This window comes from Cyclobacterium sediminis (genome assembly GCF_054781075.1).
The window spans coordinates 1-57,671 of sequence record NZ_BAAGVC010000003.1 but is presented as its reverse complement, the minus strand read 5'-3'; the positions used below and the strand labels follow the sequence as shown (position 1 = coordinate 57,671).

37 protein-coding genes (1 of these 37 running past the window's edge) are annotated in these 57,671 nt (G+C 40.1%); 21 read left to right on the top strand and 16 right to left on the bottom strand.

Features of this window, described 5'->3' with window-relative positions:
• The 10 genes from ACYVHJ_RS02585 to ACYVHJ_RS02540 form a co-directional block, all read left to right on the top strand.
• Positions 1–272 carry the 3' portion of an RNA polymerase sigma factor gene (locus tag ACYVHJ_RS02585; RefSeq protein ID WP_339903356.1) on the top strand. The gene continues 256 nt to the left of window position 1, outside the view, so only the last 272 of its 528 coding nucleotides appear in the window; its start codon lies beyond the left edge, outside the window; the stop codon is at positions 270–272.
• 418 nt (positions 273–690) lie between these two features.
• Complete coding sequence (locus tag ACYVHJ_RS02580) at positions 691–2,112, top strand: hypothetical protein (protein WP_460512311.1); 1,422 nt, start codon at positions 691–693, stop codon at positions 2,110–2,112.
• Complete coding sequence (locus ACYVHJ_RS02575) at positions 2,081–3,556, top strand: hypothetical protein (protein ID WP_460512309.1); 1,476 nt, start codon at positions 2,081–2,083, stop codon at positions 3,554–3,556. The genes ACYVHJ_RS02580 and ACYVHJ_RS02575 overlap by 32 nt, the downstream gene beginning before the upstream one ends.
• Before the next feature lie 307 nt (positions 3,557–3,863).
• Complete coding sequence (locus ACYVHJ_RS02570) at positions 3,864–7,058, top strand: SusC/RagA family TonB-linked outer membrane protein (RefSeq protein WP_460512307.1); 3,195 nt, start codon at positions 3,864–3,866, stop codon at positions 7,056–7,058.
• Between the two features lie 17 nt (positions 7,059–7,075).
• The gene (locus ACYVHJ_RS02565) at positions 7,076–8,557 is read left to right on the top strand and encodes a RagB/SusD family nutrient uptake outer membrane protein (protein WP_460512305.1); all 1,482 of its coding nucleotides are present in this window, start codon (positions 7,076–7,078) and stop codon (positions 8,555–8,557) included.
• Positions 8,558–8,587: 30 nt separating this feature from the next.
• Complete coding sequence (locus tag ACYVHJ_RS02560; RefSeq protein WP_460512303.1) at positions 8,588–10,090, top strand: sulfatase family protein; 1,503 nt, start codon at positions 8,588–8,590, stop codon at positions 10,088–10,090.
• 12 nt (positions 10,091–10,102) lie between these two features.
• Entirely contained in the window at positions 10,103–11,242 is a 1,140-nt protein-coding gene (locus tag ACYVHJ_RS02555) for a sialidase family protein (RefSeq protein WP_460512301.1), read from the top strand.
• Positions 11,239–12,177, top strand: coding sequence for a dihydrodipicolinate synthase family protein (locus tag ACYVHJ_RS02550; RefSeq protein WP_460512299.1), 939 nt, complete (start codon positions 11,239–11,241; stop codon positions 12,175–12,177). Before ACYVHJ_RS02555 ends, ACYVHJ_RS02550 begins: the two co-directional genes overlap by 4 nt.
• Positions 12,178–12,198: 21 nt before the next feature.
• A complete protein-coding gene (locus tag ACYVHJ_RS02545; RefSeq protein ID WP_460512297.1) occupies positions 12,199–13,209 on the top strand; it encodes a hypothetical protein in 1,011 nt (336 codons plus the stop codon).
• Between the two features lie 44 nt (positions 13,210–13,253).
• Positions 13,254–14,441: a sialidase family protein gene (locus ACYVHJ_RS02540; protein WP_460512295.1), complete on the top strand. Its 1,188-nt coding sequence runs from the start codon at positions 13,254–13,256 to the stop codon at positions 14,439–14,441.
• Positions 14,442–14,749: 308 nt separating this feature from the next.
• Here ACYVHJ_RS02540 and ACYVHJ_RS02535 read toward each other — a convergent pair whose 3' ends face one another.
• Both ACYVHJ_RS02535 and ACYVHJ_RS02530 read right to left on the bottom strand, forming a co-directional pair.
• Positions 14,750–15,625, bottom strand: coding sequence for an AraC family transcriptional regulator (locus ACYVHJ_RS02535; RefSeq protein ID WP_339904267.1), 876 nt, complete (start codon positions 15,623–15,625; stop codon positions 14,750–14,752).
• Between the two features lie 107 nt (positions 15,626–15,732).
• Positions 15,733–16,176: a c-type cytochrome gene (locus tag ACYVHJ_RS02530; RefSeq protein ID WP_460512294.1), complete on the bottom strand. Its 444-nt coding sequence runs from the start codon at positions 16,174–16,176 to the stop codon at positions 15,733–15,735.
• Positions 16,177–16,272: 96 nt separating this feature from the next.
• Between ACYVHJ_RS02530 and ACYVHJ_RS02525 the strand changes: the two genes are divergently transcribed.
• The gene (locus ACYVHJ_RS02525) at positions 16,273–17,583 is read left to right on the top strand and encodes a zinc-binding metallopeptidase family protein (RefSeq protein WP_460512292.1); all 1,311 of its coding nucleotides are present in this window, start codon (positions 16,273–16,275) and stop codon (positions 17,581–17,583) included.
• A gap of 243 nt (positions 17,584–17,826) precedes the next feature.
• Here the strand turns inward: ACYVHJ_RS02525 and ACYVHJ_RS02520 are convergent, their stop codons facing one another.
• On the bottom strand, positions 17,827–19,131 hold the full coding sequence (locus ACYVHJ_RS02520; protein ID WP_460512290.1) for a glycoside hydrolase family 2 protein: 1,305 nt from the start codon (positions 19,129–19,131) through the stop codon (positions 17,827–17,829).
• Positions 19,132–19,282: 151 nt separating this feature from the next.
• Here ACYVHJ_RS02520 and ACYVHJ_RS02515 point away from each other — a divergent pair, with 151 nt between their 5' ends.
• The 5 genes from ACYVHJ_RS02515 to ACYVHJ_RS02495 all read left to right on the top strand — a co-directional run bounded on the left by ACYVHJ_RS02515 (position 19,283) and on the right by ACYVHJ_RS02495 (position 29,710).
• The gene (locus ACYVHJ_RS02515; protein WP_460512288.1) at positions 19,283–23,176 is read left to right on the top strand and encodes a glycosyltransferase family 2 protein; all 3,894 of its coding nucleotides are present in this window, start codon (positions 19,283–19,285) and stop codon (positions 23,174–23,176) included.
• A 449-nt stretch (positions 23,177–23,625) separates the two neighbouring features.
• Positions 23,626–25,125: a hypothetical protein gene (locus ACYVHJ_RS02510; RefSeq protein ID WP_460512286.1), complete on the top strand. Its 1,500-nt coding sequence runs from the start codon at positions 23,626–23,628 to the stop codon at positions 25,123–25,125.
• Positions 25,126–25,181: 56 nt separating this feature from the next.
• Positions 25,182–26,723, top strand: a complete 1,542-nt coding sequence (locus ACYVHJ_RS02505) for a N,N-dimethylformamidase beta subunit family domain-containing protein (RefSeq protein WP_460512284.1) — start codon at positions 25,182–25,184, stop codon at positions 26,721–26,723.
• Complete coding sequence (locus ACYVHJ_RS02500) at positions 26,720–28,210, top strand: neutral/alkaline non-lysosomal ceramidase N-terminal domain-containing protein (protein ID WP_460512282.1); 1,491 nt, start codon at positions 26,720–26,722, stop codon at positions 28,208–28,210. The genes ACYVHJ_RS02505 and ACYVHJ_RS02500 overlap by 4 nt, the downstream gene beginning before the upstream one ends.
• 39 nt (positions 28,211–28,249) lie before the next feature.
• Entirely contained in the window at positions 28,250–29,710 is a 1,461-nt protein-coding gene (locus ACYVHJ_RS02495; protein ID WP_460512280.1) for a neutral/alkaline non-lysosomal ceramidase N-terminal domain-containing protein, read from the top strand.
• 869 nt (positions 29,711–30,579) lie between these two features.
• Here the strand turns inward: ACYVHJ_RS02495 and ACYVHJ_RS02490 are convergent.
• From ACYVHJ_RS02490 to ACYVHJ_RS02450, 9 genes are all read right to left on the bottom strand, one after another.
• Positions 30,580–31,902, bottom strand: coding sequence for a hypothetical protein (locus tag ACYVHJ_RS02490; protein WP_460512278.1), 1,323 nt, complete (start codon positions 31,900–31,902; stop codon positions 30,580–30,582).
• Between the two features lie 107 nt (positions 31,903–32,009).
• The gene (locus ACYVHJ_RS02485; RefSeq protein ID WP_460512276.1) at positions 32,010–32,888 is read right to left on the bottom strand and encodes a sugar phosphate isomerase/epimerase family protein; all 879 of its coding nucleotides are present in this window, start codon (positions 32,886–32,888) and stop codon (positions 32,010–32,012) included.
• A 153-nt stretch (positions 32,889–33,041) separates the two neighbouring features.
• Positions 33,042–34,082 (bottom strand): DUF6807 domain-containing protein, encoded by a 1,041-nt coding sequence (locus ACYVHJ_RS02480; protein WP_460512272.1) that lies wholly within the window; start codon positions 34,080–34,082, stop codon positions 33,042–33,044.
• Positions 34,083–34,249: 167 nt separating this feature from the next.
• Entirely contained in the window at positions 34,250–35,593 is a 1,344-nt protein-coding gene (locus ACYVHJ_RS02475) for a Gfo/Idh/MocA family protein (RefSeq protein ID WP_460512270.1), read from the bottom strand.
• Between the two features lie 108 nt (positions 35,594–35,701).
• Positions 35,702–37,723, bottom strand: a complete 2,022-nt coding sequence (locus tag ACYVHJ_RS02470) for a RagB/SusD family nutrient uptake outer membrane protein (protein ID WP_460512268.1) — start codon at positions 37,721–37,723, stop codon at positions 35,702–35,704.
• A 49-nt stretch (positions 37,724–37,772) separates the two neighbouring features.
• Complete coding sequence (locus ACYVHJ_RS02465) at positions 37,773–41,018, bottom strand: SusC/RagA family TonB-linked outer membrane protein (RefSeq protein ID WP_460512266.1); 3,246 nt, start codon at positions 41,016–41,018, stop codon at positions 37,773–37,775.
• A gap of 727 nt (positions 41,019–41,745) precedes the next feature.
• Positions 41,746–42,510: a hypothetical protein gene (locus ACYVHJ_RS02460; RefSeq protein WP_460512264.1), complete on the bottom strand. Its 765-nt coding sequence runs from the start codon at positions 42,508–42,510 to the stop codon at positions 41,746–41,748.
• A gap of 19 nt (positions 42,511–42,529) precedes the next feature.
• A complete protein-coding gene (locus ACYVHJ_RS02455) occupies positions 42,530–43,195 on the bottom strand; it encodes a hypothetical protein (protein WP_460512262.1) in 666 nt (221 codons plus the stop codon).
• The gene (locus ACYVHJ_RS02450) at positions 43,192–43,722 is read right to left on the bottom strand and encodes an RNA polymerase sigma factor (RefSeq protein WP_460512260.1); all 531 of its coding nucleotides are present in this window, start codon (positions 43,720–43,722) and stop codon (positions 43,192–43,194) included. Before ACYVHJ_RS02450 ends, ACYVHJ_RS02455 begins: the two co-directional genes overlap by 4 nt.
• Before the next feature lie 905 nt (positions 43,723–44,627).
• Between ACYVHJ_RS02450 and ACYVHJ_RS02445 the strand changes: the two genes are divergently transcribed.
• Positions 44,628–44,828, top strand: a complete 201-nt coding sequence (locus tag ACYVHJ_RS02445; RefSeq protein ID WP_460512258.1) for a hypothetical protein — start codon at positions 44,628–44,630, stop codon at positions 44,826–44,828.
• A complete protein-coding gene (locus ACYVHJ_RS02440) occupies positions 44,818–45,147 on the top strand; it encodes a type II toxin-antitoxin system RelE/ParE family toxin (protein ID WP_460512256.1) in 330 nt (109 codons plus the stop codon). The genes ACYVHJ_RS02445 and ACYVHJ_RS02440 overlap by 11 nt, the downstream gene beginning before the upstream one ends.
• A 250-nt stretch (positions 45,148–45,397) precedes the next feature.
• Here ACYVHJ_RS02440 and ACYVHJ_RS02435 read toward each other — a convergent pair whose 3' ends face one another.
• The 4 genes from ACYVHJ_RS02435 to ACYVHJ_RS02420 all read right to left on the bottom strand — a co-directional run bounded on the left by ACYVHJ_RS02435 (position 45,398) and on the right by ACYVHJ_RS02420 (position 48,484).
• Positions 45,398–46,528 (bottom strand): TolB-like 6-bladed beta-propeller domain-containing protein, encoded by a 1,131-nt coding sequence (locus ACYVHJ_RS02435; protein WP_460512254.1) that lies wholly within the window; start codon positions 46,526–46,528, stop codon positions 45,398–45,400.
• A 20-nt stretch (positions 46,529–46,548) separates the two neighbouring features.
• A complete protein-coding gene (locus tag ACYVHJ_RS02430) occupies positions 46,549–46,776 on the bottom strand; it encodes a hypothetical protein (protein WP_460512252.1) in 228 nt (75 codons plus the stop codon).
• A gap of 277 nt (positions 46,777–47,053) precedes the next feature.
• Complete coding sequence (locus ACYVHJ_RS02425; protein ID WP_460512250.1) at positions 47,054–48,121, bottom strand: TolB-like 6-bladed beta-propeller domain-containing protein; 1,068 nt, start codon at positions 48,119–48,121, stop codon at positions 47,054–47,056.
• A 75-nt stretch (positions 48,122–48,196) separates the two neighbouring features.
• Complete coding sequence (locus tag ACYVHJ_RS02420; protein WP_460512248.1) at positions 48,197–48,484, bottom strand: hypothetical protein; 288 nt, start codon at positions 48,482–48,484, stop codon at positions 48,197–48,199.
• 1,813 nt (positions 48,485–50,297) lie between these two features.
• On the opposite strand from ACYVHJ_RS02420, the gene ACYVHJ_RS02415 reads away from it, so the two are divergent.
• The 3 genes from ACYVHJ_RS02415 to ACYVHJ_RS02405 all read left to right on the top strand — a co-directional run bounded on the left by ACYVHJ_RS02415 (position 50,298) and on the right by ACYVHJ_RS02405 (position 57,203).
• Entirely contained in the window at positions 50,298–53,369 is a 3,072-nt protein-coding gene (locus tag ACYVHJ_RS02415) for a PVC-type heme-binding CxxCH protein (RefSeq protein WP_460512246.1), read from the top strand.
• Between the two features lie 22 nt (positions 53,370–53,391).
• Entirely contained in the window at positions 53,392–54,801 is a 1,410-nt protein-coding gene (locus ACYVHJ_RS02410) for a right-handed parallel beta-helix repeat-containing protein (protein WP_460512244.1), read from the top strand.
• 83 nt (positions 54,802–54,884) lie between these two features.
• A complete protein-coding gene (locus ACYVHJ_RS02405) occupies positions 54,885–57,203 on the top strand; it encodes an alpha/beta hydrolase family protein (RefSeq protein ID WP_460512242.1) in 2,319 nt (772 codons plus the stop codon).
• Positions 57,204–57,671 lie beyond the last annotated feature (468 nt).

Below are 57,671 nucleotides of genomic sequence, written 5' to 3'. Positions count from 1 at the left end.
AAGCCTTAAATAAGAACAAAACTTTGAAAGAGCAATTTTGGGAAAGGATTCATCAACAAGAGGATGACTGTGCCCAGGTTAAGGAGGAGCAATTGACCAAAATGGAACGAATTATCAGAAACCTGTCTCCCAAAAGAAGGCAGATTCTGGAGATGAACTATTTTGAGAAAAAGTCCTACAATGAAATTGCTGATCTTTTGATGATTTCTAAAAATACTGTAAAAAACCAGCTGGTAAAGGCAAAGTTTATCCTAAGGAAGGAAATGGAATAATTTAAGGGATTAAACAATTGCGTTTGAGTAAACGAAGTTGTTTTTGAATGAGCCATTTCGTTGATATGGGAAAGTATTGTCTATTTTTATTTTTTAGCCTAATTATATAGAGAATTGGGCTTTTATCGGTATAGTTTTTGACGTTTATTTTGTGTTTCTGAGCCATGTTTTACAAGGCTTGGTACCCTTGATTTTATGTGGCTTGTTATTCTAATATTTTTTACCTGCCTGTGATTTAGAGAGATTATTTTTTATGAAATAATTTCACCTTGATTGGGGTAAGGTGCCTTTCACAGATAATTCTTCTGCAAAATTGTATTGAAATAATAAATAATAGTAGGAGGAATTACCTATTTCATAGTATAACTTTAGTGTTTGCCTTTAATACATAGTTTTAATTCTTAATATTTATTGTCTCATGGCTAAGGTTAATTGGTTTTTACTGTGGTTGCTTATTCCGATTAGTTTCCAAGGATTTGCTCAACATGCTTTCATTGGGAGCAATAGGGAGCTATTTGTAGATGACTTTTTGATTGATCAGCTGGATGGGGCAAGCTTGAAATTGCATGCACCAAAAGATGAAGGTGTGGCCTTTTATTTAGACAAACCTTGGGAAGGGAAGTTTTCGTTGTATTCAACCATTATTAAGGACGGTAATATTTACAGGGCATATTATAGAGGCTTGCCTGATGTAAAAGAAGGCAATAATAGGGAGTTGACCTGCTATGCTGAGTCTCAAGACGGAATAAATTGGTACAAACCGGATCTTGGCATTCATGAAATTAATGGGTCGAAAAAAAACAATGTAATCTTAATAGATAAAGAATTGACGCATAATTTCAGCCCTTTTATAGATACCAACCCTAAAGCCAAGCCTTCAGAAAAATATAAGGCAGTGGCTGGTAAACAACGAACTGGTTTGTATGCCTTGTCTTCAAGTGACGGCATCCATTGGGTCAAGATAAAAGAAGAAGCGGTTCTGAAAGAGGGGAATTTAGATTCTCAGAATGTAAGCTTTTGGTCTCCGGTAGAAAACAAATACCTGATATACTTCAGAACCAAGGATTCCGGATTTAGATCAGTAAGCAGGACTTCTTCAATTGATTTTGAAACATGGAGTGAAGGGGGAAAGATGAAATATGGCACAGCACCCTTAGAGCACCTGTATACCCAACAGACTAGCCCCTACTTTAGAGCACCACAAATTTACTTTGCTATAGGAGGCCGATTTATGCCGAATAAGCAAGTTGTTACAGATGAACAAGCCGATGCGCTTGGCGTTGACCCTAATTATTATAAGACCTGTTCGGATGCTTTTTTAATGTCATCCCGAGGAGGTAATAATTACAATAGGTATTTTATGGAGTCCTTTATCAGGCCGGGTATAGGTTTAAGCAATTGGGTTTCACGAACAAATTATCCGGCATTAAATGTGGTTCAAACCAGTCCCTATGAAATGTCCATATATGTAAACCAGGATTATGCGCAGTCAACGGCTCATTTAAGGAGGTACAGCATAAGATTGGATGGCTTTGCTTCCCTGTCTGCAGGGTATGACGGTGGGGAAATGATTACCAAGCCATTTGTTTTTGATGGCAAAGCATTGGAGTTAAATTATTCCACCTCTGCTGCAGGTGGGATTTATGTTGAATTACTTGATGAAAACGGCAATAAAATTCCAGGCTTTTCCAAAGAAGAATGTCAGCTAATTATAGGAAACGAATTATCTAGAACGGTATATTGGAATAAATCTACCAATGTTTCCAGGCTTTCGGGCAAGGCTGTCAGGATGAAGATATATTTAAAAGATGCAGCGGTATATTCATTTAGATTTTATTAAAATGTTGGTATTAAAGAAAATTACACTATTTGCTCTATTCCTTTTTGTTCAAAGTCTGGCCTTGGCCCAACTCCCTAATATTGGAAATAATCGGGAGTTGTTTGTGGATGATTATCTGATAGAAAAGTTAGAGGGGGCCGAATTGACTTTGCACGAACCAATGGATCAAGGAGAAGTGATAAGGTTTGAAAAGCCTTGGGAGGGGGCATTTTCAGCTTATTTCACAGTAATTAAAGATGGGGATACCTATAGGGCATATTATAGAGGGGTACCCAAAGCAGGCAGTGATGGGAATGATGCAGAGGTAACCTGTTATGCGGAATCCAAGGATGGTATTAATTGGACCAAGCCGGATTTGAAACTATTCACGGTGAATGGTACCAAAAAAAACAATGTAATATTAGCGAATGCTGCACCGGTTACGCATAATTTTAGCCCATTTTTGGACAGCAACCCCTTGGCTAAAAGTTCAGAAAAATACAAGGCTTTGGGAGGTACCAGAAAAAGTGGTTTGGTGGCCTATGTTTCTGCAGATGGAAAAGAATGGAAGAAGTTGCAGGAGGAGCCGGTTTTTAGGGAGGGGGTATTTGATTCTCAAAATGTAGTTTTTTGGTCTGTTAGTGAAGCGCAATATGTTTGTTACTTTCGGACTTGGACAGGGGATGGTTACACGGGCTTTCGCTCCGTAGGTAGAACCACCTCAAAGGATTTTATCAACTGGACAAGCCCCGTTCAAATGAGTTTTGGAAATACTCCTTATGAGCATTTGTATACCCAACAAACTAGTCCTTACTTTCGTGCACCTCATATTTATTTGGCTATAGGTGCTCGATTTATGCCCAATAGGAAAGTAGTAAACGACGAAGAGGCCAAGCAATTGGGCGTAAACCCCAAATATTACAATGATTGTTCTGATGCGATATTGATGTCCTCAAGAGGGGGAGGAGTTTATCAAAGACAGTTTATGGAATCTTTTATTAAGCCAGGTATAGGTTTGCAAAACTGGGTTTCCAGATCCAATTACCCTGCTCTAAACATTGTGAAAACCGGTCCTACGGAAATGTCTGTATACGTTAATCAAGATTATGCTCAGCCCACTGCGCATCTCAGGCGATATTCCATGAGGCTGGATGGTTTTGCCTCTTTGTCTGCCGCTTACTCCGGAGGTGAAATGACTACCAGGCCGTTTGTGTTTGAAGGAAATGCCTTGGAATTGAATTACTCCACCTCTGCTGCCGGGGAAATACTTATTGAATTATTAGATAAAGATGGGAATAAGTTGCCCGGATACTCAATGGAGGAATGTCAGCCCATCATAGGTAATGAGATTTCCAGAACCGTTTATTGGAACAAGTCTAAAGACCTTAGCAAGTTGGCAGGGAAGGCTGTTAAGATGAGGGTCTTTTTAAAAGATGCGGACATTTACTCATTTAAATTTGATTGATAATACAAGATAATTCTAAAAGGGGGTAAGTATTCCAGCTCGAATATAGAAGTGCAATTTATTTAAGTTGAAAATAAAATGACAATTTCTGATAAGGTGGTATTCGGGAATTTCTAGTGGGCCAACATATAATGGTGTAATAAAAGGCCATTAAATCACCTTAAGTTTCACTTATAAAGTTAATTGACTTCAGATTTGACACATTGAAATATTGTATTAATAATGTAAAATAAAGTATAAGAAAACATTTGATTCATATAATATCTTTGGTATATACATTAAAGTACCTTATTAAATTATTTATTATATGAAAAAATATATACAAGGATTACGTTTCTTTGTGCCATTGATCACAATATTGATCATGGCTGGATCGGAAGGTTATTCACAAGGTGCGAGAGAAATTACCGGGACCATCACAGATGCATCGGGAGAGTCTCTACCTGGGGTGAATATTTTGGTTAAAGGTACCTCAATAGGTACTGTGTCTGATATTGATGGAAGTTATAGAATAGCTGTTCCTCAAGACCAAAACATACTCGTGTTTTCATTTATTGGTTATACCTCTCAGGAGATGGGTATAGGAAATAACAGTACCATCAACGTACAACTCAAATCTGCCTTGTCGGATATGGACGAAGTGGTGGTCATTGGGTTTGGAGAACAATCTCGAGAATTATTAACCACCTCAGTATCCAAAATGGATGAGCGAGTATTAGAAAATATTCCCTATTCTAACGCTGCATCAGCCATGCAGGGAACCTTGGCAGGAGTGAGGGTTCAGAGCACCTCCGGGCAACCGGGAGCAGCACCTAGAGTAATCGTCAGGGGAGGAACTTCCATTAATAACCCTAATGGAGCAGCCCCTTTGTATGTGGTGGATGGAGTAATCAGGCCTGACATTAATAATATCGCTCCAGGTGATATTGAGACCTTTCAAGTGTTGAAAGATGCTGCGTCTACTTCAATTTATGGAGCCAGGGGATCCAATGGTGTGGTGGTAATAACAACCAAATCAGCCAAATCCGGATTTATTTCAGCAACGTACTCTGGTAGCTATTCATTGTCTCAACCAGGAAGTTTGTATGATCTTGCTTCTGCACGTGATTATTTGACCTTCGCCAGAAGGGCTATGATGGTTCAGGATATCTTTCCTGATGCATCTTTCAGACTGACCAACCCCGTAGGTTTTGGAACAGGAAATGATCTTAGCAATAGCACCGCATATACCACCCAATATTTAACTTCTGACAACGAGTACAAGTTAAATGAAGGCTGGGAAAGCATGCCTGACCCTCTAGACCCATCCAAAACCTTAATCTTTAAGGACACAGATTGGCAGGATGTATTGTTTAGAACTGCTGCAATTCAAAATCACCATGTATCGCTTTCTGGTGGAACAGAAAAAGCAAAAGTGACTGCTAGTCTTGGTTATTTGGACAATGAGGGGATAGCCATCACCACTGGATATAAACGCTATACCATGAATGTCAATGGAGATTTTAAAGTTAGTGATCAATTCAGTTTTTATGGAATTGTCAACTATGCCAACTCAAAAGATAATCAGGTAAATAGTATCACCAATATTTTTGCCAGGGCAATCACTTTACCTCCAACAACCAAATACCGATTTGAGGATGGTACTTTGGCACCAGGGCAGGCATTGAGCGAAGGAAATCCTGAATATGTTCTTAGGAACAGGGTGGCAGAAAACAGATCAGAAAACCTGACCTTTTCTATTGGTTCCAGGTGGCAAATTACGCCTGAATTGAGTTTTGACCCTCAACTGTCAATTTATAATAGAACAAATGATTCGTATAGTTTTCAACCTGCTGTTTTGAATGGCCCCAATAATCTGGTGGACAACAGATCTGCGAGTGCTTCAATTTCTAAATGGAGACAAACTCAGGTGGATGCAGTATTTCATTATGCCAAAACTTTAGGTGAAGCACACAATGTGAACGCAACTGCAGGTTATGCCTATTTTGGAAGAAATATTTCCTCTCTTAGCGCTACGGGCCAAGGAGCTTCTACAGACCTTATTCCTACTTTAAATGCCTCTGCAGAGCCGACTAGCGTAAGCAGCTCCATATCGGATCAGGTTATTCATGGTTATTTCGGTAGGGTAAATTACGATTTTAACTACAAGTATTTAGTTTCTATAAATGCAAGGTACGATGGCGCATCTAATTTAGGAGCAAATTATAAATGGGGATTCTTCCCAGGTGTAGCTTTGGGTTGGAATATGCATAATGAAGAATTCTGGGAAGCATTGCCGCAGGATGTTTTTAGTAAACTAAAAATTCGTACCAGTTACGGTATCAATGGTAATATTGGAAACCTTGGTGATTTTTCCGCTCAAGGAGCCTATGGAGTAGGAGCAAGGTATGGGGGTTACGCAGCCATTCAAAACACCTTGATACCCAATCCTGAGTTGAAGTGGGAACGGTCCAAAACTTTGAATTTTGGAGCAGATCTTACCCTGTTTGACCGCTTAGGGCTTGTTCTAGACGTGTATAGAAGGGTTACGGATAACCTAATTACGAATTTGGCTTTGCCACCATCTACTGGTTTTGGTAGTACGCTTACCAATTTAGGTAGCTTAGAGAATAAAGGAGTAGAATTGGAAGTGAATTACAATGTTTTGCCTTCAGCTTCAGATTTCCAATGGAACCTAGCAGCCAATTTTGCCACCCTACAAAACAAAATATTAAAACTCCCTGAAAATGGAGCGGAAAGAAATCGTGTAGGTGGATATTATGTTTGGGATGCAGGACTGGGTGACTATTCCTGGCAAGGAGGCCTTCAGGAAGGCGGTAGTCTTGGAGAGTATTATTCTCACATAGAACTGGGTGTTTATCCAACTGACCAGGATGCAGAAGGTGCACCAAGTGATACTTATAAAAGATATCCGGATACCTCATTTGGTGGGGATTATATATGGGACGATTTAGATAACAATGGGGTAATAGACGAGAAGGATAAGAAATATGTAGGAACTGAATTTCCAACCTTAACGGGAGGATTCACCAATACTTTTTCCTATAAAAATTTAATGCTTTCCCTTCGTATGGATTATACTGTCGGGCATACCATTTACAACTATGCACGTGCATTTATGGAAGGCCAATGGAAGTTGAACATGAACCTTACCCAAAATTTGGTTGACAACGGCTGGCAGGAACAAGGCGATGTGGCTACATTACCGAGATATGATTGGGAAAGTACCAGGGCCCAAATAAACGTTCATCCAAATCGCACAGGTCAAGGGTATTATGAACCTGGCGACTACCTTGCCATAAGAGAACTAAGCCTAAGCTATAATTTGCCAAAAAGTGTATTAACGCCCATTAATTTGGAAAATGTAAGACTTAGCCTAACAGGTAACAACCTGTATTATTTTACAAAATACAAGGGACTTAATCCTGAATTTGGTGGACGGGATTATGGGCGATACCCCATTCCGAGAAACTTTATTTTTGGTTTAAATATTACCTTTTAATTTAAAATAAAGGAATCATGAAAAAATTAAATATAGCTTTAATATTAAGCCTGTTTTTATTCGGATCCTGTTCCGATTTACTGGATGTTTCACCTACGAGTGTGATTACCACAGAGTCTTTTTGGAAGTCCGAAGGAGATGCAGAGGGTGCATTGATTGGAATGTATGTTAACCTTAGAAGTATATCTAACTCGACCTTGTATTATTTGGGTGAAGCCCGCGCTGATGTAGTAGCGCTTGGGACTGTAGGTGATGGCGGATGGGCTAAATATTACACCAACCGCTTGCAACCAGATAATGCCGGTCCAAGTTGGCAGAGCCTATACACCCTAGTAAACAGTGCCAACCTGATCATTAAATATGTACCAGAAATTGACTTTGCATCTGAGGAAAGGAAAAACACCATCTTGGCGGAAGCATACACAATGAGAGCATTTACTTATTTTGTAATGACGAGAACCTGGGGGGATTTACCCTTGCGTATGGATCCAACGGAAAGTGAAAATCCTGAGTTGACACAAATTGAAAGAACCGCACAAAGTGAGATTTTTCAATTCATAAAAGCCGATATTGATAAAGCTTTACAGTTGTTTCCTGACAATAGTTACGCAGAAAACAAGATGTTCTGGTCCAAGCCAGCCACTAGTGCACTTAAAGGAGAGGTTTACCTTTGGACGGCAAAACAAATGGGAGGTGGCAACGCTGATCTCCAAACTGCATTGGACGCGTTAAAGGATATCCAAAACACAGATGTGGACTTATTGGATAATTTTGCGGATGTTTTTGATTATGACAATAAAGGCAATAAAGAAGTTATTATGGCTGTAAGATTTGCCGAACTCGAATCTGCAGGTAATAATTATTTCAACGCCATGTATCTCATTGGAAGTGCTATCCCTGCCAATATTTCTGCAGAAGCAAGGGAAACAATAGGAGCAATAGGTGGAGGGAGCAATAATATTACAGTTCCTACAACATATGTTAAATCCTTGTTCACCAATGATGATCAAAGGAAGGATGCCTCCTTTTATGAAATATACACTATCGGGGAGAATGAAGCCTTGACTTATTACACAACAATAGTAACAAAGGGAAGTGGTACTGTAATAGGGGGTAGTAGAAATTTTATTGATGACATTATTTTATACCGGTATGCTGATGTTTTATTGATGATTGCAGAAGCCAAAAATGCGCTGGGTGAGGATCCGTCAATGGAAATTAATCAGGTGAGAATGAGGGCATATGGAGACCAGTTCGATAATTATGCCTTTACATCAGGTACTGTAGAAGAAAACAATGAGATAATCCTTGAAGAAAGGTTAAGAGAATTGGCTTTTGAAGGTAAAAGATGGTGGGATTTAGTGCGCTTCGATAAAGCCATCGAAATGCTTCCTACATTAAGTGAACAAGCCAATCCTGAACAAAAAATCCTATGGCCGATCTCTACTAGTGTTTTGAGTTTGGAGAATAAAGTAACACAAAACCCAGGTTATGAATAAAGGTTTGAAAGCTTGAATACTTGGAGACAAATGATTTTTAAGCAATTTAAAATTGCGCTGATATTAGCGGTGTTTTCTAGTGGAATAAATTTTGGATGTAATTCCAAAGTACCACAAAGAGCCTCGCCAAATATTTTGCTGATTGTTTCTGAGGACAACAGTCCAGATTTGGGATGTTATGGGAATAAGCTCGTACACACTCCAAATCTGGACAAGCTTTCTAAAAATGGCGTTATGTTTCTCAATGCTTATACAACTTATGCAGTTTGTAGTCCATCGAGAAGCAGTATTTTCACAGGATTATACCCGCATCAAAACGGTCAACTCGGATGGGCGACCCACTATTACGCACTTTATTCCGGGATAAAAGTTTTGCCCAACTATCTTAAAGAATCGGGCTATAGAACTGGGATCCTAGGTAAGGTTCACGTTAATCCAGCTGATAGATTCGACTTTGATTTTGCAGATTTGCCTGGCTCCAATTTTCAAAAAGAAAGTCTAAAGGATTATGCCATAAGGGCAAAGGAATTTGTCCGTCAATCAGAAAAGCCTTATTTTTTGATGGTTAATTTCCCGGATGCCCATTTGCCATTTCAAAATGAAGTCGAGGGGCTGCCAACCAAAAAAGTAGATAGAAATAAAATCCTTGAAACCTTACCCTTTGTGGGAGTTAATAATGAACGCTTGCTGGATCAAACAGAAGCCTACTATAATTGCATGAATCGATTGGATGAATCTATCGGAATGTTGTTGGATAGTCTAGGTGATCTGTCCAATACCTGTATCATTTACCTAAGCGATCATGGGGCCCAATTTAGCAGGGGGAAACTTACCAATTATGAAGGCGGTTTGAAAATCCCCTTTATTATTTCCTATCCTGAAGTGATTAAGGAAACTGGTTCAAGCAAGGATGAATTGATCTCTGTAATTGATATCTTACCGACTGTTTTAGATCTTGCTGGGATTTCAGGTGATTTTAATTTTCCAGGTAGGTCCTTAATGGATTTATTTACAAAGGATGGGGATGGAACAGGTTGGAGGACATATCTGGGAGCAGATGGAGAAGGTGCCTCACCTGTATTTTATTACCCTAGAAGGAGTATAAGGGGGGAGCGATACAAACTTATTCAAAACATCGATGTTGGCAGAGGGGAATTTCCTGCTTTTTCCGCCTATGCTGATCCTGATTTTGGGTCCGGTGCTACGATTGAAGAAATTGCAGCTTCTGACGAAAGGATTCGTCAGGCATATGAAAGGTGGAGAAAGCCTCCTGAATGGGAGTTATATGATCTACAGGAAGATCCCTGGGAATTTGAGAATTTAGCTGATAAACCAGAATTAGAGACAGTTTTAGTATACATGAAGGAAGCACTTTCAGCATGGAGAAGGGAAACAAATGATCCGTTTTTATCAGCAGAGAAAATAAGAAAATACACCTTTGAAATGGATTCAATAAACAACCTTTACCCCGATCATAGTTACCGAAAGGTAGAGGGATTTAAATGGGATTACTTGGATTACCTAAACAAATAACCGTTAGTTATTATGAAAACCTTTTGGGCGAGTTTCTTTTTTTTCCTTTTGCCGGCCTTTTGGCTGAGTTTCTTCCCTCAGAAATCCTCAGTTAGAACGGTCAAAAATCATAAGGTGGAGATACTTCATCGCTACATTGCCATTGATAATGTATGCGCATGGCCAAACCTTACAAAGCTTGGGGAGGGGAGTATTCATGCAAGTATCTTTAACCAGCCTAGTCATGCCAGGAGAGAAGGCAGTGTGGAGGTCTGGTCTACATTGGACGGAGGTAGATTTTGGAATAAAACAGGTGTTGCTGCACAAAATGAAGCAAGTACCAACCGCATGAATGTAGCCGCTGGTAGAAACCAAGTAGGTGATTTGGTAGTTGTGGCTTCTGGGTGGGAATTAAAAGATTCAGGATCTGCGGAAGGCAGCAAAGAGCTTGTTGGCGTGCTCCGTGCCTGGGTGTCGTTATCAGGGGATGCTGGAAAAACATGGGAAATTTATAAAAATGGTTTTCCAATAGCAGAAAACGGAATGACCCAATTTATTCCTTTTGGGGATGTTTTAGAAGCGGCTGATGGAAGCTTAAGGGTACTTGCCTATGCGCAATCACTAGATAAAAGCATCAATAAAGTATCCTTTTTTAGGAGTGATGATCAGGGAAAGTCCTGGATTTGGGTGTCTCATTTAAGTGAAGGAAAAGGGAGTACATTATTCTCTGGGGGACACAATGAAACAGCCTTTTTTCAGACGGGTCCCAAAAACTGGATAGCAGCTGCCAGAAGATGGAAAGCAGGAGCTGCTATGGATTTGTTTTTGAGTGAAGACGATGGAAAAACCTGGGTATTGAAGCGTCAATTGACCGATGAACAGCAGCATCCTGGTCATATAACAGCCTTAGCAAACGGAGACCTATTGCTCACTTATGGAAATAGGAAAGAAGGTCAATTTGGTGTGGCTGCTAAATTTAGCAAGGATAAAGGTAATACGTGGTCTGAGGAATATATACTGGTAGATGACCTTAATAGCAGGGATTGCGGCTATCCATCAAGTGTGCAGTTGGAAGATGGAAGCATTTTGACAGCCTTTTATGCTGACGGTACTGAATCGCATCAAAGGTACCATATGGGTACAATAATTTGGAAAAAACCTGATCAGCCATGAAACCCTTTTCGGCAGAAGAAATACATGGGGTTTGGGGAACCGTATTGCTCCCCATTTTAAAAGACCAGTCCATCGATTGGGAGGTTTTAGAAAATGCATTGAAATTCACCCTTGATGCCGGCTTAAATGGAATTTATACCAATGGGTCGGCAGGAGAATTTTATAACCAAACAGAAGCAGAATTTGATAAATTAAGTGAATTAGTAGCACAGGAAGCAGAAAATGCTGGTGTCCCTTTTCAATTGGGGTGTGGACATTTCAATCCGCTCCTTTCTCTTGAAAGGGTAAAAAGGGTGAAGTCACTTTCTCCATGTGCCCTTCAGGTTATTCTACCGGATTGGATAAAAACCAATAATAAGGAAACGCTTAAATTCCTGGAAAAGACAGCAAGTACTGCAGCCCCTATAGGACTAGTGATTTACAATCCACCACATGCCAAAAAAAAGCTTCCTCCAGAGGACTATGCAAATATTTTAATGGAAGGGTTACCTGTAGTCGGATGCAAAACAGCGGGAGGGGATAAAGAATGGTATTCAAAAATGAATAACTTACCCAAGCCCTTTTCTTATTTTATCCCAGGCCATTTCATGGTTACTGGCATCACTCAAGGAGCGAAGGGGACTTACTCTAATATAGCCTGTATGCATCCTAAGGCTGTAATAAAGTGGTACCGAATGATGGGTGAAGAACCTGAACGAGCTCAGCTCATTGAAAAGCAGCTTTTGTTGTTTTTTGAGAGAGAAATATTGCCGTTGATATTGGAAGAAGGATATTGTGATGTGGCCATAGATAAATTTTTAGCCGGTATTGGGGATTGGTCAATGACTGGAACTCGATTAAGGTGGCCTTATACAGGTATTGATCCAGAAAGAATAATAAATAAACGAAGAAAATTAAATAAATATGTTCCTGAATTTTTCAAGGGATTAGATTAAAAAAATAACCTACTATCCATTATGAAAGCTAGCTTTTTACTTTTAATAGTTATTTTCCTTCAGTTGACCCCTGGTTATTCTAACGAATCGTTGAAAGATTCTCTAGAAGTAGAAAAAATTTGGGACAAGGCGCCCCACAACGCCTTTCCTGATATGATCAGGTTTAAAGGATCATTTTATATTGCCCTTAGGGAGGGGAATAACCATATGCCAGATAAAAGTGGGTCCATCAGAATCTTAAGGTCAAAAGATGGAGAAGATTGGCAAAGCGTTACCTTGTTAGAAGAAGATGACCGGGACGTTAGAGAGGCTCGATTGTCAATTACGCCGGACGGTCGTATTATGGTGTTGACTGCCGTTGGTGTTTATGAAGGTGGGTATAAAATTTTGTATCCCATGGTTTCTTTTTCTGATACCAAAGGAGGGAATTTTTCTTCCCTACAAAAAGCCACCATGGATATGGAACCTTCCCTTGATTGGATATGGAGCCTGACATGGCATAAAGATGTGGGATATGGGATAGTATACCAGAATAAAGTGGGAGGATGGGAAGTGCACTTGTTAAAAACCACCGATGGGATTAACTTCAAACATGTTTCACAATTACCGATTGATGGTAATCCCAATGAATCCACTATAAGGTTTGATAAGGAGGGAAAGATGTATGTTTTGGTTAGAAGAGAGGCAGGAAATAAGATGGGGGTACTCGCTAAAAGTGACGCTCCTTATAAATATTGGACTACCAAGAAATTAACCAAGCAACTAGGAGGGCCCAATTTTCTTTTTCTGGATAAAAATACCCTTGTTATGGGGACTAGGGATTATCGAAAAACTGGTGCCAAAACAGTAATTCATTTGACAGATCTTGAGGGAAATATCAAAAAAAGCATGGACTTACCAAGTGGTGGAGATACAAGTTATCCGGGTATGGTAATTTATAAGAATAAGCTGTGGTTTGTTTATTATTCAAGTCATGAAGAAAAGACCAGTGTTTACCTAACTAAGATTTCGCTTAAAGAATTAAGCCAATAATAATTTTTGGCTAGATAAAATAACACAACAAATTAATAAAACTCATGAAAAAACAATTGCTAATAATTGCTGTACTGATTTTAAACAGCTTGTCAGTTCATGCTTTTGATCCGGCGGATAGTACCAAAGCAGTGGCACCAGCCACTAAAATCAAAGATTTTATTATTTATCAGGATCAAAGCTATTATTCCACTTTTCCTTCTGTAGTTAAAAAGAACAATGGGGAATACCTGGTGGCTTTTAGAAGGGCCCCGGACAGAAAGGTGGTTTTCAAAGAAGACGGGAATAGTCATGTAGATCCAAACAGTTATTTGGTAGGGGTTACTTCCAAAGATGGAGAAAACTGGACTGAAGAACCAGAATTGATCTATTCACATGCATTTGGTGGTTCACAAGACCCATGCTTGTTACAACTAAATGATGGAACCCTTTTATGTGCCAGCTATGGATGGGCATTTTTGGAAAAAGAGGGGTTGGAAAATATTAAAAAGCCACACTTTGCCAATAAATACGGAACAGTATTTTTAGGAGGATACCTTGTTAAATCCGTAGATGGAGGCGAAACTTGGAAAGGCCCCATATACCCTCCTTCCATCGCTCCTGAAGTAAACCACGCCCCTATGGGTAATAAAGTTCCGGCCTATAACAGAGGTGCCATGTACGAAGGAAAAAGCGGAAGAATATATTGGGTAGTGGCAGCAAGTGATTCTGAGGAGAAAAGAAAAACCTCCAACTACCTCTTGGTTTCAGATGATAAAGGCAACACTTGGGAACACCTAAGTACAGTGGCCGTGGATGATGATGTAGTTTTTAACGAAGCTTCTGCATACGAAACACCAAAAGGAGATATTGTTGCTTTTATTCGTACGGCCAAATACGATGATCAAGCTGTAATTGCCAGATCCAAAGATGGAGGCAAAACTTTTGAAAAATGGGAGTCTATGGGTTTTCAAGGGCACCCCCTTCAAGCGTTAAGATTGCCGGATGACAGGGTGTTTTTAGTCTATGGCTATCGGCACAAGCCTTACGGTATCAGAGCTAGAATTTTAAATCCTGAATGTACTGATTTTGCCACTGCAGAAGAAATTATTATTAGAGAAGATGGTGGCAGTACAGATATTGGGTACCCATGGGCTGTAAATATGGGAGATAATAAAGTATTGGTTACTTATTATTTTAATACTGACAATAAGAACAGGCATATTGCTGGATCTATCCTAAAGATAAATTAAGGGAATAAGATTTATTCCGGCGGCTGAGCGGAGCCGAAGCCATAGGGAGATGTTCGTCTCAAGCCTATTCCTTCGACTCCGCTCAGGAACCGGTTATTTGTTTACCTCTTGAATAATAGATGCTGTATTGGAATCTGCTGAAAGAGCGAACCCCTTCTACCTTATTTTATGAATAGGTTAATCTTGAAAAAAATAAATCTGTAATTCCGGCGGCTGAGCGGAGCCGAAGCCATAGGATGATGTATGCGTCATACCTTTTCTTTCGACTCCGCTCAGGAACCGGTTATTGGTTTTATATTTCGTACCATCTAAGCGACTTCCTGAATATTTACTGTTTTCCTAAAATCTGAGGGAGTCATTTTCTTTAGTTTTTTAAATTGCCTGTTGAAATTGGCTAGGTTATTGAATCCGCAGGCATAGGCAACCTCGACGATATTCATGTCTTCCTTCGCTAATAGTTTACAGGCATGGCCTATCCTAACGGTATTTAGGTATTCAATAAATGTGATTCGGTATTGCTCCTTAAAGTAGTTACAGAAAGTTGTGACCCCCATATTGGCCATGGCAGCTATTTCCGAAAGTGTAATTTCCTGATCAAAATTATTTAGTATATGGTTTTTTATTTTGGTAAGTCGATCAGAACCTTCAGGTTCACTTTCAATGAAGCCGGGACTTGCTAAAAGTTGGTATTCTTTATTTTGTGATAGGATATCAAATATGGACAATAGACTTGAAAGCCGCTGAATACCATTCATATGGATCATGTCTTTCATTAATTCAGTAATTTTCTCCTTAGTCTTCCCGGTAAATGCCATACCTCTACTGGCAAGGCCAAGAATATTTCGGATATTTTCCATTTCGGGAATTTGTAAGAAATCCGCACCTAAAAAATCCGCTTGAAACTGAATGACTATTGCCTCAGCTTCCTGGTCTGCCTCTCCATTGGTGAAAATTGGATCATTAACCCATACATGTGGTAAATAGGGGCCCATGCAGACCAGATCACCGGGTTCAAAGTTGCCGATATGATCTCCAACCATTCTTTTGCCGGTGCTTTTTAGTACCAAAACCAACTCATATTCCGGGTGATAGTGCCAAGGGCAAGGGAAATAAGTCCCTTTTTCTTTAAATACTATAAATGATTTATCAAATTCTTGGGGCAGCCTAACTTCGATGGTTTTCATAGTCTAATCAGTTAACCCTATTAATTTAGCGAATTTAGATGCAAAAGAAAACTACAGAATGGCAAAAGGTAAAATACTTGTATAAATTTAGATATAAGGGTAGGAATTTAATCCCCTTGTTCTAAAGAAAGGATGTAATACACCATAGTTTGTGCATTTTCCAGGCTGATGTGGGGATGAGGGGCCATTACGGGGTTGCCCCACGAGCCAAAACCTCCTGTAATAATTTTTCTTGCCAACAAATCCCTATAAGCAGGTTGTATTGGGTACCGCTTGGCGATGTCTTTAAAGGCCGGTCCTTTGGACTTTTTATCAATTTTGTGACAATCATAACATCCGGCATAGGCAATAAGCACTTCACCTTTTGCCAATACTTCTTCAGGTACATGTTCATCTTTTCCGGGTATTTTTCTTATATAATCCCGATAACGTTTTTCTCCATCAGAAAGTAGGTCTTCCTTTTTTTCTTTTTGATCACAAGCATACATCGAAAGACCTGAGATCAATAGGCTGACGATTAGCTTTCTGGCTACCATAGATTGGATCATCATCAAATCTAATATAAAAAGATAAAATTGTCTTTAAATTTTTTCTTAATTTTTTTTCTCGCATGTCAATCTACTGGCTGTTTATTTTTAAATTTGAGTATGAGGAGAATATTTAGATTAGATTTTATTTTGGCAGGTATTGCCTTTTTCTGTACGGCAAGTTCTTTACTTGCCCAGAATAAATTGGAAAAAAAAGTCAATGAAAGTGCTCTGGAAGTTGAGGAAAAAGTGATCGAGTGGAGGAGAGATTTCCATGAGCATCCGGAACTGGGGAATGCAGAAGTAAGAACAGCAGGAAAAATTGCGGCCCACTTGAAAGCTTTGGGTATGGAAGTTACCGAAGGGGTAGCCGTTACCGGTGTAGTTGGTGTCTTAAAAGGAGGGAAGCAGGGCCCAACAGTTGCATTAAGAGCTGATATGGATGCACTTCCAGTGACCGAACGGGTGGACGTTCCGTTTAAATCTCAAGTAATGACCACCTATAATGGGCAAGAAAGCGGTGTCATGCATGCTTGCGGACATGATTCCCATATGGCTATTTTGATGGGGGTTGCAGAAGTATTGACTGGTATGCAAAAAGACCTCAAAGGTACCGTTAAATTTATTTTTCAGCCTTCAGAGGAGGGTTTGGAAGACAAATCCATTGATACCTGGGGAGCCAAGCAGATGGTAGAAGAAGGTGTGATGGAAGATGTTGATGTGATTTTTGGATTGCATATCAATTCTCAAACGCCTGCCGGGGTAATTAAATACAAGCCCGGACCGGCCATGGCGGCAGTTGATGAGCTGGAAATTACTGTAAAAGGACAACAGGCCCATGGCGCTTATCCCTGGTCTTCCATAGATCCCATTGTTACTTCTTCTCAGATTGTGATGGGATTGCAAACCATAGTAAGTAGAAATGTGAAAATTATTGAGATTCCGGCCATCGTAACCATAGGTGCTATCCATGGTGGGGTTAGACACAATATTATTCCCGAACAGGTGGATATGATAGGTACCATTCGTACTTATAGTCAACCGCAGCAGGAGTTGATCCATCGTAGGATAAGGGAGATTGGTGAAAATATCGCCAAAAGTGCAGGTGCAACGACAGACATAAGTATAAAAAAAATGTATCCGGTAACCTATAATGATGAGGCTTTGACTGCTAAGATGCAACCTACCTTAGAAAGAGTTGCAGGTAAAGAAAATTTGTGGGTGCATGATCCGGTTACAGGAGCCGAAGATTTTAGCTTTTTTCAGCTTGAAAAACCCGGCTTATTTTTCTTTCTGGGAGGAATGCCGGAAACAGGAGATCCCGAAAAAGCTGCCTCTCACCATACCCCTGATTTTTACCTTGATGAAAGTGGTTTTGTGTTAGGAGTCAGGGCATTGTCGCAGCTGACATTAGACTATATGAACTTTTAAACCCAGTGTAATAGACCTAGATTTCTAACATTTGTCTCCTGTTGGGATATGATAATTGGGTTCAGTTTTTCAGGATTAATTTTGCTAGTAATCTCTAAACCATCAGTTAAATCGTTTCTTATAAGGAATAATTTTGAAATCAAGGTAGGAGTGAGTTAAATTACGGAAAGGGTAGCTATACAATCCTTTCCGTAATCACCTAGTAAAAATGTCAGAGACATGGATATTCCGGAGTTCTTTATGCTATTGATTAACTACATAAAATGGGAGGTTATGAGAAGTGTAATTGCCACTGTCATCTGATATATACACATAAATTCTGTATGGGCCTTCGTTTTTTGGGGTTCTAAATTTCAGCGTAGATGCACTATCGGCTTCCATTAGGTAGCTCATGTTGTGTTGGTAATCATCAAGTTCATAAAACTTGGCCTCTTCAGGTCTTATTTCCCATTTAAATTTCAGGGCTGATAAATCATCAAAATCTGTTATAGGGCTGGCAGAATACAAGGAATCTGCAGTCAGGTATTGATTGCTTTGTCCGGGTCGGTCGTTAAAACTAATGTTAAAAATTTCCGGTAGATTGCTATGAAATGCTTCACCTTTCCAGAGACTTTGTATGTATTGTACAGTCTCTGAGTTCTCCCCTTCGGTAGAAAACTGGCTAAACCAAGTATTAGTAATCTCAAACTTATTTCCCCAGTAGAAGGCATAACTCCCTAAAAAAGAAGTGGTATCCTGATTCATTAATTCCCAATATTGTTGTAGAAAGTTAATTTTTTGCTTGGTGCTCAGCTCATAGGGTGCACCCCATGCTGTGTCTTTTACTTCCCAGTGACCAGGTACTCCCCATTCTGAGAAAATGTATGCTCTTCCCCATCCTTTGTATTTATAATTTTTATTGTCTTCAAAGAAGTGCTTGATCAATCCAAATCCATTATATCCTAATATATCGACATTTGGCATCAGGTATTTTCCTCGTCCTATCGTTTTGACATTTATAGCTGTCATGACGGGATGATTGGGATCTGTTTCTTTGATCATCTTGGCGATCCTGTTGATGGTATAATATATTAAATACCTTGACCCCCCTTTTAAGCTAACTTCATTGCCCACCCCCCACATCAGGAGCGCAGGATGGTTTTTGTATTTTTCTATAATAGGCTTTAATTCTTCTATTTTTTTATTGACTTCAAGAATATTCCAATATTTAAAATCTTCACCCCAATAAGGCCGACCAATTTCCAGTCCAAGGGTAACCGTTAAACCTAATGCTTCCGCTTTGTCCAAAATTTCACCCGCATTGTGTACGCTCCAGGTTCGAATAGAATTGCCCCCATAAGCTGAAACTTTTTCAAGATTATCAATGCCACTAGCCCCTTTTATAAAATAGGGGTTCCCGTTTCGGTAAAGTCGTGCTTTTCCTTCTGTGTACCTTACTTCCACTGCAGGAGAAATAGTTAAATCATTATCATATTTACAACTAATAAGTATTGCTAAAACACAAAAAATATAAAAATAAGTAAGTTTCGATTGTATTATTCTAATCATGATTTCTGTTGAGCTTAATTAAAATATTTGAAAGGTAAAAAAGATATGCCTTATCTTAATTTGTGCTGTAAATGTAAGTAAAAAATATTCAAATATAAAAAATTGCTTTTTAAATATAATTTAGTGTTATTTGCATCAAATAATAATTCTTATGAAAGCAGCAGTTTTAAAAAGAAAGGTGTTGAATTTTTTGTTTTTAAGCACTTTTGTCATTTTTATGGTTGGATTTTTTAAATATGTGGGTGTTGGCCATCCGGTGTTGTATGCACTGCTTGGTATTTCGCTACTTTTTAAGCTAATAAAAATCTTTTTTGAATGGTATCATTTTTCAACCCTCAAAACCAAGGGAAAGCCTGAGAAATACGCTGGTAAAAAGACCTATACTGTTGATATGTTAACAACTGCATGTCCTGGTGAGCCTTTTGAGATGATTGAAGCAACGCTTAAGGGCATGGTGTCGGTAAGGTACCCACATACCAATTACCTTTGTGATGAGGGTAATGACCCTAAGCTTAAGGCACTTTGCAATAAATTGGGCGTAATCCATATTACCAGAGAAACTCATGAAAATGCAAAAGCCGGAAATATTAACAATGCTTTAAAGTCTGCCAAGGGTGAGTTATGTGTAATTCTTGACCCAGACCATGTTCCTTTTCCTGACTTTTTGGATTATGTGGTTGGTGCGTTTGATGATCCTAAGGTGGGCTATGCTCAGGTTGTACAGGCCTATAAAAATCAAGCTGATTCACTGGTCGCTCAAGGAGCTGCAGAGCAAACCTACCTATTCTATGGGCCATATATGGAAGCTATGAGTGAATATGGAACAGCACAGGCTATAGGTGCCAATTGTACCTTCAGAAGAGTGGCTCTGGACTCAATTGGAGGGCATGCGGCAGGATTAACTGAGGATATGCATACTTCAATGCTTTTACATGCCAAAGGTTGGACATCTGTTTATGTGCCTAAGGTTTTGTCTTTGGGTTTAGTTCCGAATAGTCTCGGTGCATTTTATCAGCAACAACTTAAATGGAGTAGAGGCACTTTTGATCTTTTATTTAATGTGGTCCCAGGTTTATTCTCAAAATTTACTTTAAGACAAAAAATTCATTATTCTCTGGTTCCCTTGTATTTTCTTTCGGGCTTGATAGGCCTGGTGGATGTAGGAGTACCTATTTATTCATTGATTTCTGGTGATTACCCATGGGAATTAAATCCGGTTGTGTTTTTTGCTATTTTTACACCTTTTTTAATAGTTGGCCTTTACCAGCGCTATGATGCCCAGAAATGGTTGCATGACGCTGAAGAAAAGGGAATTCATTTGATGGGTGGTTTCCTTCGGCTCGGAACCTGGTGGATTTACCTCACTGGATTTATTTATACCTTAATCAATGTTAAAGTACCTTATATTCCTACCCCAAAAGAACACTCATCAAAGGGAGATTTTGTTTTGGGTTTACCTAATCTGGTTATCGCATTACTTTCCTTTTCTGCCGCATTTTATGGGCTGAATAGGGATTGGCAGCCCTACAGTTTTCTCATGGCTGGATTTGCCCTTGTCAATGGCTTTTCTTTTTCTTTTGCCTTTTTTATGGGGCAATCTGACATAGTGAGAAAATCAAGATACCTTTGGTATGATTTTAAAAATATATTTGTCCTTAAGAAAGCAGAGCTTACTTATGTTAAGCTGAGTACCTTTTCTTTCCCGGTAGCTATAGTTTTGCCTGCCTTTTTTAGCCTTTTTCTGTTGTTAAATGCAGCCAACTTTAAATTGGATCTTTTTGATAAAGTAATTACCTCTGAATTAGACAAAGAAAGAGGAGGGTTTTACCTCGGTATATTTCTCCCTTCATTTGATGATAACTCGGATACAGCACTAATCCATTCAGTTGAACAAAAAACCGGTGCTAAAATGGCCATTGTCTCAACTTACCTATCTTGGTCAGATGAGTCCTTGCCTGTGGATCAATGGGATGCGATAATTCAGGAGGGCCATATTCCCATGATTACTTGGGAACCCTGGACCAATCTATTTGAAAATCAAGAGGAAGTTCCTGAATTAAAAGAAAATAAAAAGGTGTTTAAACACATTACGGAGGGGGTGTTTGATGATTATATCCATTCCATGGCATATGCACTTAAGGCGCTTGATGCTCCGGTTTTTCTTCGGTTTGCCCATGAAATGGATAACCCTATGTACCCCTGGTCAGCAACTGGCGAAAATACCCCGGAAGAATTTAAGGAAGCCTGGGAATATATCCATTATAAATTTGAATCCATTGGTGTTCAGAATGTTACCTGGGTATTTAATCCCTGGTCGCCAGATGCTGTCTCAAGTTATTTTCCTTATGGCAAAGATAGTAGCATTACTGAACTTGTGGATTGGATAGGTTTGACAGCTTTGAATTATGATTCAGCAGCTATCCATCATAAAAGTCTTACTTTTAAAGAGATTTACCTTCCTTTCAGAAAGGAAATAAAGCAACATCAATTGGAACTTCCTGTAATGCTGGCAGAATTTGGCGCCACAAACTATAGTAACAATGCAGCAGGTTGGGTAAATGAATCACTTCCGCAGATTCGGGAAGATTACGCCGAGATTAATGCATTGGTGATGTTTTATAGTGACAGGGACAAGAATTGGATTACTCATTGGAGACCTGATGCAAAAGCTTCAAATATAGACTGGACTTTTGATCTCGAAAGCGTGGCATCCGAACTCCAAAGTTTTGATCCTATTGATTTATCTGGTGGATTTTCATCAAAAGTTCAACTTGCTTCTGAGAAAAGAGTAGGGATTGGTAAGGATAAAGGAGGTTTTGTCATGAATATCTCGGGAGAACCTTTTTATATGAAAGGAATTTGTTACAATAATGGTCATGACTGGGAGGAAGGGTTTAAACCTCTTTCAAGAAAACAGGTTCAAGAAGATTTTAACAAAATTAAGGCCTCGGGAGCAAATACCATAAGAAGGTATGAGCCCAGTATTTATGATAGGAATATATTCAAGGAAGCAAATGCCCATGAATTAAAAATTATGTATGGTTTTTGGTTTGATCCAAAAACTGATTATTTCAGTGACCACAGTACTTTAGCGGATTACAAGGAAAAGGTATTAAAAAATGTCAGGAAAAATAAGGGTCAGAAAAATATTATAGCCTGGAATATTGGCAATGAGACATGGGGCCTACTTAAGAAATATTATGGAGAGCCGTATTTGACCATCGTCCGAAGAAAGTATATCTCCTTCTTGGAAAATCTGGCAGTTGAAATTCATGAAATAGATCCAAATCGCCCTGTTTTTTCTTCAGAAGAGCATGATAATGTTAGATTGTTGGCTGCTATTCACGACTTTAAATATTATGCGCCTTCTATAGATGCCATAGGAGTGAACTCTTATTATGAAGACAATATCAGCCAATTGGGTGAAATATTTCAAAAATATTATCCGGAAAGCCCTTATGTAGTGACTGAGTTTGGCCCAAAAGGTTATTGGAATAAAGAATTGGGAGATTTTAGAAACGATACCCTGCTCATAGAACTTTCATCGAAGGTTAAAGGACAATCTTATCAATACCAATGGGAGACCCATATCGAGGGCAATAAAGGTAAAAATCTCGGTGGTTTTGCCTTTAGCTGGCAGGACAGGTTTGAAGGAACAGCAACCTGGTTTGGAATTACAGATTTTAATGGAAACTTAAAGCCTTCCTACCACTTTTTAAGCAGTGCCTGGAAAAAGGAAGGTATTCCTGAAAATGCTTTTCCTGATTTATATATCGTTGGACAATGGCAAAATTTAAAAGCTGGAGAAAAAATATGGTTAAGTGCAGCTACTTTAAATGATTATCCTGGGAAATTGAGGTATGAATGGAAAGTCTATGAAGATGAAACATGGAAAAACTACGATCCTGTGCTCGATGAGAAAGAAGCTTTCCAGTACGTAGAAATTGAAATGCCAAAAAATAAATCCAGAGTTTACCTGTATGCCTATGATGAACATGGAAATGTCATTACCGCTTCAAGACCATTGGTAGCCGCAAATTATTGACTTCGTAAAGGGCATTGGGTAATCCCATTGCCCTTTTTTTCAATAGGCATTCTGTAATTTTTTTAAGTTCTTGCACCTAGGTCAGATGATACAATAGGGGTCGAAATGGATACTTATATGACCAAATACCAGATCGATTGAATCTTTAGTTGTATTAGTTCAAATCTTATTATTTGGTCAGCCTGAAAACAAGAAGAAACTTGAGGGTTTTTACTTGAAATATACGGTTAATTGAAGGTGTATTACTTGTTTTTATTTGAATAAAATAAGGCAAACCCTATCCATAGCCATTCAATTTTACTGACTATCCCGTAAACCTTGCCTTAATATAATATTGAAGCCTAAAAAGTAAAAGAATTCACTTTTTTACCTAAATCTGTTTATTTTAGGTAAATAATGCTTTATCCTTTAACATTATAAATTGCACGAAACCGCAAACATCCAAAAACATGATTATAAAGAACCTTGCCGATTGGGATTTGAAGTCAAAGTCTGAAACTTACCTGTACTTACTCCTCACCTTAGTTCTTGTCATTGCAGGGCTAGGGAACCTTACCGCTCAGGACCAAAACTCAGAAAAAATTTTTAAAGCAGGAGCAGCACTAAGTGTAATTACACCTAAAATCGGCACTTCGATTAATGGAAATTTTCAAGAAGGTTTTGCCCAGCATATTCATGACGATACCCATGCCAGGGGGTTGGTTTTGGATGATGGAGAAACGAAAATAGCGATGGTTACCTTGGACCTTTGTATGGTTTATAGAGAAACCGTGGACAATGCCAAAAAAAGAGCCGAACAATACACCGGCATTCCAGTTGAAAACATGATGATTTCGGCCATTCATACCCATTCCGGAGGTACTGCTTGTGCGGTGTTTGGCAGTACACCCGATCCGGACTATTTGGCCTTTTTGGAAGAACGGGCTGCTGATGCTATCATTAGGGCCAATAATAACCTGGAACCGGCCAAAATTGGTTGGGGTGTAGGAAGCGAACCGACTGAGGTGTTTAACCGACGATGGAAATTAAAAGAAGGCAAAACTTTTACCAATCCTTTTGGGGGAGAAGATAAAGTAAGAATGAATCCTGGTTTTGAAAATCCGGATCTTTCAGGGCCTGCAGGTCCAATTGATCCTGAAGTGCCTATTATTGCTGTTCAATCATTAAGTGGTGAGCCCATTGCCCTACTTGCTAACTATTCCTTGCACTATGTTGGTGGCACAAAAAGTGGAGATATTTCTGCTGATTATTTTGGGATGTTTGCCAATCGAATTGGAGAAATGATAGGTGCAGATCGCCAAAACCCTGAATTTGTTGGGATTATGACCAATGGAACCAGTGGAGATATCAATAATATAAACTTTGGGGGCCCAGTACCGAAGCCCATGGAAAAATATGAGAAAATGGCAATCGTTGCAAATAAAGTAGCGGCAGAGGCTTTCAAAGTATACCAAAGCATAACATATCATGATTGGGTTCCATTGGCCAGTGCACAAACAGAGGTCATACTAGGTGTAAGAAAACCGGATGCAGCTGAACTGGAAAGGGCGAAAAAAATCGTAGCTGAAGCAGAAGGCCCCCTTCTTCTTAAAAGAGATGAGCTTTATGCAAGAGAAACTATTTTTCTAAATGACTTTCCGGATCAAAAGCAACTGATTCTTCAAGCACTTCAAATTGGAGATTTGGCGATAACTGCTGTTCCATGCGAGGTTTTTGTGGAAATAGGTTTGGAAATAAAAGCCAAAAGTCCATTTAAACAAACCTTTAGTGTTTCCCTGGCCAATGGATACAATGGTTATTTGCCTACCCCTCAACACCATGAATGGGGAGGATATGAGACTTGGAGGGCCCGGTCCAGTTATTTGGAGGTAAATGCTTCAAATGTAATAACATCGAATTTATTGGGTCTATTAGACAAGTTAAAATCCTCTTCGGTTACTTCCAGGTAACCACCTGAAGTTTTTTATGAAGATTGGTATACAAAATAAACCATCAATTTCTAAAAATGGCGAAGGAAAATAAACTCAGCAGAAGGGAGGCGATAAAATTAAGTGCCGGCAGTGGACTTGCTTTGGCTTTAGGTACAACACCCGCTTTTTCCAAGCCTGCTAATAAAAAGAAAAACCTTATACTGGAAGAAAATAAAAAGGAAGGCACCACTTCCTGGCAGTTGACCAGAGTAAGGCCCGACGAAAAACAATACCGTTCTGCACTTATTGAAGGGTATTGCTCCAGACAAAGTATAATGGCGGGAGAAAGTTTGGACATCATGGTGTCAGTTGATCCGGAAGAGGATTTCCAGATTGATTTTTACCGTACCGGCTATTACAATGGTACCGGAGGCAGATGGGTGAAAAAGACAGGCCCTCTTAAAGGTAAGCGACAGGTTACTCCCGAACCCGGTGAAATGAATATTCATGAATGTAAATGGGAGGTTTCCACTACTTTAACGATTCCAGAGGATTGGCTGAGTGGGGTGTATTTGGGAAAGTTACGCACTTTACCTAAAAGTCCTCGTGAACCTTATTGGGAGAGTTATATTATCTTTATTGTAAAGGATGAGCGAGAGACAGACCTATTGTTTCAATGCTCAGACAATACCTGGCAAGCTTATAACAAATGGCCGAATAATTATTCCATTTATACCCACCCGAAAGGCACACAAGGGCCATGGGCAAAAGTTAGTTTTGACCGACCCTATGCTCGACAAGGGCAATATGAAGCCATAGTAAATGACCCATTGTCTTTTGGATCCGGAGAATTTATTTCCTTTGAAATGCCATTTTCCTATTTTTTAGAACAGCATGGTTATGATGTGAGTTATTGTTCCAATGTTGATTTATTGACACCTGACAGAGGATTAAAAGCCAAGGCATTTTTAAGCATTGGCCATGATGAATACTGGGACATCCGGCAATTTAGAAGCGTGGAAAAACTTAAAGAACAAGGGGTGAATCTCTTGTTTTTTTCCGGAAACTCGATTTGTTGGGTGACTCCTTACACGGCAAGCGAAGCAGGTCAGCCTAATCGTAGGATATTTAGAGGAGGACCTTATGGTGCCAATAATGATTATGCAGTTTTGAGAGAAAAATTACATGGCCCCTTTCCTGAAAGAGGACCTGATGAAGGAATGTTGATGGGCGTAAGAAATACAGAACCTATCAATGGTGGAGGAGACTGGACTGTAAAAAAGCCGGAACATTGGATCTTCAAAGGTACTGGAATGAAAAAAGGAGACAGCATACCCGGACTTGTTGGTTGGGAGTATCAGGGGGATGCGGCTGATATTGAGGGACTAGAGATAGTTGCTGAAGGAACTGCCTGGCAAGGAGGTGATAACCCTTGTCCATTCCAGTCGGTCATTTATCCGGGGCCAAAAGGTAATTTTATTTTCAGTGCAGCAACCATCTTCTGGGCCATGGGATTGAGTAGCCCTCCCGGACATACCTTGCCCTGGTCTCATTACAGCAGGCCCCACGGACCAGATCCAAGGGTGCAAAAAATCACCCATAATCTCTTAGAAAAAGCCATAATCCCTCAATTATGACAGCAAAGCTAGGCGATAAAAATTATATTCGGATTAATCCTTTGGTAAGGTTTGGCATATTTGCCGGAATAATTCTTTTAGGATTAACACGTGCACCAGAAGTAATTGCCCGCCAATCGGCTTTGAAAGCAGGGATGGTGCAAATTGAAATCACACCAGATGAAGAGGGGTATCCCCATTACCGCGGGCCAAGTACAGGTACTCACGACCCCTTATTTGCGAAAGCAGTCGTTTTTCAGCAAGGCAATGAAAAGGTAGCGCTAGTAGTAGGGGATTTGTTGTGGGTTGAAAGGGACTTATCAGTAAATGCCAGAGTAAGAATAGAAGAACAAACAGGAATACCCTTCCAAAATATCATTATTGCAGGGACGCATTCCCATACCTCTCCGGCATACCATCCCAATATTAGGGAATTAACCGGAACATTGAGGCCGCCATTCGATCAGAAAGAAAACACTGGCGAAGATGACAGTTATCCGCAACAACTTGAAGATGGCATTGCAAAGGCTGTTGTAAAAGCCTTTGAGGAAAAAGAAGAGGTGGCCTTAGAAGTCCTTAGTGAAGAAGTGGATGATTTGGCCTTCAATAGGCGTTTTATCATGAAAGATGGAAAGGTAATTACCAATGCAGGAATAGGTAATCCATTGATTAGGGAAGCAGAAGGTCCTACAGATAAGGAATTGGCGGTGCTGATGATTAAAAGGAAGAAGAGTAAATACCCCATTGGAAGTGTGTCAAATTTTTCTTTGCATGCCGATACCTTTGGTGGAACCGCATTTAGTGCAGATTACCCGGGCTTTTTAGCCGGTAATTTGCAAGGGCATTTTCATAAAGATTTTGTTTCGCTTTTTGCCGCAGGTGCCTGTGGCAATATCAACCATATAGATGTCACGGGAACTAGAGAAACGATAAAAACCTCCTCAGAAATTGGTGAAATCCTTTCATCAACCATTGTACAAAGTGCGAACAACTTTGAAAAAGTTAATGGAACTGACCTAAAGGCCTTGTCCAGGGTGATTTATGCTCCCATACAAAACTACTCCATGGAGGAACTGGAATGGGCCATTCAAGATACAGGTACCTCGCCTTTGTATGTGGAAAAAGCATTTTTAGAAAGAAGAAGAAAACTAAAAATCAGGTCGCTTGAAAGAATGAGACGAACAGAAGCCGTGTCACCGACCATTGGAGATCAAGGTTGGAAGATTCCATTGGAAATACAGGTTTTTCAAATGAGTAAGGATATTGCTATCGTAGGGCTTCCCGGAGAGGTATTTGTAGATTTAGGCTTGGCAATCAAGGAGAATTCCCCATATAAACACACAATAGTGGTAGAATTGACCCATAGTCATATTGCTTATGTGCCTACAGAGGAGGCAATTTCCCGAGGAGGGTACGAGACCATTAATTCAAGATTGGCTCCGGGGGGAGGAGAGTTGCTGGCAGATACTGCTATTGCATTGCTGCAGGAAATTCACCAGCATCAATAATACTTATCAGGCTAAAAGACCAAATGAAAGGCGTTTTCTATGCAAAATAAAAGCAAATTAATACCCGACAGGCGAAAGTTTATTGGAAGAATAGCGACAGGGACTTTGGGTTTATTGTCATCACCTGTCTTGTCAATGCATAGAGAAGCATTACTTGAACAGGGGGCTGACAATGGCTTGTCTAAAGCTGTTGGATACCAATGGCAAATTGGCATAGCCAAGGCACTGATAACACCTCAAAATGAGGTCTGGCTTGCAGGTTATGGTAGAAAAAGGGTGGCCTACGGAAAAATCCATGATTTATGGGCTAAGGTAATTGCCTTGAAAGATGCTTCCGGCAAAAGAGTGGTGATGGTAACCACTGATCATATGGGCATGTCTAAGACCGTTTATGAACGGATATTTAATAAAACTGCGGAACAATTTCAATTGGAACGCTCTCAATTTATGTTGACCTTTTCACACAATCATTGTGCCCCCTGCTTAGAGGATGATTTAGTGGATTATTACCCAAGTGATGAACAACAGCAGCAAGCGGTAAAAGAATATACTTTATGGATGGAAGAGGCGCTAATTGCTGCCATTGATGAAGCACTTCATAACTGGCAGGATTGTGAATTATATGCCGGGGGAGGGAATTGCACCTTTGCCGTGAACAGAAGAGACAATAAGGAATCGGAAGTACCTGGCTTATTGGCCAAAGGAATACCTTTAAAAGGAGTGGTGGATCATGAGGTACCTGTTCTGGCTGCCAAAGGTGCCGGAGGTCACTATTTAGCCCTGCTTTTCGGTTATGCCTGTCATCCGACGACACTAGATTTCAACACTTGGTGTGGAGACTACCCCGGCTTTGCGCAGGTTGACTTGGAAAGTAAATTTCCGGGCACCGCAGCCATGTTTTTCAATACCTGTGGAGGAGATCAGAATCCTTTGCCAAGAAGAGAGTTGGCACTGTGTGAAAAATATGGGAAGATGCTTTCCACTTCCGTTGAGGAAGCATTGAATAAACCAATGGAAAAAATTTCTTCTAACCTGAAAACATCCTTCAATTATGTGGACCTGGCTTTTGAGGAACTGGTTACCTTAGAAAAATTAGAGCCAATAGCCAATGGAAGGAGCCCACTTCATGCCCGGTGGGCAAAACGAATGATAGCAAAGATTGAGAATGGAGAAATATTCGATACTAGCTACCCTTATCCAACCCAAGCTTGGCAGATGGGTGATGAACTTTTGTTGATTGGTATTGGAGGTGAGGCAGTGGTAGATTATTCTCTCAGGTTTAAAAAGGAATTTCCTCAGAAAACCTGGGTTTGTGGCTATGCCAATTATATGGCAGCGTATATACCTTCCCGACGTGTTTGGGAAGAGGGTGGATATGAAGGAGGTCCACACTTGGATGAGTATGGTCACCCGGCTTGGAGATGGCGAGGAGATGTAGAAGACAAGATTGCTGCAAGTGTGCATAAAGTGGTAAATGATACCAAAAAAGGGCATTCCTGAAGCTTTCGCAAAAAACCAATCTAAATGCAGTTAATTCAGAAGCATCCAACTCCCCCTTTCTATTAAGGGGGCAGGGGATTTTATGAGCATATTCAATTGAAGATAAATCGATTTAGGCTGTTAATTCAGTAATTCTTTCCGGTGGTGGAACGAAGTCCAGAATCCGGCGGCTGAGCGGAGCCGAAGCCATAGGTTAACGTGTCCATAATACCTACTCCTTCAGCTCCACTCAGGAACCGGTTGCTGAGTAGATAAATTAATAGTTATAATTTGTAGTTGCAAAAGTACAGGCTAATTTCTAGTGATAGAAAGGTTTGGGTGAGTCCTCGAAACGGTATGTTCAACACCTTCAGTGTTGAGAGTAGGGTCATTTCTCCTTCCCGTAGGTTGCCACCCACAGTTATTATTGTTCAGATCTTTCAGGTCTGTTCTCTCCTTGGCGGCAGCGGGACTTCAAAAATTAGAATTCATAGTTGGATTTTTATTTATTGCGCTGAGAAAGCGAAATAGTTTACTACAAAAGTAAATTTAGAAGCATCCAACTCCCCCTTTCTATTAAGGGGGCAGGGGATTTTATGAGCATATTCAATTGAAGATAAATCGATTTAGGCTGTTATTTCAGTAACTCTTTCCGGTGGTGGAACGAAGTCCAAACTGCCGGCGGCTGAGCGGAGCCGAAGCCATAGGTTAACGTATCCGTCATACCTACTGCTTCTTTCCCCAGGAACCGGTTACTGTGCAGATAAATTGGTAGTTGCAAAAGGATTGTCTAAAATTGTTAAACCCGGATTTTGAAGAAGATTTTATTAGATATGGGATTTTTGAATTTATTAAAGATTGATTTATGAGAATTTTTTTTATGATAGGTATCACTTCTTCTCCTTTAGCCGAATTAAAAACATTTGTCGGGTGCCATTTTTGTCAATTCCGGGTACTAAAATGGCATCACTGGTTCGATTCCAACGTGGAGCAGGGTCTATACGAATATCACCACTGTAAAGTCCTTTGTCGATTCCTTCACTTCGGGCAAAGGCACCATCGCCTCTGCGGTATACGGCATAGTAGTTTTTATTGTCTTTACTGTAACCATTGACGAATAGATCACCATTTGGTGAAAGGGATATGTCACCCTCCGGTTTGGGAAACATTTCCGGAGTTCCTAAGCTACCTATGATTTCCTTGATGTCAACATTGTAAAGAATTTGCTCGTCCGGGCCTTTCCCATCATTGTATTTGATGCCTATTAATACATTGCCCAGATCCCATTCCGGATGACCACCTATATGGGTTTCATGGAGTTGAAGCCCTGTACCATCTGCATGAATGGAGGCCGGTACATTGATTCTTTCTTTACCATTGCCACTCCATCCGGCCCTGATAAAAAAGTAAATCCGATTGGCATCTCGATTCCATAGCGTATGGTTAATAAATAAGCCGCTATGGTCAAGTTTAGGATTGGTTTCTTTTATTTTATTCTCCATTTGACGGTAGGAAACCAACAGTTTCTTATTTCCGGTTTTTACATCCACAAGAAATATCCCATCATTCTCCGGGGCCAATTCGTCTTTGGACCAATCCAAAGCTTCGGGATAGCCGGTCACAAGCCTAAGTCTTGCCAAGCGTCCATAATTCAAGCCGAGCCAAGCTGAGCCATCTGCTGCTACCCCGCCATTTCCGATAGGGTTGTCTTCATAACGGTATTCTTTGATCCGTTTCCTTTGATTGATATCATACAGCACTGTAAATACTTTTCCGGTAGTAAGGTCGCGGTCATTAAAGAAAAACTGAGTCTCGGGTGCTAAAGGGTTCCAATAAAACATGGTACCCTGTTGTGGATTCCAGGCGTTGGATTTGTCCAGTCGGATGAGTTTGTTACTGTTTTGAGTGTCGATAAGAAATACAGTAGCCGATTCTTCGGGAAGAGGCATCCGGTCTATGGTTTCAATCTCAAGCCCTAAAATATACCTTCCTGACTCATTCCAGGGGATGGTTTGACATTGGCCTATGTACCCAAAAAAATGATGCTTTTTGCCTCTGGTTAGCTGTTCAATGCTCAAATTAAAAGGGTCTGATTGAGCCGGGCTAGGTAAATAAGACGCCAGGTAAAAGGCAATAAAAAAAGAATACAAAAGGCCTTTTTCTGAAAAAAAGGATCCTTCTATATTCTTTAGGATATTGATTAAATAACTCATAAAATGAATGGGGAGTTGTTTTGGGGAAACAGTTTATTGTCTCTTAAATATAAACAAAAAATGTTAACCTTCTAACCTACAAACCTTTCAGAGTTTCGCATTATTTATTACTTGGCATTGGCCAGCATGGTATTGAATATTTCAAGTTGTTCTTTCATGGCGGCAACCCTATCGGCAGGGGATGTGCGTGCCTCCAAAAGAATCCATCCTTTGTAATTCATATCTGTAAATAACTTCATCAATTCTTGATAAGGATAATTTCCCTCATTTAGCTCGCGTATATGAACGGTATCACCAAACCATTTTTTAACAGAGTTGAAGTTGGCTTCTAATCCCGGGGCCATTAAATCCTGGTCATTGGAATTCCAGCAAACTTTCACACTTTTTTCAGTTACCTGATCAAATATTGCTTTCATATTGGGCAACTGTTGGGTTAATTTTCCATGAACTTCCACCCGAACCAATTGTCCCAGATCGCTGGCCGTCTTTCCTACTTCATTAAGGGATTGGGCAATTTGAGCAATGGTTTTCTCTTTGGATACTTCTGCCGGCAGTCCATTGGGTTTCACCTTGATTCCGCTGGCACCGATGTCTTTACAAAGTTGAAGGTATTTCTTTGTGCCCTCAATGTTTTTACGAACCTTCGCTTGATCGGTATAGTGGTAGGCATAGTTTGATCCATAGCCCAAACATTTTACAGGACTGTCTTTGAAGCGCTTTTTCACTTCTTTTCTCTCTTGCGCAGAAAGACTTGTTTCTACGCCATGTGCATGTTCGGTACGCAATTCCACTCCTAATAAACCGGCCTCTTCACAATTGGCCAGTAGGGTAGGAAGGTCCCAGTCTTTCCCCCATTGATAGGTTACCAGACCAAGATTCATTTTGGGTCTTTTGGCGAATACTGCAGCTGGTTCTAAAAAGGAAAGTCCTACACCTGCAGCAAGGCTTTTTTGAATAAAGCTACGCCTTGATTGGTTATTGTCCATTTTGATTATTTTTCGGGTTGAAATCGAATTTTAGCTTAGGGTAAGACACTAACACCAAAGACTAAAATTAAGGTTATTGAAGGTAGGTAAATTTCCTCTCCCCATAAAGATTGTGAAGGGGAGAGGTACCTGTTAGTATTTATTTAGGCAAATTTATTTTTTAGCGTACTCGTCCGCTAAAGCATTGATTTCACTTTCGCTAAGGTGTCCTGAAGTAACTACCAAACGGTATTTGAAAGTGGCTTTTTCTCCTTTTTTCAGAGAGTAGTTCAATTCATCTTTGCCACCTGAAAGGGCTTTTTGACCGAGGGTATTGGCTGAAAACAAACCATAGTCTCTGGCATGCCAGTAAGTAGGATAACCCGGATTTTTAGGATGGTCGATGATGATAAGTGAAACATCTTCGCCTTTGACTTCACTGGATAATTCCATCCACCTTGCTCGGGTTCCCCAAACGTCTCCTCCGGTAATACCTTCAGCGCTTTTATAGTCTCCTTTCACGTAAGTATTGTCCATTTTGTCTACCTTGGTGGCAACTCCATGGGAATCCATAAGGGTAGTAGGTTTTTCTGATGGCAATTCAAGCTCTCTGGCCACTCTAATGGCAAACATACCTTCTTTATTATCCGTGAATTTCACCTCGTCTACCAGTGCTTTTAGCGTTGTGGTACGGTCGATGATTCGGATATCCTGACCTGCTGTGAAGGTAAAAGTGGTTTTTTCTTCCAGCAAAGAAGTGTTGTCCGGTGCGTTCCATAATGAATTGGTGACAAGAGTTGCTTTTCCATTTCCGCCTTTTGCTTTTTTGACGGACTGATGGGCTATAGCACCATAGCCATCTTTTTTCGAAGCAGGAATTGCTTCTGAATTGTTCCAGAAATCAAGTCCGTTTACATCTCCATAATTTAACCAGATACCTACGTGGTGAGGGTGATCGGTTCTGTCCCCTTCTTTATTGATCATCGGGTAACTTCTAGTCAGCATGTTTCCGTCCGGAGAAATTACCGGCCAAAGAACGGGTTTCATCACATTATCAGGGTAGATATATGAGGTGAAAAGCTCCCCGTCCACCATTACATCTACTTTCTTCTCTGATTCATTTACTTCGATTTCAATGGGTTCTTTGTCTTGTTGACCGAAGCTAAGAAAATTGCTGCTCATCGCCATTATTATTACTAATGCTATGTATTTCATTTGAAAACTTTGTTTATATCTGAAATATTATTTTTATTCCCTTTACAAGAAAAACCTGTCAGGATAATTTTTCCTGGCAGGTTTTTCAAAAATTAGGTAATCAATCTATTGATGATTGATTGCTTAACCCGGATTATGTAATAGAAGGTCTATTGCATATTTCGGGTTTAAACCTTATCCGGAACTTCAAAACCTGGCCTGTAATTCCTTCTGAGCATTGCATCTGCTTCCGCATCATTGACAAAAGTCTCAGATTTTGGATTGAATGTTAATACACGGTCCAATTGATAAGCTATATTTCCTAAGTGAGCCAATCCTGAAGACAGGTGGGCTGTTTCTACCGGCCCATTAAGAATGGAAGCATCATGCTTACGAACTGCCTCGATAAAGTTGGCAAAGTGGCCATCTGTTCCTCCGGCACCACGATCCATTCCTGAACCTGATTGCCCGCCATCGCTTCCGGACTTTCCGGGTGTTCTGTCTTTGCCAAGGAAGGTCTCATATTTATCGTAGCCATCTACGACCAAATAACCTTTATCACCATAGAAAATATTTCCTACAGTAGCACCGCCTTCAGCATTGGTACACCATGGTCTTACTTCAAATTGAATAATTTTATTTTCATCAGGGTATTTGTACACAGATGTCAACACTTCAGGTACGGTTTTGGCATCGTCCCATAAAAATTTCCCTCCCATGGAAGTAATTTTTGTAGGTAGTCCTACATCCAATCCCCACATGCAAAGGTCTGTTTCGTGGATTCCTTGGTTACCAACATCTCCATTGCCATAGTCAAAATTCCAGTGCCAATTGTAATGCACAAGATTTTCAGTAAATGGAGTTTTTGGAGCTGGTCCTGTCCATAAATCATAATCTAATCCCTCTGGTACGGGAGAAAATCCTTTGTCACCGATGCTAGGTCTCCATCTAAAAACGAGACCCCTGGCCATGTAAACATTGCCGATATAGCCATCACGGATCAGTTGAATGGCTTCCTGAACGGCAGGAGAACTTCGAAGTTGCACCCCATGTTGTACGATACGATCGTATTTATGTGCTGCTTCTACCATTTTTCTACCTTCCCAGATATTATGAGAGCCGGGTTTCTCTACATATACATCTTTACCTGCTTGACAAGCCCAAATAGTAGTCAGTGCATGCCAGTGATTAGGTGAGGCAATACTGATAACATCAATTTCCTTGTCATCCATTACCTTACGTAAATCCTGTTCAAGGACTACATCTGCATTGTATTTTTCTTTAAAGCTTTTTTGACGTTCCTTAAGAATATTCATGTCGGGATCACAAAATGTCTTGATTTTAACATTCTTTTGTGACATAAAGCCTTGGATGTGGCTTTTTCCTCGACCATTTAAACCTAAAACTGCTGCATTGATTCTATCATTGGCTCCAAATACACTGGATGGTACAATGGTAGGTGCAATAAGGGCAGCCGAACCGGCTACGGCTGATTTCTTAATAAAGGATCTTCTTGATGATTCCTTATCCATATTGAATTTGGTTAATTATTGAATTTATAACTATATCGACGCTTTAAATTAATAAATTCCCCTGACGTAATGATAACATCAGAGGAATTAATTGATTAATGGTAACTTTTATTCACCAATGGCTCTCATAGGGTCCTCGTTGGGAGCCCCTGCAGGTTGAACCACATGAACCAATGGTTCAATATTGTCTTCTGCACCATTGTAACCGGTAGTTTGGTTCAAGGTTGCATCCACATTACCTACAAGGTATGGTTGATAAACTGGCCAGTACACATGCATAGGGTCCATAGTATATTTGGTGGTGTTATAAGTAGCCCACGGCACTTCGTCCCTGAAGAAAGTGTTTTTTTCCATCATTCTGTCATAATAGAAACTATCCGCTGAAATGGATTTTTCTATATCCGAACCTGAGATAGAGTAAGTCTTGCCATTATAAGCCATTTTACCACTTTTGGCAAAAATTACAGATATACGAACCAACTCATCATGTCTGTATTCTTCACCAAATAATTCCCTGTTTCTTTCATCTAATACTGCACCAATTCCGTCAGTCTGAACATCAGCTACTGTATACATGTCGATTGCATTGGCTCTTTGGCGGATGGTATTGATGTCTTCAGCTGCGCCGGCAAAATCGTCTTGCCATAAGCGGGCTTCAGCCCTTACCAAATACGCCTCGGCAATTCTCATGATGTACATGTCCATTTTACCTCCATCTTGACGATCGGGTCTCGACTCCTGGTTCACAGAGTAGAATTTATACCTCGGATAACCAAACCAACACCTGATGGTATCCTGGCAAGTTAAGTTGCCATTGTCATCATACAGACGAAGGGGTTCAAGGTAATATTCGCTACCATCTTCTAATAGAGAAGGGTTGTCGTACAATACATCCTCCATTTCAAACCAGTTCAAGTCCTTGTGGCGGTAATCTTGTTCATCAATTTGTCCTTTAAAGTTCCAGATGTCATATTGAGAATAATTGGTAGGTCTGGCAAATCCTTGACCTCTACCCCATTTTTTCATCATACGACCTCTTTCATCACTGGTGGACTGCTGCACATCGGTGCCGGTTCTTGTAGTACCAGGCTCCCAAACCCCAAGGTTTGTACTTACAAAGTTAGGTCCCCATGCTCTGATTCTTGCAGATCTTCCTTGGGTACCCAAAACGAACGGTTCATTGACGACCAACCAGATTCCTTCAGGATTACTGGTTTTTTGTGCGCCTTTGTCCATATGCATGTAATTGACAGCATCTGCAGGAGCAAATCCGCTACGTCCCGGGAGTGGGTTCCCCGTATTTGGATTTACAGTATTGGCTACCTCTACCTCGGTAACATCAGATGGTATCATGTCATCAGTGAAAAGTTGTGATTCACCGCCATTGATTACATCATCCATTAATTGTTCAGCATCGGCAAATCGTAGATTAAGCATATAGTACTTGGCCAACAGGATTCGTACAGCGTCCTTAGGGGCTTGTCCTACAGGTAATTGGCTTTTAGGCTTAACATGCTGAACCGCATATTCCAAATCCACAATCATTTGATCCCAAATTCCTTGCATATTAAAGGCCTTAAAATCTCTTCTGGCTTCTGCTACGACATTCAAAGGAAAAGCAACATTGCCAAAGTCCATGGTCAATTGCATATAGAAGAAAGCCCTAAGAAAATACGCTGAGCCCAATAAATGATTTCTCTCAGGATCATTGGCCCCACCTTCCCACTCAGGAATGTCGATATAATCGATTACGGTATTCGCTTTCTTGATATGATCATAATTGTCTGCATAGAATGATCTTGCACGACCGGCATCATTGTTCCTACTGTTGGTAGGTGTAGCATATACACGTAAATCTACAAATGCATCCGGTTTATCTGTGGCAGATACCACTGAGGCATCACTCATATTGCTATTGAACATCAGTTCCCTTGTATCACCATTCCATTGTGAGAAGACCCCTCGATAAGCAGCATCCAAAGCTGTTTGCAAACCTGAGGCGTCCACAAATGTGTTTTCAGGACTAAGGAATGATAATGGTTTCTCATCCAAGAAATCTTCGTTACAGGAGAACGAAAACATCAAGAACACAGGAAGAATTATCCCTTTGAATATATTTATCTTTTTCATTTCTTTCTTTTTAAAATTTGTGTTTCTAAAACTGTAAGTGCGCATAGTCTTAGAACGTTACATCCAAACTAAATGAATAAGTTCTTGGCATTTCTCTGGCAGATTCAGGATCACCCAATTCTTTGATCCAAGGCGTGAAAACTGCTACGTTTTCTATATTAACTGCTAGTCTTACCCTGTTTGCTTTTACTTTTTCCAAGATATTTTGAGGAAGGCTATAACCCAATGAAATATTTTGAAGCCTTAGATAGGACTGACTGATCCACTTGTTACCCCCACCAAGGTTGATTGAATTGATTCTGGCAAAATCATTTTGTCCGTTTAATGGAGTCCAGTAAGGGATGTCGTACCAGTTGTGGTTTTTGATGTATTGCTGAGAATTGTTAAAGGGCTCAGAAGTACCACCCTTGTAGCCTAGTCTGGCAAGGAATATTACACCTAAGTCAAAGCCTTTGTATTCCATGTCATTTCTTAGGGTAATGTACCAAGGGTTGTTGGTTAAGCCAAGGAATACCTTGTCATCAATGTCAATGTCACCATCACCATCTTGATCTACAAACCTAAAGTCTCCGGGAAATAGGCCATATTGCGCTGCTTCTGCTTCTTCTCCCAGTTGGTATACACCATCTAATTCCCAATCCCAAATGATGTCTTTATTTTCACCAATAAACCATCCGTTTTGCAAATCGTCGGGCTCTTTCATTACTGTATTTCCTTCGCTGTCAGTAGTCTCTGTAGGCGCATTTCCTAAAGTAGTGATTTTGTTCACGCGATAGGTAACGTTAAATGCAGAAGTCCATACAAAGTTAGCAGTGGATACATTAATGGAATTTAATCCCAAATCAAACCCTCTGTTCTGTAAATTACCCACATTTGTCTTAACCGAACCAAAGCCGGTCAATTCTGGTAACTTTTGATCCAGCAAAAGGTCTCGGGTTTCCGATTGATATACGTCCAAAGAACCACTTAACCTATCACTGAAGAGACCAAAATCCAAGCCTACGTTGAAGGAACCGGTTCGTTCCCAAGAAAGCATAGGGTTGGCAATTCTTGTAATCTCTGTATATGGAGTTGGTATGTACCCACCATCATAATTCAAAAACACACCATTACTTAATCTTGCATAAGCATTGTAGTCTTCCAAACCACTACTGTTTCCATTTACACCATAACTTAATCTTAATTTCAAGTAGTTAAGTGTTCTGTTTTGCATAAAATCTTCATTACTTATTGTCCATGCTGCTGATAAGGAAGGGAAATTACCGTAGATGTTTTGCAAACCAAATCTAGAGTAGCCATCTCTTCTAATGGAAGCAGAGAAGTTGTATTTGTCACTGTAGGCATAATTTACCCTACCCATCAAACCGGTTCTGGAATTTACTTCGTCATAAGAAGACATGGTTGGGTTAAGACCAAGTTGCATGGCATGATAACCAAGGGCTGCAGTTGGGGAGAAATTATTTGTCATTGCTCTGGTTTCCCATCTTTGGTTTCTTTCTGCATTATATAGACCCGTAAAGTTGATCCTGTGTTCTCCAAAAGATTTGTCCCAATTTAAAGTAGTGTTAGATTGCCAGGAGAAGTAATCATTGTATCTTCTTTCGGCGGCGTCTACCGCTCTTTGAGGATTTCCTTTTTCATCCAAATCAAATCTTTTGTATACATCAAATCGAGGAGTATAATCCGTTCTTAATGTAAAGTTGCCGGGTAAATTAACCGAAGCATACAAAGTAGGGTTAATCATAAACCTGGAATAACTTCTTGTATTCCAAGATGGTGTTTGGTAAGGGTTACTGATATTTGAACCAGCAGCCTGATCGTTTAGGTTTTCTCTTGTCCTAGGCATGCCATTCTTCCATGGTTGGTCATAAGGCGAAAATACCCTATAACTTCCACTGCCTATAGGTTCTTGACCTTCGTTTTGATAAGTAAAGGAAGCATTGGCACCAATGGTGAAAAATTCCGCTAGGTTCACATCCAAATTCAATCGAGATGTGATGGTTTCAAAAGATTCACCTATTTGTACAGACTCTCTGTTACTATATCCCAAAGAATAATAATAAGATACCCTTTCATTTCTTCCGGAAACACTTACATCATAATCTTGTCTTACACCAGTGTGGAATAAGAAGTCTTGCCAGTCATAAGTTGTTCCATTTTGGTAATTTTCAATTTCATTTTCCCAGAAACCAAAGTTATTTACCCTGGCAAGGTTGATGGCATTGGGATCAGTCTCTCCGGGGATACCATTGGCTGCCAACCAATCATCTTGGTATTGGGCATCAATGCTGTAATAATCCCTAAATCTGGTCCAAGGCTCTGTAATGGTATTGGTGATGGACTCATTCATATCCGTCAACCAATTCAATACATCATCTCCTCCTTTATGCGTTTGTTGTCTTCTTGCTCCGGTTACCAAACCGATTCTAGAGCTAAAGGAAATTTGTGGTTTGCCATATTCCCCTCTTTTGGTAGTGAAAATCACCACACCGTTGGTGGCTTGAGAACCATATACCGCGGCCGCACTTGCATCCTTCAAAACATCCACACTTTCTATGGTATTCGGGTTGATTTCTGCAAGGTCGCCTCTAAAGATTACTCCATCCAAAACGATAAGAGGACGGTTGGCATTGGCTTCATCAGTCGCATCCGCTTTTATAGAAGCATCTCCACGAACATTGAAACTAGGAACATTTTTGGCGCTTGTGGAATAACCCACACTCAAACCCGGTACAGTTGTTCTTAAAATTTCAGAAACAGAGGTAGGTTTGTATTTCATTACCTCTTCGGCTTGCACGTTGATCACAGCTCCGGTAAGGTCTTTCTTCTTTTGGGTACCATAACCAATTACTACCACTTCATCCAAAGCTTGGGTACTCATGGTAAGGGTTACATCTATGGTTGATTGATTGTTTACTTCTATGGTTTGACTTTCAAAACCAATAAATGAAACAACAATGGATGAATTGTCCGGTACGGTTAGGGTGTATTTACCGTCCAGATCGGTTGCGGTGCCTATGGAAGTTCCCGGTACAGAAACAGTGGCACCCGGAATCGGCTGGCCATTGTTGTCTAATACGGTTCCTGATATCGTAACATCGAAAAAGTCTGCTATTTTCGTTTTGCCTACTTTGGAAGTAGAGGCAGTCGCTAAAGCATTTTGATCGATATTTTTTAAGTTGTTGTCCAAACTTGTTTGCTGAGCCATTAAGCTCCCTGAAAACAAGCAGAACGATAAAGTCGCTAATGATGATATCGGTTTCACCACTAGTCGCATGAGTAGTTTTCTTTTCATAATGGATTATTGTTAATTGTTATTGATTCGAATGGAATCCTTTAATTAAATCGGGTTTTGGGCAATTTGTTCTATTTCATTGGCAAATATTTTGGTGATGAACGGTTAAATATTTATTTAAAAGAACGATTAAATATTTTGTTTTCGTCGAATATTAAGACTCATAACAAAATTATATGTAATCTTTATATTTTTTTGCGCTTTAAAAGATTGAATATTCATTGGGTTCCCATTTTTTATTTCACTTTTCAATATTGCATATTAAAAATTTTTTTCTCCTAAAAAAAATATATGTTAAAATTTATACCAAAGCCTTTCTAACCGCGATTTTATAGTATTGAGTTGATAGTTAGGAGCTTATTTACATTCATGTTATTGTCATTTAATTAATATTCATTACGAATGAAGGAAGTGGTGTAATCGATAGCATTATTTTTAATTTGGATGGTTATTTTCAAAGGTTGATAAAAAGTTAAAATTGAGTTTTTGTAGTCAAAACCTAAGTTTAGTTTGAGTGTTTAAAAATAGAAAGTTTTTAATGACGTTTTTTGAAGAGCTATTCTTTTGGATTAAATCTCCCTTGGATAAGGCTGTTTTAGCAAATGGAACTTAGCCCTTCCACAGAAAAATAGGATGGATACAATTCGTATAGGACCGGATTTACCATCCTTTATGCAAAAAAATAATACCCCTCCAATTAATTAAAGGAGGGGTGTAATAGGTGGGTTTACCAAAACCTAACTCCTATGGTGGGATAGAAGGTGTTCAAATTGTTCGTTCCCACCAACCCAACTTGTATGGAAATGACTTGACTGACTTGCCTTCTGTAGAAGGCTTTAACTGTTGTTTGGTCAAAAAGCTGGCTTTTCTCATCATTTAATAGATAGCCAATCCCTATCATGTTTTTATTATTGGATTTAGGGTTGAAAAGTTCCCAACTGAATTCGGCATTCAAAAACCAATTGTGATTGACCGATACCTTGTTTTCAATCTTTTCCGGGAAAAAAACGGAATTGGTAATCGAAGCTCCAATATCAAACCTTCTCCATGATATTTTACTCCTAAACCCAATTTCGGGGGTGAAATAGCCTCCCGTATAATCTAGCCCAACAGGAAAGGTTAACTCTAGTCGGTCTACATAAGGGACATAATTTTTTTCAATGTTGAGAAGCACCCTGTCCAGACTGGTCTGAGGGAATGCTTCAGCCAACCTGTAGGTAATGGTTTTAAATTCCGGGAAATCAGTTGCCTTTTTTAGAATGGGTTTAAATTTTAATGTCAAATCCTCCGGATTGTGCTCCTCGGAATTGAATAATAACAAGAGTTTCCCTTGATTGGGCAATTCAAAAGCAAGCGAATCAGTGACCGGCCAATCTTCGTCCATCCATTCCTGGGTGTTTTTAGGCAATTGGTTTTCTACATCCTGAGCAAGGATTTCAAATTGGATTGCGCATAGCAATGCCATTAAAGACAATTGGAGTAATCTTTTCATAACTATAGAATTTAGAATATTAGTTTTTTGATTTATTGAATTTTACCTGAATTGTGGCCGTCGGGTAATTGGCCTCATCTACTTGTATTTTTTCTTTTCTTCCAAAAGGAGAACCGCCTGATTTTGGTTTTTCTGCTTCCCAAGTGATTTTTACTTCATGATAAGTTTTTATATTGACTGCCATTGGTCGGTAAATGCCTGCTTCCTCTATGGTGTGTTCTTTTTTTATTTGGACTGGGCTCAATACCATTCGCTCTGCCTCTATGGGTACTATTTTCTCACGATTCAAAGGGGAGGAAATGGCCACCTTTGAAGGAGGGAGTTCATTCATTGTTATTTCTTCACTGGTCTTGGACAGTGGGTTTGAAGGTTTCCTTGTAGCCGAACCTTCAGGAGAAGTGGACACTGTTTTTTCTGTAAGCAAAGGTTTATTTTCATCCACCTTAGCGGGAAAGAAATAAGCAATACCGGAAAAAAGTATGAGCATGGCAATGGCCGCAGCCCCTATATAATACCAGATAACCGGCCTTTTCGGTTCCTCAAGTCTTTTTTCAATCTGTCCCCAGATCTCGGTATTAGGCTCTATGATAGGAAGTTTTCTGCTATTTTTTTCCAGCTGTTTATCGAAGGTTTTCCTCTCTAAAATCTTATTCCACAGCTCTGGGTTAGGATTGTGTGTTTTCATGCCTTTAGGAGCTTAGTGATTCGACTTTTAAGTAATGATTTGGCATAATGCAACTGGGATTTTGAAGTGCTCACTGTAATATTAAGCAGTTTTGCTGCTTCCTTATGCGAATAGCCTTCCACAGTGGTAAGTAGAAAAACAGCCTTGGCCCCAGAAGGAAGGCTTAGTATGGCCTGATCCAGTATTTCTGCATCAAACCAGGAATCGAATGCTTCGGTGGTCTCCATTTCCTGATTTTCTACCGGTTCAAAATAGATTTTCTTTTTGCTATGGTGTATTGCCCTGCGTACGGCTATGGTCTTCATCCATGAGATTAAGGCCTCAGGGTTTTTTAGTTTTCGAATGTTTTGAAAAACTTCTACATAAACATCTTGAAGAATGTCATGAGCCTCATCCTCATCGCCGATTATTCTGTAGCAAGTTGAGTACAACATGCCTTTGGTCATTTCAAACAACTGAAATTGAGCATTTCGATCATTTTGGTTGATCCTTTTAATAAGTGCTGCATCTGGCTTAGGTATACTCATTTTTCGTCCGTATGTATAAAAGAGTCCAAAACCCGGCAAAAGGTTGGAAACGGAAGGTAAAATATTTTATAATATTATTCTGAGAAGAATCAAGTTAACATTTTTCCCCTGAGGGTTCATTAACATGCCCTCTTACGGAAATACTTGACTTTCGATAATAAGGAGTAGATGCAATCTACTCCTAGTGGTGTACAATTTATTGAACTGGACTGAGTGTAGTTTGCAACTACACTCAAATATTCGGCACTATTTGAAATTGGAAAAGTAGATTCAATCAATTGTAGTTGTGGGCAAAAGTGAACTTGTTTTTTGTATCACTGTTCAACCCCATCCGGGATTGAGGGAAAGGTAGGTAACAGCTTTTCCGTGAGTTGCCACTCACGGTTATTATAGTTCAGGTCCTTCAGACCTGGGATTTGTGAGGTAATTGATGTAATCGATTTAGTTCTTTCGAATGGTCCATTATTACGAATTCAAAGAAGCCTGAAGGGCTTCAACAATATTAATTACGGGTGAAAACTCGTGGACGGCGAATAACCATCAATTCCTCAACCCCGACGTGGGTTGAACAGGGTTCTGCTAATTTTTTAAAGTAGCTAAAAGTAATCGAGATTTAGATTTCTAATGATAATAAGGACTAGATGCAATCTACTCCTAACATAGAGTGAGGGCATGATATCAAATAGTTATTTTGGTTTATGGTTCAATCCTATTGTAATTTAGTCCTGTACCACCCACTTATTGGGTGGAATTAACATTAGGGATGTTCTTAGATGGATGACCATTTAATTTCTATTTTCGATTCTAGCGTTTTTTAACTATTTTCGTTGCATAACATTATTGTTTATGTGCTCGTTTATCAATACTAGTTAAGGGTAGCTATAAAGCCAAAGGATTATTATAATATGAAGCAGCTAACGATCAATATCGCAGACAATAAATTTGAAGTTTTCCTAGAGTTCATCAAAACCCTGGATTATGTGAAGGTGGAAGATGGCGAAGAAAAGGCATTGGAAGAACTGCAAAATAGTCTGTTACAAGTAAAACTAATGAAGGAAGGAAAACTACCCAAGCAATCGACCGAAGACTTCCTCAATGAGTTATAAGGTAATCCCTACGCCTGAGTTTATAAAGCTGGTTAAAAAACTAGTCAAAAAGTATCCTTCCCTAAAAACCGACTTACAACATCTGATTGAAACCCTGGTCGAAAACCCTGTATTAGGTATTCGTCTTGGACATAACCTTTATAAGATTCGGATGAAGATATCATCAAAGAATAAAGGGAAGTCTGGAGGAGCAAGGGTGATCACCTTTATTGTGACCGAAGACCGGGAAGTTTATTTGTTGCACATCTATGATAAGAGTCAGCTCGAAAATCTGACCAAGGAACAGATCATCGAATTGATCAATAATGCTGGGTTGTAAAGAAATAGAAAACCTTTGGTTCAAATTCAAAGTGGCACATTGATTTTTTCCAAATATTTTGCACCTTAAAGTTCATCCTCTCAGAGGGTTGAACAGGGTTTTATCAATTCTTTTAAGCAACAGATGGTCTTCCGGATATACTTTTCTTTTGATAATAAGGAGTAGATACAATCTACTCCTAGCAAGTGACGGTAAGGTATCGCTTTCAACAAGGATTGACCTAGTATCAAATCTGTTTAAATTCACATGCTTAATCAGGAATTTTAAAAGCAACAACATTGGGCTCCGCATCTACGGTGAGTCCATAGATGATACCATTATCTTCGTCCACGGTAAATCCGGTTAGCGGGTAGTCTAGCGAATACTGATTTACTATTTTCCCCTGGTAATCAAAAACGAACATCCGGTTCAGTTTGTCCGGATCACTGATATTTCGAAAGCTCTTACCCAGGTGAAGACCGTATATTCGTTCTTTCCCGGCATAACTGTCTAAATACTTTACCGTAAGTGTTTTCATGTTCATAGCTGCCATGGGATAGCCCCTACTGTAGTCTACGTCAAATTCGGGAACTTCATCCACCGGACCCCTGATGGAAAGGATCTTTCCTGATGCTTTGTCCAATATATCGATAAAATCCCGCCTTGATCCGGCAGCAATAAATTTACGTTTATTGGGTGAGGCTTTCAATCTTCCCTGATGTATACTGCTTATCACGTTATAAGGAATATCTTTGCGATCAATCATACTGTCCCAGGTACCGTAGGCGGCCAACGTATCCCCTTGCAGCGACACCTCAAAATACTTATCGTTACCATCCACCATCGTTACCAATAAGCTGGTATCTGATGCCCAGGTCAAATCAGCTACATAATTGAAGATTTCTCCCAATCTCAACTGGCTCTCTGCCAATTTGGAAGTTCCTTCATTAACGGAGTACTTTGAAAAAAAAGTTTGTTCCAAATCATAGCACCAGAAGCTATCCTTTTCAGAGGCTGGTTCCAATTTCCAAACAAGGGTTGCTTCTCCCGGACCAAGGCCATTCTTCCCTGTACTGCGGATGTATTTTTCGGATTTTATGTCAAGGATATGCAAAAGATCTCTATTACTTCTTTCACTTACCACCAGGTAATCGCCCAAACACAAAATATTTCTCGGGTTTGTTATGTTGGGGAAATTGTATTTTTTCCCGACCAAGGCTATCGGATCCGGAAGGTCTTTTTCATCAAAAACAACGATTTCTTCGATTTCATTTTCATCCGGTGTAGGAGAACAGGCAAAGCCTAAAGCCAAAAATCCAGCTAGCAGGGTTAATTTATTGCGCATCATTTCTTGAGAATTGATTTCAAAATCAAGTTGAAAGGGAGTAGGACACCTTTGCATCCTACTCTATTAAAATTTAGTTAAATACAGAAATCATCATTTGGCACCCAAATGGAGTCTGCAAATTTCAACCCAATTGGGTGCTGACAGGAGTCATTCCACGAGCAACATATCCCTCCATATTCATTAGAACCTGCAATCGCCTTCTCCAAAGCCACTTCCTTTTCCGAAAATGGTGCTTCCGTATTACCCATTCCAAACTGCCAGCCGGCGACTAGCATAAAAGCTATTGCCCCAAAAGCCACCACTTTTTTTAATAAATGTAAAACTCTAAATAGAACGCTAATAAATTTAAAAAATTAAGTTGATAATCACAACTATGTATTTAATATCTCGGGTTCGAATAATGATACCTACAATCATTTCAAGCATAACTGTATGCCATTTCTGATAGTGAAGATAATAAGTAAAATCTCTTTCCGATACGGTATATAACTTCGACTTTGCTTTGTAAACAAATTTTAAATACGCTTTAATAGGAAGGAGTAGATGCAATCTACTCCTAGCAGGGGCTTAACTGGCTTTTCAATCAAGTTTGTAGATAACCAAATTATTTTCCTTCTCATTTGGGCAATAGGCGTAAATGGTATTGTTAATCTCATCAACGGCAAATGACTGAACAAAACGGCCATCGTTTAATATGAACTCTTTTACCGGATTTCCTGCCCAATCAAATACCAATATTTTTGAATTTGTTTTTATATCAGGATTCCTTGATTGGCCATAGGGATTATCATAACTTAAACAATAAATATACTCTTCTTTTGCAGTCAAATCCACTACATACATTTTTGACTCCCAAAGAGATTTCAGTTGGTCTGAGTTGGTAATAATATTCTTAAGGAGATCTGAAGATTCAAAGTAGGTAGACCTCAAATAATTTCCATCTAAATCAAAAAAGTCAATTTGTCCAAGCTTAATTGGAGCAGCAATAACCAGTTTTTTCGTTTCGTTTACTGCAACAGCTGATCGATATATAGGGTACAACAACTCTTCTTCTATTATAAAATCAGGTTTTGGTATATAAGGGATTATTTTTGATTCACCTTTTCGGAAGTCATAACGCTTAAACCGACCTCCATTTTCTATTGTTGCCCACAGAAAATCTTCATTCTGAAAATAAAAATGTTGCAGTAAATCAGAACCTATATCTAATTTTTCACCTTGAATATGCTCACTATCCTCTATAAACTGAAGAATACTGGCTTGGGTAGTCTTATATAAAGAATGATCGTAGACCGTGATTACGGGCACACCCTCCTGATTATAGCCCACTTGATTACTTAAATATGGAGATCTGAATTCAGATGGACCATCTCCTAGTTTGCCAAAACTTCCAACACTTTTAGAAGAAATGGTACTATAGACTTGAAAAAATGGTTCTTCACGGCGTTGAACTATTAAAAGAGTATCGATTACTAGAAGATTTACGTTCCCTTGACTATGAATTGGGATTAATAAAGATGGTTTCCCTACTATTTTATTGCTTTTTGAAAAAACTACAGGGTTATTTTGAGAAAATCTATTTGGCTCACAGCTTATTATTACAAGATAAATGGCTGAAAAAATATATATTCGTAAAAATATTTTCATTTGTTATGGTTTAAAATATTTAAGAGGTGACTGGGCTATTTATGAGTATTTTGATCCAATCACCTCTTAATCCAATTAAAAATTGCACGTCCCTAATGTATATTCACCATGATCATCAAATTCACAATACACGCTTCCATCTTTCACACATACCCTATGACGGTATGGACCACCTCCTACTAGTTCAGAATCATAGCAAACTACTGATGCACCCGGCCCACCTGACCTGGCAATCGCCTTCTCCAAAGCCACTTCCTTTTCCGAAAAAGGTGCTTCCGTACTACCCATTCCAAACTGCCAGCCGGCGACTAGCATAAAAGCTACTGCGCCAAAAGCCGCCATTAATTTCTTTGAATTTTTCAACCATTTTTTCCTATTAATCTGGATTTATATAAAACATTAATTAAACGGCAGTTAAATTGAAAAAAAAACAATAGTTGCAACTATTTTGTTAAATATAAACAAATAAAAGTAAATTTTTATCTTTGATTAAGCATATATTGTGTTTTTAGGTAATGCCAGTATTTTCTTTCATAAAGAAACTTATTGCTGTTGGGCTGAATTTAAGTAAGAGTGTTTAAATAATCAACTAAATTACAACTGTAAACTATTTCTGCGACTGGTAAAGTAAAATCTCTTTTTTCTAAATATTTAACTTCGCCCAGGCATTGTAAGCGAATTATTATTACGCTAAAGATAATAAGGAGTAGATGCCATCTACTCCTAGTGGTGTACAATTTATTGAACTGGACTGAGTGTAGTTTGCAACTATACTCAACTATGCTGCACTATATGAAATGGAAAAAGTAGATGTAATCTCCTCAAAGCGTGTTAGCGAAAGAGAAAAATGTTTTTCGTATCACTGTTCAACCCCATCCGGGGTTGAGGGAAAAATAGTTAATTGCTTATCCGTGAGTTTCCACTCACGGTTATTATTGTTCAGGTCCTTCAGACCTGGGATTTGAGAGGAAATTGATGCCATCGATTTAGTTCTTTCGAATAGTCCAACCTTAGAAATCCAAAGAAGCCTATAGGGCTTCAACAACAATAGCCATGGGTGCAAACCCATGGACGGAGAATGCTCGATCAAATCCTCAACCCCGAAGTGGGTTGAATAGGGTTTTTTCAATTAGCATATGGTCTTCCGGAAATACATGTCTTTTGATAACAAGGAGTAGATGCAATCTACTCCTAGTGAAGGACCTAGTTTTTTTGTAGTGATTGATGCTAACGATTTAGTTCTTTCAAATAGTCTATTATTACGTAACCAAAGAAGCCTAAAGGGCTTCAACAACAATAGCCATGGGTGGCAACCCATGGACGGTGTCCAGCCCAGGAATTCCTCAACCCCGACGCGGGTTGAACAGGGTTTTTTTAATTTTTTAAAGCGACAGATGGTCTTCCGGATGTACTTTTCTTTTGATAATAAGGAGTAGATGCCATCTACTCCTGGTGGGGATAATTAAGCGTATAGATAGGTTGTAAAAATGCAAGTTTGTATTTATATAATATTATTGTAATCCTCTAAAATGAAAATGTAATTGGATAAAATGCAATTGTAAGCTGCTAAAATGGAAATGTAAGTGGGAAAAACGCAATTGTAGGTGGGGAAAATGGAAATGTAAGTCGTGAAAACGCAATTGTAGGTGGGAAAAACGGAAATGTAAGTAGGAAAAACGCAATTGTAGACGGGAAAAATGGAAATGTAAGTGGGGAAAACGTAATTGTAGGTGGGGAAAATGGAAATGTAAGCTGCTAAAACGCAATTGTAAGATAGAAAAACCAAAATGTAAGAGACATTTCCTTTTTGCAATGGTGATTTAACCAAGCGTATTTTGCCCAGGTTCCAATCCTTTTGATAATGGATGCATCTTCTTCATGATAACTTTGCGGCAACTTAAATTTTTGGCTAAGGTTTTAGTGCAGACCGTTTATCAAATTTAGGCATGCCCAAATTGATCTAAAAGCGTCTATTGTAGGTCTTTTGTTTAAATATGATTAATTTAATTGCTGTTTATTTCACTCCAGATTAGGTAAGAAAATCCCGGTTCTTTTAGGGACGTGAATGCAATTGGTATTAGAAAAGCAATAGCAAATCTCTGGTTCAATACAATTATAAAATATAACAATAGCACATGAATTTCCATTGACTCATGTGGTACAATTTTAATCTACTATGCATCTAAAACATTTAAGGGGATCCATTTGGTTTTTGTTGCCCCTGCTTATTTTCGCTTGTAAGAAAGAGTCAGAATTAGGGATCAAGGACCTTGCGGCCAATGAAGATGTGGCCAATTTCATGGAAAATTACAAGGGTAGAGGTGTATTGACCGATAGCCTTGCAACCCCTACGGCTCCTGAAGATGTGCTAAAGGATTTCACTATTCCGGAGGATTTGTCTTTGGAATTGGTGCTTTCAGAACCTGACATCGCCCAACCCATACAGGTTAGCTTTGACCATAAAGGTAGGATGTGGGTGGTGCAATACCAGCAATACCCTTACCCCAAAGGTTTGAAAATCACGGCCATTGACAACCATACCCGGGTGAAGTTTGATAAAAAATTGGATCCCCCACCGGCAGGAGCCCAAGGAGCGGATAGGATTACCTTTTTTGAAGATACGGATGGGGATGGCAAATACGATAAAAGTACAGATGCCATCTCGGGTTTAAATATCACCACAGGCGTGGCCTTGGGAAGGAAGAAAATCTGGGTGTTAAGTCCTCCTTTTTTATTGGCCTATGCAGACGAGAATGAAGATGGATTACCCGAAGGCGACCCTGAAGTGCATTTGGAAGGTTTTGGCTTGGAAGATACCCATGCGGTTGCCAATAGCTTAAGATGGGGGCCGGATGGCTGGCTATACGGCGCTCAGGGAAGTACGACTACCGCCAATATCAATTCCAAAGTATCTAAAAATGTGGCTTTCCTTGGCCAAGCGATTTGGCGTTACCACCCGGAAACCAACGTCTTTGAGCTTTTCTCCGAAGGAGGAGGCAACAATGCCTTCAATGTGGAATTTGATCGGAAAGGTAGAGTGTTTTCAGGGACCAATGGTTATGACAGAGGCCCTTACTACAAACAAGGAGCCTACTATATCAAAAGCTGGGGCAAACATGGGCCCTTAACCAATCCTTATGCTTTTGGCTACCTGCCCAATATGCCTTTGGAAGGTGAGAAGAAAAGATTTACCCATTCATTGATCAAGTATGAGGGAGCTGCTTTGCCGGCCCATTACAATGACCTGATGTTTGCGATCAATCCCTTACATAATTTTATTCAACTGACTGCATTTACAGAGAAAGGTTCCTCTTTTGAAAACGTGGATAAGGAAATTGTTTTGTCCACTACGGATAAATGGTTTAGACCTGTGGATATTAAATTAGGGCCTGATGGAGGAATTTACATTGCAGACTGGTACGATAGCCGGTTGTCCCATGTGGATCCAAGAGATACCTGGCACAAGACCAGTGGAAGAATCTACAGGCTAGGCCCCAAGAACGGAGACAAGCCCATGCAATCCTTTGATATAAGCAGCTATTCTAATGAGGAGCTGGTACAATTGCTTTCTCAAGAAAACAAATGGTTCCGTCAGGAAGCCTTGAGACAGTTTGGCGACCGGAAAGATCCAAGCAGTCTACCGTTATTGATCAATTTGTTGGAAACAGGAAATGAACAAGAGGCATTGGAAGCCCTTTGGGCCATAAACCTTACTGCGGGCATAAACGATGAAATCGGCAAAATGGGACTGAATCACAAGGATCCTTTTGTAAGGATGTGGACAGTAAGGCTGCTTGGCGACAAGCAAACCGTTAGCCCGGCCATGTTCCAGGAACTTCAAAAACTAGCAGCAAAAGAGTCACATCCGGAGGTGAGGTCACAGCTGATGGCATCAGCCAAAAGACTGCCTTCCACCCAAACTTTTTCACTTATAGAAAACTTGCTGAATAACCATGAGGATAGCGAGGACCCTGATATTCCATTGTTGACCTGGTGGGCATTGGAAGAAAAAGCAACCTCGGATAGAGAAGGTGTTTTGGCCATGATGGCCGATGATAAAATATGGCAACATCCAATTGTGGAAAAGGTACTGCTAGGCAGGTTAATGCAGCGGTACATTATGGAAGGTGGTGAGGAAAACTTTGCCATGGCTACCCAATTATTGGAAGAAGCACCTTCACCTAAACATGTTAAGATACTGATTGAAGGACTTCAGGAAGGCTTATTGGGAAGAGAGATGGTAACCCTTCCAGATAATTTGCTGAAAATATTAGAGAAAAACAACAAGGAATTGGGTGATTCTCCACTTACCCTGGCCTTAAGGCGAAGGGAAGAAAAAGCCTTGGCAGAAGCATTGAAGATCATCTCAGATCCAGATGCGGAAATCGGCCTAAGGTTGTCCTATATTCAGGTCCTAGGAGAAATCAATCAGGATGAAGTGGTTCCTGACCTTTTGAATCTGGTTAAAAATGGCCAATCTTCTCCTGTCATCAAGCAAACTGCTTTGCATGCCTTGCAATCCTACAACCAAAAGGAAATTGGAGAACAACTGTCAAAGGCATACCCGGGATTCAGGGACAATGTCTATGTGAGGGAAGCTGCCATTTCTTTGTTTGCTAGCAGAAAGGAATGGGCGATGGACTTTTTCAATGAAATCGAACAGCCCAAAACAATAAGTCCGGATGACGTAGATTATCACCTTGCCAGACGATTCAGGTTGCTTCAGGATGAGGAAATCAATACACGAGCTGACAGAATATGGCCGAGCAGTAAGTTGTTGACTTCAGAAGAAAAAACAAATAGAATCAATGCTTACGGAAAGTTAATTGGTACAGGTGAACAAAATATAAAGAAAGGGCGAACACTCTTTTTGAGCAATTGTGGTTCTTGCCACCAACTGAATGGAGAGGGTGGTATATCAGGTCCGGAGCTTACCGGCTATGATCGATCCAACCCTGATTACCTGCTTTTGCATATTGTTGATCCAAATGCAGATATCAGAGAAGGGTATGAAGTTCAACGAATCGTGACGACGGATGGGCGAATTCTCGAAGGAAGGCTAAAAACGCAAAGCGGCGGAACGGTCACCATTGAACCACCACTAGGGGGTAAATCTACCGTTTTGTCTCAGGAAAGAATTGCGGCCATGGAAGTACAGCAAACCACCTATATGCCAGAGCGGATATTAGAACCCCTTTCAGATCAGGAAATAAGTGACCTTTTTGCCTATTTGATGCAGGTTAAATAATTGAAACCAATACTATTTTAAAATGATGAAATCTGGTAAAAGGAGAAAATTTTTGGCGGTGGCAGCTGCAACATTGGCCTCATTTGCTGGGGCACAACAGTTGTTTGGGAAGTCTACAGTTGACCTTTCTTCTAACTTAAACGGTGAGGAAATTAACGTAAAGCATTTTGGTGCCAAAGGAGATGGCAAAACAGATGACACAGCAGCGATCCAAAAAGCAGTTGCCACAACAGGGAATCGTTTGTTTTTCCCCAAAGGACATTATAAGATTTCTAAAACCATTTTAATTGATCTGGCAAAAATGGGGTACGCCAGCATTAGGGGAAATGGTGATGCACAGGTGATTATGGCAGGAGCCGGTCCGGCATTTAAAATTGTAGGTACTCATTTTGGCTCAGCTGATCCGGAGAGATTTGATAAGAAGGTTTGGTCTTCAGAGCGAATGCCTGTTGTGGAAGGTTTGTCTATAGAAGGACAGCATCAAGCGGCTGTAGGCATTGAAGCCATAGGCACCATGCAGTTGACCATCACAAGGGTACAAGTAAGGCATACCCTTCATGCCATTCACCTGAGGGAAAACAATAGGAATTTAATCATTGCTGATTGTCACCTTTACGAAAACCATGGCATTGGTGTCTTTTATGATGGGGTCAATTTGCACCAATCCAATATTACGGGAAGTCATATCAGCTATAACAAGGAAGGTGGAATTGTCACCAAAGGGGGCAATATCAGAAATATACACATCACAGGCTGTGACATAGAAAGCAATATGGGTTCAGACAAAGCCCCCACTGCGAATGTGCTGATTGATTGCTCAGGTAGTGCAGTTGGAACAGCAGAAGTCGCCATTACGGGTTGTACCATTCAGCATAACCGCAATGCGCCCAATTCAGCAAATATTCGAATCATTGGAAAAGATCCATCGGGAATTGGCAGTGAAAAAGAGCGCTGGGGAAATGTAACCATCACCGGAAATGTGCTGAGTGATGTGATGGTAAATATTGACTTGCAATATTGCAGGGGAGTGGTAGTTACCGGGAATACCATTTGGCAAGGTTATGATTACGGCTTATTGATGGAGGGCTGTAGCAATGTAGTGTTTGGATCAAATTTGTTTGATGCCAATGCCAATTATCCTTCCGGGACGCTACCATCCAATAAGTTATTGGTCACCAATAGTGAAGATTGTACCTTCTCAGGTGTGCAGGTTTATGGTTCCAAGGACAGCCCGGGTCTTGTTGTGCGTGATTCAAAGCGTATAAATATTGGGAATTGTAGCCTACTGAGTTGTGAAAAGGTGGGGCTTCTGTTAGACAATGTTACAGATAGCAAGGTTTCGGGATGCTTGATAACTGCCATAAACCCAGATGACAGTTCCTTTGAACCCATTCAAACCATTGGTGGACATGGAAATAAAATAACGGATTAGCCTCAGAGGTTTAAACAAAATCGAATAGAAAGATGCATGTAATTTGCTTTTCAAGGCGTAGGATTTGGCTTGTTATTTTATTGATGATGACAGGAGTCTTTGGGGAAAGTTTGGGCCAAACTGAACATGAATTCCCTTTTCAGGCGCGTTTGTTGGACGAGAAATTTGACTTGCCCAATACCATGATGAAGGGAGTAGGGGAGTTTTTGGACCAGGCCCTTCAGGAAAGCAAGGCAACAAGAAATAATTTTTGGCAAAGGGATTTTACAAGTCCTGCAACTTTTAATCAATCAATTGCCTCCCAAAGACAGGAATTGCAGGAGATTTTAGGGCTTATAGACAAGAGATCCATTCCTTTTATGAGCTATCAGGAAAGTGGAGCGCTTCAACCCTATACTTTCGAGAATGAAAAATATACCATCTCTGCAGTAAAGTGGCAGGTGTTTGACGGAGTGTTTGGAGATTTTTATGCCGAAGGTTTGTTGATCAGCCCCAAGGCTGAAATTAAGGCCAGTGTGATCTATGTTCCGGATGCAGGCACAGCACCTGAGGTTGTTGCGGGTATGATTGGACAAGGGGAACCGGGGTTTGGTAGGGTAGCAGAAATGGCAAGAAATGGGGTTGAGGTGTTGGTTCCTGTGTTACTCAATCGGCAGGATACTTTTTCAGGTAATCCTATACAAGGGAAATTTACCAACCAAACCCACAGGGAGTACATTTACAGACAAGGTTTTATTCTGGGCAGGCATGTGATAGGCAATGAATTGCAAAAAGTATTGGCAGCAGTAGATTGGTTCCAAGCAAAAAATGAACAGACGGGAAAACCACTGAAAATCGGTGTGGCCGGACATGGAGAAGGAGGGATGCTGTCCCTCTATGCGGCGGCCTTGGATCCCAGGATTTCCGCCTCATTGGTAAGTGGTTATTTTGACCAAAGAGAAAATATATGGAATGAACCTATATATAGAAATGTCTTTGGTTTGCTGAAGAAATTTGGGGATGCCGAGCTGGCGGTCATGAGTTGGCCGCAGAAATTAAACCTCGATTATTCTTTGTATCCTGAAGCTTCAGGACCACCTGCACCATCAGCAGGAAGGAATGGCGTTGCGCCGGGGGTATTACAAACCCCTGAACTTTCTTCGGTGAAGGCAGAATGGCAAAGGGCAGAAGCAATGCTTCCCAAAGGCAAGAGTAACCTTCGTTTTTATGAGGGAAGTAATTCAGCAAATAGTGTGCAATCCGATAAAGCATTGGTAACATTCCTGAAAGAGTTGGGGGTAGCTGCTGAATTTATAGGAGTGGATACTTCTTTATTAAACACTGGCTTACCAAGTCATTGGCCAAATGCAGCAGACAGGCAAGAAAGGGCTTTACGAGCTATGGAAAACCATATGCAGCAACTTATTCCCGCTTCTGAAACCATTCGGAACAATACTTTTTGGCAGACGCTTGACACCAATTCGGGAGATTTGAAAGCCATAAAATCAGCGCATAGAGCTAGGTTATGGGAAGAATTGGGGAGATTGCCCGACCCAAATGTGCCAAACAATACCGAAGCGAGATTCTATGCAGAAACAGATACTTGGACAGCCTATGAACTGAAACTGGATGTTTGGGAAGGTGTTTTTGCCTGGGGAATTTTACTGGTTCCAAAAGGAATAGATCCATCAGTTCCTTTGCCGGCTGTGGTTACCCAGCATGGTTTAGAAGGTTTACCCAAAGATGTTTTGACAAAAGACAAAAGTGAAAGGGCATATAAAGCCTATAAAGGTTTTGCCTCAGACTTGGCGGATAGGGGATATGTGGTGTTTGCCCCTCACAATTTATATTGGGGACAGGATAATTTTAGGGTTTTGCAAAGAAAAGCCAATCCATTGGGATTGTCCCTATACTCCATCATAACAGGTCAGCACCAACGCATTGTAGACTGGCTGGGACAGCAGGATTTTGTGGATGCGGAGAAAATCGGGTTTTATGGCCTGTCCTATGGAGGAAAAACAGCCATGCGGGTTCCAGCCCTGGTTGAAGGTTATGCGCTGTCTATTTGTTCAGGCGACTTTAATGAATGGGTGCGAAAAGTAGCAAGCACAGATTATGAGGCTTTTAATAGTTATCCCTTTACCGGAGAGTATGAAATTCCTGAGTGGAACCTGGCTCATACATTCAATTATGCTGAAATGGCAGCCTTAATTGCTCCCAGGCCATTTATGGTAGAAAGAGGCCATAAGGATGCGGTTGGAACGGACAAATGGGTGGCTTATGAATATGCCAAAGTCAGAAGGCATTATGCAAATATTCAAAAGGAAGGTTTTACCACCATTGCTTATTTTAATGATGGACATACCATTAACGGGAAGGAAAGCTTTGCCTTTTTGGACAGGTTTTTGAAAAATGCTAAATAAGTTTGTATTGTAGAGCATCTAGTGACGAAACCAATCAACCGGACCCTGAGCGGAGTCGAAGGGTTAGGCATTACGCGTACGTAACCCTTAGGCTTCGGCTCCGCTCAGCCGCCGGGTATTGANGTCCTAGAAAAGTTTACAATTCACATAAAAAATCCCCTTTTATCCCTCCGCCGCGGCGGAGGGATTTTGTGCTTTCAGGAATGATAGTGTCTTTACTAACTTTACATTAAGTCAGCCCATTTCAAATTAGCCATTCAGTCTAAAATTCCCATTTCCGCAACTCCCCCTTGACAAGGGGGTATGGGTATATTGCTGTTTATCAGTGTGTTATTTTGTCAGAAAGTCATCCATATTACCGGACCCTAAGCGGAGTCGAAGGGGTAGGTATTACGCTTACGTAACCCTAAGGCTTCGGCTCCGCTCAGCCACCGGGTAGAGCGTTCACTCAGCCGTTAGGTATCGGCT

What these genes read in the sequence shown, in the direction of transcription:
- ACYVHJ_RS02580 (WP_460512311.1), top strand. Translation starts at nt 691, where the DNA reads ATGGCTAAGGTTAATTGGTTTTTACTGTGGTTGCTTATTCCGATTAGT.
- ACYVHJ_RS02575 (WP_460512309.1), top strand. Translation starts at nt 2,081, where the DNA reads ATGCAGCGGTATATTCATTTAGATTTTATTAAAATGTTGGTATTAAAG.
- ACYVHJ_RS02570 (WP_460512307.1), top strand. Translation starts at nt 3,864, where the DNA reads ATGAAAAAATATATACAAGGATTACGTTTCTTTGTGCCATTGATCACA.
- ACYVHJ_RS02565 (WP_460512305.1), top strand. Translation starts at nt 7,076, where the DNA reads ATGAAAAAATTAAATATAGCTTTAATATTAAGCCTGTTTTTATTCGGA.
- ACYVHJ_RS02560 (WP_460512303.1), top strand. Translation starts at nt 8,588, where the DNA reads ATGATTTTTAAGCAATTTAAAATTGCGCTGATATTAGCGGTGTTTTCT.
- ACYVHJ_RS02555 (WP_460512301.1), top strand. Translation starts at nt 10,103, where the DNA reads ATGAAAACCTTTTGGGCGAGTTTCTTTTTTTTCCTTTTGCCGGCCTTT.
- ACYVHJ_RS02550 (WP_460512299.1), top strand. Translation starts at nt 11,239, where the DNA reads ATGAAACCCTTTTCGGCAGAAGAAATACATGGGGTTTGGGGAACCGTA.
- ACYVHJ_RS02545 (WP_460512297.1), top strand. Translation starts at nt 12,199, where the DNA reads ATGAAAGCTAGCTTTTTACTTTTAATAGTTATTTTCCTTCAGTTGACC.
- ACYVHJ_RS02540 (WP_460512295.1), top strand. Translation starts at nt 13,254, where the DNA reads ATGAAAAAACAATTGCTAATAATTGCTGTACTGATTTTAAACAGCTTG.
- ACYVHJ_RS02535 (WP_339904267.1), bottom strand. Translation starts at nt 15,625, where the DNA reads ATGAAAACCATCGAAGTTAGGCTGCCCCAAGAATTTGATAAATCATTT.
- ACYVHJ_RS02530 (WP_460512294.1), bottom strand. Translation starts at nt 16,176, where the DNA reads ATGATGATCCAATCTATGGTAGCCAGAAAGCTAATCGTCAGCCTATTG.
- ACYVHJ_RS02525 (WP_460512292.1), top strand. Translation starts at nt 16,273, where the DNA reads ATGAGGAGAATATTTAGATTAGATTTTATTTTGGCAGGTATTGCCTTT.
- ACYVHJ_RS02520 (WP_460512290.1), bottom strand. Translation starts at nt 19,131, where the DNA reads ATGATTAGAATAATACAATCGAAACTTACTTATTTTTATATTTTTTGT.
- ACYVHJ_RS02515 (WP_460512288.1), top strand. Translation starts at nt 19,283, where the DNA reads ATGAAAGCAGCAGTTTTAAAAAGAAAGGTGTTGAATTTTTTGTTTTTA.
- ACYVHJ_RS02510 (WP_460512286.1), top strand. Translation starts at nt 23,626, where the DNA reads ATGATTATAAAGAACCTTGCCGATTGGGATTTGAAGTCAAAGTCTGAA.
- ACYVHJ_RS02505 (WP_460512284.1), top strand. Translation starts at nt 25,182, where the DNA reads ATGGCGAAGGAAAATAAACTCAGCAGAAGGGAGGCGATAAAATTAAGT.
- ACYVHJ_RS02500 (WP_460512282.1), top strand. Translation starts at nt 26,720, where the DNA reads ATGACAGCAAAGCTAGGCGATAAAAATTATATTCGGATTAATCCTTTG.
- ACYVHJ_RS02495 (WP_460512280.1), top strand. Translation starts at nt 28,250, where the DNA reads ATGCAAAATAAAAGCAAATTAATACCCGACAGGCGAAAGTTTATTGGA.
- ACYVHJ_RS02490 (WP_460512278.1), bottom strand. Translation starts at nt 31,902, where the DNA reads ATGAGTTATTTAATCAATATCCTAAAGAATATAGAAGGATCCTTTTTT.
- ACYVHJ_RS02485 (WP_460512276.1), bottom strand. Translation starts at nt 32,888, where the DNA reads ATGGACAATAACCAATCAAGGCGTAGCTTTATTCAAAAAAGCCTTGCT.
- ACYVHJ_RS02480 (WP_460512272.1), bottom strand. Translation starts at nt 34,082, where the DNA reads ATGAAATACATAGCATTAGTAATAATAATGGCGATGAGCAGCAATTTT.
- ACYVHJ_RS02475 (WP_460512270.1), bottom strand. Translation starts at nt 35,593, where the DNA reads ATGGATAAGGAATCATCAAGAAGATCCTTTATTAAGAAATCAGCCGTA.
- ACYVHJ_RS02470 (WP_460512268.1), bottom strand. Translation starts at nt 37,723, where the DNA reads ATGAAAAAGATAAATATATTCAAAGGGATAATTCTTCCTGTGTTCTTG.
- ACYVHJ_RS02465 (WP_460512266.1), bottom strand. Translation starts at nt 41,018, where the DNA reads ATGAAAAGAAAACTACTCATGCGACTAGTGGTGAAACCGATATCATCA.
- ACYVHJ_RS02460 (WP_460512264.1), bottom strand. Translation starts at nt 42,510, where the DNA reads ATGAAAAGATTACTCCAATTGTCTTTAATGGCATTGCTATGCGCAATC.
- ACYVHJ_RS02455 (WP_460512262.1), bottom strand. Translation starts at nt 43,195, where the DNA reads ATGAAAACACACAATCCTAACCCAGAGCTGTGGAATAAGATTTTAGAG.
- ACYVHJ_RS02450 (WP_460512260.1), bottom strand. Translation starts at nt 43,722, where the DNA reads ATGAGTATACCTAAGCCAGATGCAGCACTTATTAAAAGGATCAACCAA.
- ACYVHJ_RS02445 (WP_460512258.1), top strand. Translation starts at nt 44,628, where the DNA reads ATGAAGCAGCTAACGATCAATATCGCAGACAATAAATTTGAAGTTTTC.
- ACYVHJ_RS02440 (WP_460512256.1), top strand. Translation starts at nt 44,818, where the DNA reads ATGAGTTATAAGGTAATCCCTACGCCTGAGTTTATAAAGCTGGTTAAA.
- ACYVHJ_RS02435 (WP_460512254.1), bottom strand. Translation starts at nt 46,528, where the DNA reads ATGCAAAGGTGTCCTACTCCCTTTCAACTTGATTTTGAAATCAATTCT.
- ACYVHJ_RS02425 (WP_460512250.1), bottom strand. Translation starts at nt 48,121, where the DNA reads ATGAAAATATTTTTACGAATATATATTTTTTCAGCCATTTATCTTGTA.
- ACYVHJ_RS02415 (WP_460512246.1), top strand. Translation starts at nt 50,298, where the DNA reads ATGCATCTAAAACATTTAAGGGGATCCATTTGGTTTTTGTTGCCCCTG.
- ACYVHJ_RS02410 (WP_460512244.1), top strand. Translation starts at nt 53,392, where the DNA reads ATGATGAAATCTGGTAAAAGGAGAAAATTTTTGGCGGTGGCAGCTGCA.
- ACYVHJ_RS02405 (WP_460512242.1), top strand. Translation starts at nt 54,885, where the DNA reads ATGATGACAGGAGTCTTTGGGGAAAGTTTGGGCCAAACTGAACATGAA.